Source organism: Thauera phenolivorans (genome assembly GCF_001696715.1).
Taxonomy (GTDB): Bacteria; Pseudomonadota; Gammaproteobacteria; order Burkholderiales; family Rhodocyclaceae; genus Thauera; species Thauera phenolivorans.
The window spans coordinates 162073-210690 of the sequence record NZ_MBFM01000001.1 but is presented as its reverse complement, the minus strand read 5'-3'; the positions used below and the strand labels follow the sequence as shown (position 1 = coordinate 210690).

Sequence of the window (48618 nt, the reverse complement as noted above, 5' to 3'; positions counted from 1 at the left end):
CCGTGCCAGGTCCCGGTCTGTTCCTGCTTCGCGCCCCACAGGAATGGAAAGCTGCCCGTCACCTGCGGCTGGCGGGCGAGGAAGGCAAGTGCCTCGCGGTAAAAGGCGGCCTTCTCGGTGCTGGTGGGCTCGACCGGCGCCCCCCACGGCTTGCGCCCCGCCTGCCACTGGCCGAGCGGCCCGAACTCGGTGACCACCACCGGCTTGGTGATCGCTGCTGCACGCAGCCGGCCGGGCAGGGCGAACACCGCGCCGCCGTAGAGGTTGATGCCCAGCAGGTCGACGCTGGCGCAGCAGTCCGCGAGCAGGCGCAGTTGCTCGTCGCCGGTGTCGGCCACCGACATCAGGGTCGGATGCGCCGGGTCGAGTCGCTTGACGATGCCGGCCAGGCGGTCGATCTCGCGCCACATCGGCAGCGGATCGCGTTCGCCGATCTCGACCTCGTTGCCCACGCCCCAGGCGAGCAGGGCCGGATGATTGCGGTGGCGCTCGACGAAGGCGCGGAGGTCGCGCTCCTGCGCCGCCACCGCCGCGGCGTCGTCGATGCGGAAGCCGTGGCGCGGATGTGCGACCCACAGCCCCATCACCACCTTCAGGCCGAGGCGCGCCGCCTCGTCGAGCACCCAGGCGTCGGTGTCGTGGTGATAGACGCGCACAACCCGGCCGCCGGCGGCGGCTAGCTTTTCGAGCGTGGCGCGGTCGCCGGCGAAAGCCGCACCCTGCCATTGGGAGGGGGGCGCAGCCGCCGGCGCGGTGCACAGGACGGCGGCGAACAGCGCGGCGGTGAACTGGCGGAGCGGATGCTTCGGCAAGAGGGGTCTCCGGTAAGGGCCGGCGCGATGCTCAGGCCCGGAAAAGGTGATCGGGCAGCTCGACGTCGAGTTCGACCGCCTCGAAGTCGACCGTTTCGATCGGTCTGCCGCTGGTGGCGAAGCTCTGTACCCGCTGCGGGAAGAGACTGTCGGTGGCGAGCCGCAGACGGTAGCGGTGAACGCCGGCGACCGCGGCGCCCGCGTCGCCGATCACCTCGAGTACCCGTGAAGCCTGCGCGTCTTCGCCGCCTTCCTCCACCGTACCGACACTGCCGCGAGCGCCCAGCGCGATCAGGTTGTCGAACAGGGCACCGACGTCCGAACGGTCGATCCGATGACCACGCGGACCGCGCACCAGGCGGTGGTCGGGGCTCAGGCTCAGGGAGGGGCCATGGGCCAGGCCGAATGGCCACAGCCTGACCCGTCGCTCGAGCGGATCGAAGACGAGCACCACCCCATGGTGGGGCTGCACCAATTCCATCCGCACCCAGCCCGGCCGGCGGTAGGCGTAGTGCAGCAGCTGGACGCCATCGCCGGCCTGCACGCGCAGATCGGCGCGGTAGGTGCGCAGCGCGAGGAAGCGCTTCCTTGCCTCGATCAGTACCTCATCCATATGCGCAAGATTCCGCAGGCCCCACGTCCATGAAACACCACCCCGCCGCAATCGGCCAGCGATTCTTGCAAAGATTGCACATTGAAACGATCTGCAGCGGCCGTTCGGCGCCGTCATTTGCGGGGTCTGCTATCGCAGCGCAACATCCCTGAAACATGAGGAAACAAGCGCCAAGGCTTATTCATCATTTGATTTTTGCAAAATCGGAATCGCCGTCTATACTTGGTTTTGCTGCAAGGCACCAACCGAATTGCATAGCATCAAGACGCATGCCAACCGAATTGTCTCAGGAGTTTTTCATGACCGACGCAACCCAAACCCTCGCCGCCGCCAGCAAGGCCGGTGCAGATTTCGTGCTCTCCCTTGTCAACGCCGCTTTCGGCAGCAGCGAGCGTCTGGCCGCGCTGAATCTGAGCACCTCGCGCGCGCTGCTCGACGAGACCGTGGCCAACGCCAGGACGCTGCTCGAAGCGAAGGACGTGCAGGAAATGATCAAGCTGCAAGCCGGCCTGACGCAGCCGCTCGTCGGCACGGCCACCGAGTACGCCCGCAGTGCGTTCGAGATCGCCGCGCAGGGGCAGGAAGAAGTCGCCAAGGTGTTCGAAGCCCAGGTCGCCGAGTTCAACAAGCAGCTCAACGAGGTGCTTGAGAAGGCTGCCGAGTCGGCCCCGGCTGGTTCGGACTTCGCCGTCGCCGCCGTGAAGTCGGCGCTGGCCGCCGCCAACAGCGCGTACGAGAATGTCAGCAAGGTCGCCAAGCAGGCTTCCGATATCGCCCAGAACAACCTCGAAGCCGCCACCGAGGCGACCGAGAAGGCCGTTCGCAGCACCAAGAAGGTCGCCTGATCGACCTTCGGCGCGGCCCCACGGTCGCGCCCCGCAAGAAAATGCCGTCCGGTTCGCGCCGGACGGCATTGTTGTTTTTCGGGCCGTCAGCGCTGCCGAGCGGTCCAGTCCTTGCGGGAGCATGCTCGTCTTCCCGGCGGCAAGCCGGGTCGGCAGGCGCTCAGGAGGCGTACTCCCAGAAGTTGCAGCTCGCGCCCGGCCGTGTGCTGCCGAAGGTGCGGCAGCGCCGGGTGAGCCAGTCGTACTCGGCGCAACGGGAGCAGGTCCGGTGGTTGTCCTTGCCGGTATCGGGGGACGGACGGCGAATGTTGGTGAACCAGCCGACGAAGCGGCGCGTGTGTGTTTTCAGCTGCATGGAGTGACCCTCCTCGATCACGGGGTGCCGACGACGCTCCGGCCCGATTCTGGTGGTCGGGGCCGCCCGGTCGGGCGGCTCGTGCTCGGTCGCGCATCAGCGATGAGACCGATTATTCCATCTACCGTTTCCATAATCTGTGTCGAAATGCATATGACGTGAAGGCCAGCCGGCAGCGGCGGTGCGTCCTCGATCCGTGCGGCAGCCGGCGGGGCGCTAGAATCGGAGCATTCGCGGGCCGCTCCCTTGCGTGATCGGGCGCTTCGGACGACCCCCCACTGCATGCGAGGCAAGAGTGCCCAAGACTTCCCCCGCCGCCGGGCGCACCCTGCCGGGTCCGATGCGTGCCCTGCGGCACCGCAACTTCCGCTCCTATTTCGCCGGGCAAGCGATTTCCATTCTCGGCACCTGGATCCAACAGGTCGCGCTGTCCTGGCTGATTTACCGCCTCACCGGATCGGTGGCCCTGCTCGGTGTCGCCACCTTCGCCGCGCTGCTGCCGATCCTGTTCCTCGGCCCGCTCGCCGGGGCCTGGATCGACCGCCATGACAAGCGGCGGCTGCTGATCCTCGTTCAGGGCCTGCTCGCGCTGCAGGCCGCCGCGCTGGCCGTGCTGACCGCGCTGGAGGCGATCGGGCCGACGCTGATCGTCACGATGTCGGCGCTGCTCGGCGTGCTGAACGCCTTCGATACGCCGCTGCGCCAGTCGCAGATCGGTCAGTTCGTCGGCGATCGCGCCGACCTTCCGAATGCGCTCGCCCTCAACGCGATGGCCTTCAACGCGGGCCGCTTCATCGGCCCGCCGGTGGCGGGCCTGCTCCTCGGACTGAGTTCGGAGGCGGCCTGCTTCGCGCTCAACGCGCTGTCGTTCTCGGCGCTGGCGATCGGCGTGTGGCGGGTGCGGGTACCGACTTCGGCGCGTGCGAGCGGCTCGACCGCGGCGGTCTTCCGCGAGGGGCTGCGCTACGTGCTCGACGAGTATCCGGTGCGTACGCTGATTCTGATCCTCGCGGTGGTGAACCTCACCGCGTCGAGTTACGCGGTGTTGCTGCCGGTGTTCGCCAAGGACGTGTTCGCCGGCGATGCGCGCATGCTCGGCTGGCTGTGGGGCGCGGCCGGGGCCGGGGCCGTGCTGGGCACGGTGTTCCTCGCCACCCGCAGGCGCGTCCTGAGCCTGGTCAAGGCGGTGGTGGGCGCGGGGGCGGTGTGCGCGTTCGGCCTGCTCGCCTTCGCCTACAACCGCGAACTCGCGCTCGCGCTCGCCGCGATGGCGCTGATAGGTTTCGGTATCTCGGTCGGCAACGTGTCGGTCAACACCCTTGTGCAGAGCAACGCACCGGACCACCTGCGCGGCCGGGTGGTGTCCTTCGTCAGCGCGACCCGCTTCGGCTTCGATGCGATCGGCGGCCTGGTCGCCGGCCTGCTGGCCGCACGCATCGGGGTACAGGCGGCGATGCTCGCGGAGGGGGTGGTGCTGGCGTTGTTCGCCGCCTGGTGCGTCAGCCGCTATTCCCGACTGCGGGCGGAGGTGGCACGCCAGCAGGACGAGATCCTGCAGGCGCCCCACGGCACCGGGAAGGCCGGCTGAACCCGACCTGGCGCGCCCTCCCGGCGCAACCGGCACATCGCGCAGCGCACAGCGCTTTCATCGAGTAGGCTGGAGAAGCGGCAACGCCCGCCACGCGGGCCGCGCCGACGTGATTTCGCGCGCCCGCTCGTCGCGATGTCCGGATCGCAAGGAGATTCCCATGCCCGATTCCGATCTGCTGCTCTACGTCGATGCACGTTTTCTCAGCCCCTATGCGATGTCGGTCTTCGTCGGGCTGGAGGAGAAGTCGCTGCCGTTCCGGCTCGAAACCGTCGATCTCGAGGGCGGCGCACAGCACGCGCCGGCCTACGCCGCGCTGTCGCTGACCGGGAGGGTGCCGACCCTGGTCCACGCGGGATTCGCGCTGTCCGAGTCTTCGGCAATCACCGAGTACCTCGACGACGTCTTCGGCGGTGTACGGCTGTATCCGGCCGAGCCTCGTGCGCGGGCGCGGGCGCGTCAGCTGCAGGCCTGGCTGCGCAGCGACCTCGATGCCCTGAAGGCCGAGCGTTCGACCGAGGGGGTGTTCCGCGCGCCGGTGGCCGTGCCCTTGTCGGCGCAGGCGCATGCGGCGGCGGCGCGGCTGTTCAGGGTGGCAGAAGCGCTACTGCCGGCGGGCGAGGCGCATCTCTTCGGCGTCTGGTCGGTGGCCGACGTCGACCTCGCCCTTGCCCTCCAGCGCCTGTTGGCGAACGGCGACGAGGTGCCGGCGCGGCTGGCGGACTACGCCCGCGGCGAGTGGGAGCGGCCCGCAGTGCGGCAGTGGATCGCGCGGGCGCGGGAGACGGCATGAGCCCCGGCGCCTTCCCCAAGCTGTCGGATTTCGTCGAACTGGCCGCCGCCGAGTACTACCTCGAGAGCGGCCGGGTCGAGCTCGACGCGCGCTGGATCGCCGCCTATTTTCAGGACAGCGGCGTCATGGATGCGTACCCGCGGCAGGATCCGGTCGCGTTCGGCGAGCTGGTGCAAAAGGCGCTGGACACGCACGCCGAGCGTGCCGGCAAGCAGATGCGCCTGCACCTGGCCCGCATCGCCCGCGTCAAGGGGCGCTTGCGCAGGCGCTGAGCTCCCCGGGGGCACGACCTGCCCTGACGCTGAACTGAGCGCGCGCGCGGCGCGGAATCTTCATACGGTTCGCGCGTCGGTGTCCGCCTTCAGATGGCGGGCGAGGCCACTGCCGCCGGCCTCCATCAGCTTGTCATGGTTCCAGCGGAACAGCGGCTTCGCCAGCGGGGCGAGGAGGTTCATCCAGCGCCGCGTGGTGCGCACCTGCCAGTCGTAGCGGACGAAAACGTGGCCGTCGCTGTGCGTCAGGCGGCAGCAGCCCCGGCCTTCGAGCTCGCCTTCCACCCGGCCCTCGAGCAGCTGCAGCGGCTCGACCCGCGTCACGCGCGAGACGAAGCGCAACCGGTAGGGCAGCAGGCTGCGGCAGGTGTAGCACCGGCGGGCGCCGACGCCGTCGGCGTCGCCGCGGTCGAGGACGGCGACCTGCTCGATGCCCGGCCACCAGCGTGGCCAGTTCTCGGCATCGACGAGCGCCGCCCACACCGCCTCGATCGGCGCATCGAATTGCCAGACGGTGGTGAGTTCGTAGTAGTTGCTCGGGCGCATGCGGAAACGGCCGCTCAGGGGGTGGGGCGCTTCCGGCCGTGCCGCGCGAACCGGACCGGGTAGCGATGCCCGGCGTTCGATCGACCGATCACTGGATCAGGATCGCGCGGAAATCATTGACGTTGGTCAGCGTGGGTCCGGTGACCAGCGAATCCCCGAGCGCCTCGAAGAAGCCGTGGCCGTCGTTCGCGTCGAGCCGATCGCGCGGGCGCATTCCTTGCGCCCAGGCGCGGGCCAGGGTGTCGGGCGCGAGGAAGGCGCCGGCGATTTCCTCCAGGCCATCGACGCCGTCGGTGTCGCCGGCCACCGCATGCACGCCGTCAACGCCGTCGAGTGCGAGCGCGAGCGCGAGCAGGAACTCGACGTTGGGCCCGCCGCGGCCGGCCCCGCGCACGGTAACGGTGGCTTCGCCGCCGGACAGCAGCACGCAGGGCGCCGCGAGCGGCTGGCGATGTTGGCGCACCTGCAGCGCGATCCCCGCCATTACCTTGCCCAGCTCGCGCGCCTCGCCCTCGATGCGGTCGCCGAGGATCGCGGTGGCGAAGCCGGCCTCCGCAGCCAGCCTGGCCGCGGCCTCTAGCGCCAGCTGCGGGGTCGCGATCAGCTGCGTGCTGACCCCGGCGAGGCGGGGATCGCCCGGCTTCGGCGTCTCGCCCGCGCCGCTTTCGAGCAGGCTACGGGCGCCCTCGGGCAGGGCGATGCGGTAGCGGCGCACGATCTCGCGCGCGTCGGCGCAGCTCGTGGGGTCGGCCACGGTGGGGCCGGAGGCGATGTCGATCGGCCTGTCGCCGGGCACGTCCGAGATCAGCAGGTTCACCACCCGCGCCGGATGGCAGGCGGCGGCGAGGCGGCCGCCCTTGATCGCGGAAAGGTGGCGGCGCACGCAGTTCATCTCGGTGATCGTCGCCCCCGACTTCAGCAGCGCGCGATTGATCGCCTGCTTGTCCCCCAGACTCACCCCCTCACCCGGCAGCGGCAGCAGCGCCGAGCCGCCGCCCGAGACCAGGCAGATGACGAGATCGTCGGCGGAGAGGCCGCGCACCCGCTCGAGCATGCGTCTTGCGGCCTCACAGCCGGCGGCGTCGGGTACCGGATGAGCGGCTTCGACGATCTCGATGCGCTCGCAGGGCACGGCGTAGCCGTAGCGGGTGACGACGAGACCTTCGAGCGGGGCCGCCCAGTGGCGTTCGAGCGCCTGCGCCATCGCGGCGGAGGCCTTGCCGGCGCCGATCACGATCGTGCGACCGGTGGGCGGCGGGGGCAGGAAGCGCGGGACGCAGTGTTCGGGCTGAGCGGCATGCACCGCGGCGGCGAACATCTTCGCGAGCAGTTCTCGTGGGGTCGGGTTCATGCGGGGCGCGTCGAGTGGAGGCGGGGAAGCGGAAGCGGGTGCGCTGCGGGGTGCGAGGCGGCGTTCAGCCCGCCAGGGCCTGGCGCCAGCCGAGGCCCTCGCGGGTGCCGGCGAGCGGGCGGTACTCGCAGCCGATCCAGCCCGTGTAGCCGAGCCCGTCGATGAAGGGGAACAGCCAGGCGTAGTTGATCTCGCCGGTGCCGGGCTCGTGGCGGCCGGGGGTGTCGGCGATCTGCATGTGGGCGATGCGCGGCAGGTGGCGGGCGATGGTGTTGGCCAGTTCGCCCTCCATGCGCTGCATGTGATAGACGTCGTGCTGCAGGAAGAGGTTGTCCGACCCGACCTCGTCGATCAGCGCGATCGCCTGCGCGGTGCGGTTGAGGTAGAAGCCGGGGATGTCGAAGGTGTTGATCGGCTCGACGAGCAGGCGGATGCCGGCCTTCTCGAGCTCGCCCGCGGCGAAGCGCAGGTTGGCGACGAAGGTCTCGTGCAGCCGCTCGGCATCGACCCCGGCGGGCGCGATGCCGGCGAGGCAGTTGAGCTGGCGGCAGCCGAGGACGGTGGCGTACTCGATTGCCCGGCCGACGCCGTCCTGGAACTCGCCGACGCGCTCCGGATGGCAGGCGATGCCGCGCTCGCCGCCCTCCCAGTCGCCCGCCGGCAGATTGTGCAGCACCTGCACCAGGCCGTGGCGATCGAGGCGCTCGGCGATCTCGTCCTTGTCGAAGGCGTAGGGGAAGAGGAACTCGACCCCCTCGAAGCCGGCCGCCGCCGCCGCCTCGAAGCGGTCGAGGAAGGGTACCTCGTTGAAGAGCAGGGTCAGGTTGGCGTCGAACTTGGGCATGGCGTCATTCCCGCGAACCGGCCGCGCGCGCCGGGCGCCGCGGCCGGTGGTTCGGGCTTCAGGCGAGGAGGGCGGCGGCGTGATGCCGCAGGTGATCCTCGATGAAGCTGGCGATGAAGAAGTAGCTGTGGTCGTAGCCGGGCTGCATGCGCAGCGTCAGCGGATGGCCGGCGGCCTCACAGGCGGCGCGCAGTGCCTGCGGGCGCAGCTGCGACTCGAGGAAGCCGTCGGCTTCGCCCTGGTCGACCAGGATCGGCAGCCGCTCGCCAGCGCCGGCAATCAGCGCACAGGCGTCCCACTCGCGCCAGCGTTCGCGCTCTGCGCCGAGGTAGGCGGTGAAGGCCTTCTGCCCCCAGGGGCAGTCGATCGGGTTGGCGATCGGCGCGAACGCGGACAGCGAGCGGTAGCGGCCGGGATTCCGCAGTGCGCAAACCAGCGCACCGTGGCCGCCCATCGAGTGGCCGCTGATGCCGCGCCGGTCGTCGACCGGAAAGCTCGCCTCGACCAGCGCCGGCAGCTCCTCCACCACGTAGTCGTACATGCGGTAGTGGCGCTGCCACGGCTCCTCGCTGGCGTTCACGTAGAAGCCGGCGCCGAGACCGAGGTCCCAGGCGCCGTCCGGGTCGCCCGGCACGCCGGTGCCGCGCGGGCTGGTGTCGGGGGCGACGATTGCGATACCGAGCTCGGCCGCCACGCGCTGCGCACCGGCCTTCTGCATGAAGTTCTCGTCGGTGCAGGTCAGCCCGGACAACCAGTAGAGCACCGGCACCGGGCCGGATTCGGCCTGCGGCGGCAGGTAGATGGCGAACACCATGTCGCAGGACAGCGCCTGCGAACGGTGGCGGAAGCGCTTGTGCCAGCCGCCGAAGCTGCGGTTGGCGGCGATCTGCTCGAGGGAAGCGGTCATCGGCGCGGCCTCCCGGGGCTCAGAACAGGATCACCGAGCGGATGCTCTTGCCTTCGTGCATGAGGTCGAAGGCCCTGTTGATCTCGTCCAGTCCCATCGTGTGGGTGATGAAGGTGTCGAGCGGGATCTCGCCCTTTTGCGCCATCTCGACGTAGGACGGCAGCTCGGTGCGGCCGCGCACGCCGCCGAAGGCCGAGCCGCGCCACACGCGGCCGGTGACGAGCTGGAACGGCCGGGTCGAGATCTCCTCGCCCGAGCCGGCGACGCCGATGATGACCGACTCGCCCCAGCCCTTGTGGCAGCACTCGAGCGCGGAGCGCATGAGCTTGACGTTGCCGATGCATTCGAAGGAGTAGTCCACGCCGCCGTCGGTCAGATCGACGATGACCTCCTGGATCGGGCGGTCGTAGTCCTTGGGGTTGACGAAATCGGTGGCGCCGAGCTGCTTGGCGATCTCGAACTTCGCCGGGTTGATGTCGACCGCGACGATGCGCGAGGCCTTCGCCATCACCGCGCCGATGATCACCGACAGGCCGATGCCGCCTAGGCCGAACACCGCCACGGTGGCGCCCGGCTCGACCTTGGCGGTGTTGCGCACCGCGCCGATGCCGGTGGTGATGCCGCAGCCGAGCAGGCAGACCTTCTCGAGCGGCGCGTCCTTCTGGATCTTCGCCACGCTGATCTCGGGCAGCACGGTGTACTCGGAGAAGGTCGAGGTCCCCATGTAGTGGAAGATCGGCTTGCCGTCCTTGCTGAAGCGCCTGGTGCCGTCGGGCATCAGGCCCTGGCCCTGGGTGGCGCGGATGGCCTGGCACAGGTTGGTCTTGCCCGACAGGCAGAACTTGCACTTGCCGCATTCCGGGGTGTAGAGCGGGATGACGTGATCGCCGACCGCAACCGAGGTGACGCCTTCGCCCACCGCCTCGACGATGCCGCCGCCCTCGTGGCCGAGGATCGCCGGGAAGATGCCTTCGGGGTCGGCGCCCGAGAGGGTGTAAGCGTCGGTATGGCAGACGCCGGTGGCGACGATGCGGACCAGGACCTCGCCCGCCTTCGGCGGCGCGACATCGACCTCGGTGATTTCGAGCGGCTGCTTCGCCGCCCAGGCGACGGCGGCGCGGGACTTGATCATGGCGTTTCTCCTCATGCGGGGAAGGGGCGAAATGGAGGACATTCTATCGGGGCTTCCCGTTGTAGCAGTTGACGTTAACGTTAACTAAAAATATGTTTCGTGCCGCAGGCCCGAATACGGGTGCCGATAACGAACGTACAAGGAGCAGCGCAATGAATATCGAGAATGGCGTTTTCGTGGTCACCGGGGGCGGTTCCGGCCTGGGGGCGGCCACCGCCCGCATGCTGGTCGAGGCCGGAGGCAAGGTGGTGCTTGCCGACGTCAACGTCGAGGCGGGCGAGGCACTCGCCGCCGAGCTCGGTGCGGCCGCGGTGTTCGCGCGCACCGACGTCACCGACGGCGCCAGCGGGCAGGCCGCGATCGAGCTCGCGGTGTCGCGCTTCGGCGGCCTCAACGGCCTGGTGAGCTGTGCCGGCGTCGCGCCGGCGGAGAAGGTGGTCGGGCGCGAGGGGCCGCACCGGCTCGAGACCTTCGCGCGCACCGTCGGCATCAACCTGATCGGCACCTTCAACATGATGCGGCTCGCCGCCGACGTCATGAGCAAGGCCCAGCCGAATGCGGGCGGCGAGCGCGGCGTGATCGTCAACACCGCCTCGGTCGCCGCCTTCGACGGCCAGATCGGACAGGCGGGCTACGCCTCGTCCAAGGCCGGCGTGGTCGGCCTGACCCTGCCGGTGGCGCGCGAACTGGCGCGCTACGGCATCCGCGTCATGGCGGTCGCCCCCGGCATCATGGAAACCCCGATGCTCACCGGCATGCCGCAGGAAGTGCAGGATTCCCTCGGCCAGATGGTCCCCTTCCCCTCGCGCCTGGGCAAGCCGGCGGAGTTCGCCGCCCTGGTGCGCCACATCATCGAGAACCCCTATCTCAACGGCGAGGTGATCCGCTTCGACGGCGCGATCCGCATGGCGCCGAAGTAAGCCCGCTACCACCGCCGGCCGCGCCTGCGACAGCCTGTCGCACCATGTTGCAGTGCAATGGCCGGCCGCGGGGAAATGTGCTAAAAGAGCGCATCCTATTCGACCGCCCCGGGTGGCCTGGCCAGCCGGGGCGGCTGCGCATTTCCCGCCGCCAATGACCTCTGCCGAACTGCCTTCCACCGCCGCGGCCGCGACGGAAGAAACCGACTGCTATCATTGCGGGCTGCCGAACCCGAGCGACACCCGGCACTACGTGAACATCGACGGTCGCCAGCGCCGCATGTGCTGCGTGGGCTGCGAGGCGGTGGCGCAGTCCATCGTCGACAACGGCCTGGTCGATTACTACCGTCACCGCGACGCGATGCCGGAGACGCGACGCGAGGCGCTGCCCGTCGAGCTGCAGGAACTCGGCCTGTTCGACCATCCCGACTTCCAGAAGAGCTTCGTGCGCCCCGTCGGCGAGCACGAACGCGAAGCCTCCCTGATCCTCGAGGGCATCACCTGCGCCGCCTGCGTGTGGCTCAACGAGAACCACGTCGCCCGCCTGCCGGGGGTGTCGGCGATCGAGATCAACTACGCCAACCGCCGCGCACGGGTGCGCTGGGACGAGCAGCGCATCAAGCTCTCGGACATCCTCGCGGCGATCCAGGCGATCGGCTATCGCGCCTATCCCTACGACGCCGAGCGTTCCGAGCAGGTCGCCAACCGCGAGCGGCGTTCGATGCTGTGGCGGGTCTTCGTCGCCGGCTTCGGCATGATGCAGGTGATGATGTACGCCTTCCCGGTGTATGTCGCCGGCGAGGGCGACATGACCTGGGACATCGAGCAGCTGCTGCGCTGGGCGAGCCTGGTGCTGACTCTGCCGGTGGTGCTGTACTCGGCGGCGCCCTTCTTCCAGCGCGCCTGGCGCGACGTGCGCCTGCGCCGGCTCGGCATGGACGTGCCGGTCGCCATCGGCGTCGGCAGTGCCTTCCTCGCCAGCCTGTGGGCGACGCTCACCGATGGGCCGGAGGTGTACTTCGACTCGGTGACGATGTTCGTCTTCTTCCTGCTCGGTGGCCGCTACCTCGAAATGATCGCGCGCCAGAAGACGGTGCGCGGGGTCGAGGAGCTCGGCAAGGCGCTGCCGTCCTTCGCCGAGCGCATCGCGGGCTGGCCGGCGCGCCAGGACGGCGAGCGCGTGCCGAGCGCGCAGCTTCTGGCGGGCGACGTGCTGCGGGTGCGCCCGGGCGAGGTGATTCCGGCCGACGGCGTGGTGGTGGAGGGCAGCGGCGAGGTCAACGAGTCACTCCTCACCGGCGAGAGCCGGCCGGTGTCCAAGGCGGTCGGCGCCCAGCTCACCGGCGGCAGCATCAACGTCTCCAGTCCGCTGCTGTTCCAGGTCGAGCAGGTGGGCGAGGGCACGCGGCTGGCCGCGATCCGCCGCCTGATGGAGCGCGCTGCCACCGAGAAGCCGCGAGTCGCGGCGATGTCGGACCGGGTCGCGGTCTATTTCATCAGCACCCTGCTGGTGCTCGCCTCGGCCACCGGCGTGGCCTGGTACTTCATCGATCCGCAGCGTGCGCTGTGGGTGTTCGTGTCGGTGCTGGTGGTGGCCTGCCCGTGCGCGCTGTCGCTGGCGACACCCACCGCGCTCACCGTCGCCACCGACGCAATGGCGCGAATCGGCGTGCTGATCACCCGGGGCCATGCGATCGAGACCCTGGCGCACGCCAACCATTACGTTTTCGACAAGACCGGCACCCTGACCCACGGCCGGATGCAGCTCGAGGAAGTGCTGCCGTTCGGCGGGCACGGCGAGGCCGAGGCGCTGGCGCTGGCGGCGGCGCTCGAGCAGGGCTCCGAGCATGCGATGGCCGCCGGCCTGTGCGCCGCGGCGCAGGACATGGCGCTGCCGGCGGTGGGCGAACTCGCCGCCGAGACCGGCCAGGGCATGCGCGGCCGTGTCGGCGACCAGACCCTGTGGATCGGCCGGCCGGACTACGTCGCCGCGCGCAGCGGCCACGCGCTGCCGGCCGAACTGGACGCCTTCGCCGCCAAGGGCGGCAGCGTCATCGCCCTCGGCGGCGATCGCGGCTGGGTCGCGCTGTTCCGCCTCGCCGACGGCCTGCGCGAGGAGGCGGCGGCGCTCACGACGCATCTCGCCGGCGCAGGCGTGCAGCTGTCGGTGCTCTCGGGGGACACGCCGTCGGTGGTGGCGCAGGTCGCGGCGACGCTCGGCATCCCCGATGCGCACGGCGGGCTCACGCCGCAGGGCAAGCAGGAGGCGATCGCGCGCATGCAGGCCGAGGAGGGCGCGGTGGTGGCGATGGTGGGCGACGGCGTGAACGACGCCCCTGTGCTCGCCCAGGCCCACGTCTCGGTGGCGATGGGCGGCGGGACCGACCTCGCGCGCAACCAGGCCGACATCGTGCTGCTCAACGAGAACCTCGCCAGCCTCGGCGAGGGCATCGCGCTGTCGCGCAAGACGTTGCGCGTCATCCGCCAGAACCTGTGGTGGTCGTTCGGCTACAACTTCGTATCGGTGCCGCTGGCGATGGCCGGGCTGGTGACGCCCTGGATGGCCGGCATCGGCATGGCCGGCAGCTCGCTGCTGGTGGTGCTCAACGCGATGCGGCTGCAGCGGCGCCGCGGCCGGTCCTGAGGACGAGAGATGGAAATCCTTTTTCTGCTGATCCCGCTTTCGCTGGTGCTCGTCTTCATCATCGGCGCGATCTTCTGGTGGTCGCTGCGCAGCGGGCAGTACGACGATCTGGAGGGCCCGGCCTATCGACTGCTGATGGACGACCGCGACGAAATGCCCGAGCGACCGGTGGAAGACCTGAAGGCTGCGGCCTCGGGTGAGGCAGGGAAGGCGGGCGACAAAGTCAGCGAGCTTTGATGTGCATCAATGCCGATTTCCGGCGCGGCTTCATAATGCAGCCATGGTTTCTGCTCGCGGGCAAAGTCTCCGCCGGCGATGCAGGCAGCAGGTGTTTTGTCTCTCTGTTGGGGTTGGGGGTGCGTGTGCAACGCACCCTTTTTTTTCGTCCACGGATCCTTGCCGGAAACCCTTCTTGACCGCGGCAGCGCGGCTCAACTAGGGTTCTCATGAGTGCCACGCCATTGCCGCCTCATGGGAGGCGGCAATGGCGACACGCAAGAAGCGGCCGCGAACCAGCGGAGCGCCATAAAGGGACGAGGAGACAAGACGATGTGGAAAGCGCTGCACATCGACCCCGCCAAGTGCACAGGCTGCCTGCAATGCGAGATGGCCTGTTCCTATGAGCACACCGGGGTCATCAATCCGAGCAAGTCGCGCATCAAGGTGTTCAACTTCGAACACGAGGGCCGCAAGGTGCCCTACACCTGCACCCAATGCACCGAGGCCTGGTGCCTGAACGCCTGCCCGGTCGATGCGATCCGCATCGACCTTTCCACTGGCGCGAAGATGGTGTTCGAGGACACCTGCGTCGGCTGCAAGGTGTGCACCATCGCCTGCCCCTTCGGCACCATCAACTACAACCAGGACACCGGCAAGGTGCAGAAGTGCGACCTGTGCGAGGGCGACCCCGCCTGCGCCAGCGCCTGCCCGACCGGCGCCATCACGTATGTCGACGCCGACTGGACCGGCATCGACAGGATGCGTGCCTGGGCCGCGAAGGCCAACACCCCGGCTTCGGCCGCCGCCTGAGGAGGAAGAACCATGGGATGGAATCGCAAGATCCTGCGGGTGAACCTCTCGGCAGGCACCTGCTCGGAAGAGCCCCTCAACATGCAGTGGGCGGCCGAATACCTCGGCTCGCGCGGGCTGGCCACCAAGTATCTGGTCTCCGAGATCGACCCCCGGGTCGATCCGCTGTCGCCCGACAACAAGATGATCATGGCCACCGGCCCGCTCACCGGCACCATGGCCTCGACCGGCGGGCGCTACACGGTGGTCACCAAGGGCCCGCTCACCGGCGCGATCGCGTGCTCGAACTCGGGTGGTTTCTTCGGCGCCGAGATGAAGTTCGCCGGCTGGGACATGGTGATCTTCGAGGGCCGCTCGCCCACGCCGGTGTGGCTCCACATCGAGAACGACCGCGCCGAGTTGCGCGACGCCGCCGGCCTTTGGGGAAGCAGCTGCTGGGAGACCGAGGAGCGTATCAAGACCGAGCTGCAGGACCCGCTGGTGCGCATCTCCTCGATCGGCAAGGCGGGCGAGAACCAGGTGCTCTACGCCTGCATCGTCAATGACCTGCATCGCGCCGCCGGGCGTTCCGGGGTAGGGGCGGTGATGGGCTCGAAGAATCTGAAGGCGGTGGCGATCCGCGGCACGAAGGGCGTTTCGGGCATCAAGGACTTCGGAGCCTTCCTGAAGGCGACCACCGAGGCCAAGAAGGTGCTCGCCGACAACGCGGTCACCGGCCAGGGTCTGCCGAAATACGGTACCCAGGTGCTGATGAACGTGATCAACGAGATGGGGGCGCTGCCGACGCGCAACCATCGCGACGTCCAGTTCGAGGACGCGGGCAAGATTTCGGCCGAGGCGATGCACGAGCGGCGCGAGTCCGACGGCAAGCCCCATCTGGTGACGAACGCCGCCTGCTTCGGCTGCACGATCGCCTGCGGCCGCATCTCGGAGATCGACAAGGGCCACTTCACGGTCAGGAACAGCCCGCAGTACTGGGGTGCCTCGGGCGGGCTCGAGTACGAGGCGGCATGGGCGCTCGGCGCGGCCAACGGTGTCGGCGACCTCGAGGCGCTGCAGTACGCCAACCTGCTCTGCAACGAGCAGGGCATGGATCCGATCTCCTTCGGCGCCACCGTCGGTGCGGCGATGGAGCTCTACGAGCTGGGCATCCTCGACGACGGGGCGATCGGCATGCCTGCCCCCTTCGGCTCGGCCGAGGCGCTGGCGAAGCTGGTCGAGATGACCGCGGTGGGCGAGGGCTTCGGCAAGGAGCTGGGCCTGGGCAGCAAGCGCCTGTGCGAGAAATACGGCCGTCCCGAGCTGTCGATGAGCGTCAAGGGGCAGGAATTCCCCGCCTACGATTCGCGCGCCATCCAGGGCATGGGCCTGGCCTACGCGACCTCCAACCGCGGCGCCTGCCACCTGCGCGGCTACACGGTCGCCTCCGAGGTGCTCGGCATCCCCGTCAAGACCGATCCGCACGTCACCGAGGGCAAGCCGGAGCTGGTGAAGGCCTTCCAGGACGCCACCGCGATCTTCGATTCGGCCGGCATCTGCGTGTTCACCAGCTTCGCGTGGACCCTCGCCGACGTTCAGCCCCAGCTCGCCGCCGCCTGCGAAGGCGACTGGAGCATGGACAAGCTCAACGAGGTGGGCGAGCGCATCTGGAACATGGAGCGCATGTTCAACAACGCCGCCGGCTTCACCGCCACGGACGACACCCTGCCGCCGCGCCTGACCCAGGAGGCGGCGAAGACCGGCCCCGCAAAAGGCATGGTCAATCGTCTCGGCGAGATGCTGCCGCAGTACTACCAGGTTCGTGGCTGGACCCCGGAGGGGGCGCCGACCGCGGAAACCCTCACACGCCTGGGCCTGTGACATGAAGCACCTGATTCTGGGCAACGGTCCCGCCGGGGTCGTCGCCGCCGAAACCCTGCGCAAGGCCGCGCCCGGCGACGACATCCTGATGGTCGGCCACGAGGATGCGCCGCCTTACTCGCGCATGGCGATCCCCTACCTGCTCGAGGGCAACATCGACGAGTCGGGGACCTGGCTGCGCAAGGACGCGGGCCATTTCGAGCGCCTGCGCATCGGCCTGCGGCGCGGGCGGGCGGTGGCGCTCGACACTGCGAAGCGCACGGTGCTGTTCGACGACGGCCACTTCGAGGGTTACGACCGCCTGCTCATCGCCACCGGCTCGCACGCGGTGCGGCCGCCGATTCCCGGCGTCGATCTGCCCGAGGTGCAGACCTGCTGGACGCTCGCCGACGCGCGCGCGATCGCCGCGCTGGCGCAGCCGGGCGCGCGCGTGCTGCAGCTCGGTGCCGGCTTCATCGGCTGCATCATCATGGAGGCGCTCGCCAAGCGCGGGGTCGAGCTCACCGTGGTCGAGATGGGCGACCGCATGGTGCCGCGCATGATGACGCCCACGGCGGGCGGCATGATCAAGCGCTGGGTGGAAGAGAAGGGGGTGCGCGTGCTGACCTCGGCGGGCGTGCAGCGCATCGACCGCGGTGGCGACGGGGACGCTGACGGCGCGCCGCTGACGGTGACGCTGTCGACCGGGGACCGGCTGCACTGCGATCTCGTCATCGTCGCCGCCGGGGTCGCGCCCAACGTCGGCTTTCTCGATGAGACCCCGGTGCATGTCGCCAAGGGCGTGCTGGTCGACGACCGCATGCAAACCAGCGTGCCCGGCATCTTCGCGGCCGGCGATGTGGCCGAGGCGCCCGATCTCTTCACCGGTGCCCACCTCGTTGCCGCGATCCAGCCCAATGCCGCCGACCAGGCACGCATCGCGGCGATGAACATGGCCCGCGGCGCGGCGGCACGCGACACCCGGCTGAACGGTGTGCTCGCGATCAACGTGCTCGACACCCTCGGCCTGATCTCCTCCTCCTTCGGCCAGTGGTGGGGCGAAAAGCCCGAGGCCGGCGGCAGCGGCGTCGAACTGGTGGATGATGCGCGCTATCGCTATCTGAGCCTGCAGTTCAAGGACGACGTGCTGATCGGCGCGACCTCGATCGGTCTCACCGAGCATGTGGGCGCGCTGCGCGGCCTGATCCACGGACGGGTCAGGCTGGGCGAGTGGAAGGAGCGCCTGCTGCAGGCGCCGCTCGCCTTCGTGGACGCCTATGTCGCACGCAGCCAGCAGCCGATGGCCCTCGCGCGCGAGGCGGTGACGTTGGCATGAAGGTGGCGTTCAAGCTGTTCGCCTCCCTGTCCGAGCACCTGCCCGGCGGCCACCGCGGCAACCGTCTGGAGCTCGAGGTCGAGGAGGGGACGACGGTGGCGGACATGATCCGCCGCTTCAATGTGCCCGAGCGCAGCGCTCATCTGGTGCTGGTCAACGGCCTCTTCGTGCCACCGGCGGAGCGCCTGCAACGCCGCCTGCAGGAGGGCGACGAACTCGCCATCTGGCCGCCGATCGCCGGCGGCTGAGCGATGGCCTTCGCCTGCGGCCCGGTGCCGGAGTCCTTCGAGCGCCGGGTCACGGCAACCCCGCGCGAATTCGCGCGCGACCTGCGCCAGGCCTGGCCGGCGGTGCAGGCCGGCACCGAACTGCAGCGTTTCAACCTGCAGGATGGCCGCCAGGCGCTCGTGATCGAAATCGAAGCCGACGGCGTGCGCCGGGTCGGCGCGTTCACGCTGCCGCAACTGATCGTGCGCTACCGTTTCGCCCCCGGCGACGAGGTCGCGCGCCGTGCGCTGCTGACGCGGCTCGCTCGTGCGATGCAGAAAGGCGGCGGTTGATGTTCAGCACAATCGATTTCTGGAGTCCTGTCCATGAGTGACGCATACGTCGTCGGCCACATCACGGTCAAGAACGCGGCGATGTGGGCCGAATATCGGAGCAAGGTGCCGCAGACATTGGCGCCCTGGGGTGCGGAACTGGTGTTTCGGGGCCAGCAGGCGGCTGCGCTCGCGGGCGAAAGCCCTCACCCGGACATCGTCGTGATCCGCTTTCCGAGCGTAACGGCAGTGCACGACTGGTTCTCGTCGCCAGCCTATCAGTCGCTGATTCCGCTCCGGGAACAGGCCGCCGATGTGCTCCTGCTGGCCTACGAAAGCTAGCCGCGGGGCGCTTTTCGAGCTGGCCTCCAACGCGAATGCGCGTGGATCCGGCGCCGCGGTCTGACCCGCTCGCCGCATTTCGACCGGCGCGGGCTTTCGGGTATGCTCCCGTCCGATGTCCGCCTTCGCCGCCACCTTCACCGACGCAGTGTCGCTGCTCGTCACCTTCGACCACCGGGTGGCGGAGATCGTGGGCCTGTCGCTGCGCGTCAGCGGCGCTGCGGTGGTGCTCGGCGCCCTCATCGGCCTGCCGCTCGGCGCCTGTCTGGCGGTCGCCCGTTTCCCGGGCAAGAGCGTGCTGACCGTACTGGTGAACGGCCTCATGGGCCTGCCCTCGGTGGTGGTCGGCGTGGTCGTCTATCTGTTCCTGTCGCGCTCCGGTCCGCTCGGCGAGTTCGGCCTGCTGTACACGCCGCCGGCCATGGTGGTCGCCCAGACCCTGCTCGTGGTGCCGTTGATGGCGGCGATCGCGCGCCAGGTGGTCGACGACGCCTGGCAGCGCTATGAGGAAGAGCTGCGCATGCTGCGCTTCTCTTGGTGGCGGAGCGTCACCACGCTGCTGCACGATTGCCGCCATTCGTTGCTGGTCGCGCTGCTCGCCGGCCTCGGCCGGGCGATGAGCGAGGTCGGCGCGGTGATGATCGTGGGCGGAAACATCGATCGTGCCACCCGCGTCATGACGACCGCGATCGCGCTCGAGACCAGCAAGGGCGACCTCGCGCTGGCGATCGCGCTCGGCATCGTGCTGATCTTCCTCATCCTCGCCCTCAACGCACTCGCCTTCGGCCTGCGCCACTGGGCGATCCGTCGCTTCGGCTGAGCCATGCACATCGACGACGCCATCCTGCCGCTGCGCATCCGCGGCCTGTCCTACCGCCCCAATGGCCGGGCGGTGCTCGCTGGGCTCGAGCTCGAACTCGGCATCGAGGGCATCACCCTCGTGCTGGGCGCCAATGGCTCGGGCAAGACCATGCTGCTGCGCGCGATCTGCGGTCTGATCGAACCGAGTGCGGGTCGCATCGAGTGGGGGCCGGCGGGTGAGGGCGGGCGACCGCGGGCCGGCGTGATGATGCTGTTCCAGCATCCGATGATGCTGCGCAGCTCGGTGCTCGACAACGTGGCGCTCGGCCTGCGGCCGCTCGGCGTGCCGGCGCCCGAGCGGCGGCGACGGGCGATGGCGATGCTCGAGCGCATCGGCCTCGCCGATCGCGCCGGAGACAGCGCGCGCCAGCTCTCCGGCGGCGAGCAGCAGCGCCTCGCGCTCGCGCGCGCCTGGCTCACCGGGCCGCGCCTGCTGCTGCTCGACGAGCCGACGGCGAGCCTCGACCCCTCGGCGACCGCCGAGGTCGAGCGCATCGTGCGCGAGATCCGTACCGACGGCACCCGCATCGTCATGGTGACCCACAACCTCGGCCAGGCCACCCGCCTCGGCGATGATGTTATCTTCATGGCGGCCGGCCGGGTGTGCGAGCATACGCCGGTGCAACGCTTCTTTTCACGGCCGCAGTCCGAAGAGGCGCGGCTCTTCATCCAGGGGGAACTGCCATGGCACATGCGCTTCTGAATCGACTCCGAGTGTTCACCGCGGCGATGCTGGTCGCCGCCGCGCCAGCGGCCGGCGCTGCCGAATCCATCGTCCTCGCCTCCACCACCTCGACCGAGCAGTCGGGCCTGTTCGGCCACATCCTGCCGGTGTTCGAGAAGGCGACGGGGATCACGGTGAAGGTGGTCGCGCTCGGTACCGGCCAGGCGCTCGACGTCGGCCGCCGCGGCGACGCCGATGCGCTGCTGGTGCACGACCGGGTGGCGGAGGACGCGTTCGTCGCCGAGGGCTATGGGCGCTATCGTCGCGACGTCATGTACAACGACTTCGTGGTCATCGGCCCGGGCGCCGACCCGGCCGCGGTGAAGGGTGCGAGCGACACGCCCGACGCCTTCGGCCGCATCGCCGGCAAGGCGGCGACCTTCATCTCGCGCGCCGACAAGAGCGGCACCCACGCCGCCGAGCTGCGCTTCTGGAAGGCGGCCGGGGTCGAGCCGGTGGGCCAGGACTGGTACAAGGAGGCGGGCGCCGGCATGGGGCCGACCCTCAACATGGCGGCCGGCGTCGATGCCTACACCCTGTCCGACCGCGGCACCTGGGCGAACTTCAAGAACCGCCAGAGCCTGGCGATCGTGTACGAGGGCGACCCCAAGCTGTTCAATCCCTACGGCGTGATCCTGGTCAATCCCGACAAGCATCCGCATGTGAAGAAGGCGGCGGCGGAGCAGTTCATCGACTGGATCACCTCGGACGCGGGCCGTGAGGCGATCGCCTCCTACAAGCTGGGTGGCGAGCAGCTGTTCTACCCGACGCCGCGCTGAGGCGGACGAGCGGCGGGCTCAGCCCGCCAGCTCGCGGTGGCGGAAGCAGCCGAGCGTGTGATCGTTGACCATCCCGCTCGCCTGCATGAAGGCGTAGCAGATCGTCGGGCCGACGAACTTGAACCCGCGCGCCTTCAGCGCCTTGCTCATCGCCTGCGACTCGGGCGTCAGGGCGGGCACCTCGGCGGGGTGGCGGAAGCGGTTGTGGCGCGGCGACCCGCCGACGAATCCCCACAGGAAATCCACCGGCGAGATCCCCGCCGCGCGCAGGTCGAGCCAGGCGCGCGCGTTGGCGCTCGCCGCCTCGATCTTGGCCCGGTTGCGGATGATGCCCGGCTCGGCGAGCAGGGCTGCATGGCGTCCGGCGTCCCACATCGCGATCCGCTCCGGCTCGAAGCCGTCGAAGAGTTCGCGATAGCGGGCGCGCTTGCGCAGCACGGTGATCCACGACAATCCGGCCTGCGCGCCCTCGAGCAGGAGCAACTCGAACAGCGCGCGCTCGTCGCGCTGCGGCACGCCCCATTCCTCGTCGTGGTAGGCGATGTAGAGCGGGTCCTCGCCCGCCCAGGCGCAGCGCACGCAGGCCGCGCTATCCTTCGTTCCGGCTGCGTCGCTCATCGTCAGCTCTCCTCCCGCCCGGCCCTTTCGGCGCTTTTCAGTCGGCCGCCAGCCAGTGCCCCGACTTGCCGCCTTTCTTCACGAGCAGGCGGATGCCCTCGATGCGCATGCCGCGATCGACCGCCTTGCACATGCAGTTTACCCAGCGCTAACCCCTTGAAAAGAAATGGGACGAAGGTTCGGACTATGTGTTCTGTCCAACTTCACTTGGACACAGCTTGGACATCACTACTTGTCCAAGCACCGTTGGTGCGACATCGCACTATGCATAATCCTACCGAGAACGCGGGGCGTGTGCAGCCATCACTAATACCCTATCGATAGGCTCAGGCTAAGACGGGGTAGCTTTTTCTCCGGCATATTTAATGGTCGTGCAGACACCCCTCTTCGAGATGCGGGCGGGTTTTTGAAACTTTTCGATCTAGTCTCTTCCGGCAGGCTTCCTTCAGCTAGGATGTGTCAGGTGACTATGACACTTGGGGGTTGGCTATGCGTGATGTAGGTTTTCTGTATGTACTAGCGAACAGCGCAATGCAAGGGATGGTCAAGGTAGGGAAAACTACCCGTAGCCCTGCAGAGCGTGCGGCAGAGCTTTCAGCCGCAACAGGGCTGCCGACCCCGTTCATCGTTGTCTACGAACAGTTGTTCGAAGACTGCACGGAAGCGGAGACATTTGTTCACACCCTTCTTGCAAGCAAAGGCTTTAGCAGGGTGTTGAAAATTCTCGCTTCACCTTCGGTTCCCAGCCGCCTGGAAAAAAATCGACGCAGAAAAGAGCCGACCCGAGCCGCCCTGATGACGATTCCAGCCGTTTTCCCAGCCGATTGTGCAACCGCAATCGAGCAGCGCTCCCGTCGCTGCAAAGACAACGTATTCAACCGTCAAATGCCGCAACGCAAGTGGCGCGATAGCGCCATCGGGTTACGGCGCCAGCAAATTACCCAGCCGCGTCAGGTTGTAGGCGGCGAAATTGAGCAGCGCATGCGCGCGAATCGTGTCCAGCCCGCGCGCCATCAGGCGGCGCAGCGTGCCGATGTCCTTGGCCCAGCCAAACGCCTCTTCGATCATCTTGCGACGACGCAGGCTCACCGCATAGCCTTCGGTAGCCTTGACCGCCACGGGCACGGCGCTGCCCTTGGTCTTGGCGGCAACGTGCGCCAGCACGCCCAGCGGCGTGAGCGCAGCGATGAACTCGGCCGTGTCGTAACCCCGGTCGGCCGCCAACGTCGGCTGATGCGTCGCGTCGGCCGGCTTCACGGTGCGCTTGACCATCACCAGCGCGGCCTCGCGCTCGGCAGTGCCGGTAGCCTGGGTGGTGTGCACATCGACGATCAGCCCGTTGCGGTTCTCCGCCAGCGCATGGGTTGTGAAGCTCAGGTAGGCGCCTGCGCCGCCCTTGCTGGCGAGCAAGGCGTCCGGGTCGGTGCGCGAGACGTGCGTCGCGTTCGAACGTTTCTGCCCCCGGAAGTCCACCTCGGGGTTGCGTCCCTGATCCGGCCCCGGGGGCTCGTCCGAACCGTCGCGTGCGGCCAGGCTCTTGTGCGAAGCCCACGCCCGCAGCAGCGAGCCGTCGACGCTGAAGTGCTCGTCCGAGACCAGATCGGCCCACTCGGCAATCGCCACCACGCCACCGAAGAACTCGCGCATCACGCTTTCCTTGAGCAAGCGCTCGCGATTGGCCGAGAACGTCGAGTGATCCCACACCGCCTCGTCCAGCGTCAGGCCCACGAACCAGCGATACATCATGTTGAAGTCGATATGCTCGACCAGTACGCGCTCCGAGCGAATCGAAAACAGGCATTGCAGCAACGACGCGCGCAGCAGCCGCTCCGGGGCAATCGAGGGACGGCCGCCTTCGGCATAGAGCGAATCGAAAGTGGGCGACATCGCACGCAGAACCAGATCGGCCAGCACCTTCACCCGCCGCAATGGATGATCCTGAGGAATTCGCTCCTCGATATTCACGTAGCTGAACAAGGCGTTCTGTTTATGATCGGTGCCGCGCATCGGAATTGTCAGACCGTTAATGCAACAAGCATTATAGCAGATCTAAAACCCTTGCACTTACTGGGAAACGTATTAAATCAACACCCTGTTAGGGTTGCCGATAACCGCGAGTTTTTCAGCGCCCCTGCCAACGAGGTGATTCGTGCCATTGCACTGGCTCCAGGGGCCATTGATGGGGACTGGAATGGCGCAGAGGAAGAAGCGGAAGATGACGACCTGCTCTCGGACTCGCCAGTTGGGGATGAGTTGGACGCGTTGAGTCTTCCAGCAAGAGAACCTTGGACAGCCATTTTTGAAGAAGCGACGTGCCACCACTACGGCCTTGGTGACTTCATCCAGGATTGCCGTCAGGCGATCGAACTGTACAAGCAGGCCGCAAGGCTTGGGTGCTTGGAAGCATACGCAAGGTTGGGGGGATTGTATGCCTTCGGGGATGAAGGGGTTCCTGAAAATAAGGAAAAAGCGCTTGAATATTACAAAGAAGGTGCGCGAAAGGGCTCATTATATTGCTATTGGGAAATGGGTAGGCTTTTTATGCACTCCGGTCAATCTGGCCACGAAAATGGAATTAAGTGCATGAGGCTATTTATAAAGAGCTTTAAGGAGCGCGACACCACGAGCAGAGGTTATGTTGACAATAATCAACTTAATTCTGTTGCACTTTCGGCAGGCTCTTATTATCTTCACTCAAAATTCGACAACTGGTACGAAATTCCAAATGACATATTGGATTTCTTTGATTCTTTAGCGTCAAGGATTGCTAAGGAATGCACTGATTTCGCTATTAGTGGCGAGGGTAGCGGGGGTTCAATATACCCTCAGTACAGGAAAGTGGCCGAATATTATAAGTCCAAGGTTACCAGCTAGTACCGATCCACACTCTCAAGGCCTGTTGCCTGTGGTGTCACGCTCCAAATAGGTCGCCAACACTCTTCAGCCACTCACGCAAAGCCCGTGCTCCCGCCCCCGACATCGACCCGTAACCCTCAGGCCCCAGGTTCGACCACGCCTGAGGGTTGATGTCGGGGTATCGCTCTGCAAGCTCTCGACGCCTCACAGCCATAGCGGCTTGAGCCTTCCATTCTCGGCGAGCCTCCAGGCTTCGATACGAGACCTTACGGAGCGGCGTCGATGGCGTTTCCATTTCGCCGGTCCTCGCTCATGCGGTGAAGCGCCCCCAGCACCTGCACAAGCGTCGAGCTTGCCCGGATCGCCACGCCGGCAAGTTGTCGGGCGTCGTCCTTGTGGCGGGCCACCGCGGCTTGGTAGCTGAACCCTGTGACCACGGCTTCCAGGATGGCGACCTGATCGGCGAGGGCTTCGCGGATGGCGTCCCCGCCCCCGTCCAGAAGCTCACGATTCCGCGCGGCAAGGGCGTCGAAGGCATCACGGGAAGCGATCAGAGGGTCACCGCCGCCCAGGACGGCAAGCGCTCGGGCTTTGGCTTGCCGGTGATCGAGGACGGCGCCACGGTCGACGCTGGCGCCCCCGTTGCGGCGCCCCTGCAAGGTGTGAAGGTTGTTCATGGTTCTGGCTCCCAGGCTTCAATCTGCCCGTGATATTCGAGCCATTCCGGGCTGTCGGGCGTCAGGGTCTGCAGGTGGTCGGCCTCCGCGGTCAGGATCAGCCGCTCGAGCATCTCCCGCTGCGGGAGGCGGCAGAGCTTGCAGAGTCGGGCGAGGGCGGCGCCAGCGTCGGCGGCGATGTAGAGGTTCAGCCTGTGATCCTGCCCCCGTCGCTCCCGGTAGGCCTTCTGTCGTTCTGCCGCTGTCTTCGCCACTGCCCCCCCCCGCCCCCTTCAAGTTCCGTTACTGCGTCACATTGTAACGCAGTAACAGCGGCGGCGGCACCCTGTGATCCCTGTGTGATCCCTCCGTGATCCCGGGATCACGCCCAGCGGGAACGCTGAAACCCAGTAACGGCGCGGGTTTCAAGGGCACGGGACCTGCAAGTGTGATCCTGTGATCCCGGAATGTACGCGTCGCCGCCGTAGAACGCATATGTCTGCAAGTGGGCCTATATCCCTATATGCAGTTTCTTATACGCAAGCATAACCAAGTAGGATCACAGGATCACAGAAAGCCCTGAAACCCAGTAACGGCGCGGCTTCTAGCCTGTGATCCTAAGCGTGATCCTGCGTGATCCCTCGATTCAGGATCACGCGAGGGATCACACTTGCAGGGGTCAGACCTTCGCCACGGACCACGGGACGCCGGTTCTCGTGCGAGGTAAGCCGACGAACCGCAGACCCTCGACCACTCGGCCCGCGCGGGAGCCGACCCAGTTCCCGAGCTTCTGGGCGCTGATCTCGCCACGCTCGCCCGCGACCTCGATCAGCAGTGCCCGCAGCTCGCCTAAGGGCGAGGACGCCGCCGCCGCCGCCGTCGCCTGCAGCACGTCGCGCAAGGTCAACGGCTCGTCCCCGAAGCACTCCCACCACACTTGCAGCACATGCCCGAGCAAGTCGCGGTCATCGTCGCCCTCGACGTTGCGCACCAGCGCTCGACCAGGATCGGGAAGGCCTGCAGCGACGAGGGCGCCCCGGACAACCCGCGACCACTCGCCGAAGCTGGCGACGGGCTGCAGCCCCGACACCCCCGGACCCTGCAAATACCCTTGCAGGACCCGCAGTGCACACATTACCCAGCGACCCCGATTAGCGCGAACCTCGGCAACAGGATCACCCGAGAACTCGCGCAGCAAGGGGTTTTCGCATTTGGCATCAAGTTCAATCGTGACCACTCTACGCGACAAGTCCTTTACGGGCTTGATGTTGTTCCCGGTCGCAATGAAAAGGCAGCGAGTCGAAACGCTTGCACTTGCCGACTGACCTAATATCCGATCACTGTAAATAGGTGCGGTCAGAATTGCCGCAAGTGTCGGCGACTGCCAATGGTGCATCAGGTTGTCAAATACACAGGACGGCTTAGCCTCCATAAGCGCAGCAAGCAAAGACTTGTCCTGTTCCTCGCCTCGCTGCGCCCACCGTCGCATCGTCTCATCTTCGCCCGCGAACAAGGCGACCAATCCAGCAAGGAAAGATTTCCCGGTCCCCAAGTCATGTGCCGCAATCAAGTAGGCGGGCGCAGTCGATAGCATCGGGCGCGCAACCGCAGTGATGATCGCCGACAGTGCCGCCGACTCGTCCAACTCAGTTGCGAACGGGAACTCACGTATCAGCCCCCGCAACTCTGCCAACGCCTCAGCCGCGGTCCCCGCATATTCGGGAAATGCATCAGGGTCAAAGCAGGCTTCCATGCCGGCATGATTCCCCGCGCTGGCAATGATGTTTCCATCGGCATCGATCGTCGGCTGGTGCAGCAACCCGACAAGCTCGGGAACCCCAGGCCACGCGCCAGCAGCCAAACAACCTTGCAGGACCATCGTATCAGGCGAGCCAAACGAATCGCCATAATTCCAGCGGGCAGTCTGCGACACAAGGTAGCCCAAGCGCGGCAATGCGACAGCGGTAACCGACGCCCCGCCGACACCATGAACCATCTCGACCAACTCGCCACCACGGACGCGCAGCGCGGGAACCGATGGCAACACAGCCATGCAGCTATCAACGCTGGCGCTGTAGTCGTTCCGGCGAACATCGATAACGGCTCGCTTATCATGGTCCTCGGGCTGATAAAGGTCCGTTCTCAGCACCTTCACAGCGACGCCCGCCGTTTTCGCAGCACGCTTAATCAGCGCCTCGGCTTCCGTCTTCGATAGAGAAGGATCAACAACAGCTTTGCGGGCTACGGCAACGATTTCGCCCACGTCTCCATCAGCCGCATCGAGCAGTTCCACGTAATCGGGCGAGCCCTCGTCCTTGTCAGCCTCCAGCCCTTGAAGGTCCGGGCACCTTGAACCCTTCGGCAATACCGAGCGAAGCCCGCCGACCGAAAATTCATAGGCAACGTTACCCCCTGTGTAATCGAACATCCGCCGCAACTCGTTCTCCCGCTTGCGAGGGGTGTTATATCGGTGTCCGTCGCTATCGTGATTAGCAATCAAGCCCTTGCACTCAGCGATAAGCCTGTCCTCGTCCCAGCCCAGGGCATGAGCAAGCAAGCACACTTGAAGGGCCAATTCATTGAACCCGGCCGGGGATTGAACCTGACCACTCATCACGGCGTGCAGGGACGGCGGACAATTGCCGCTAAAGCGCTGGCGTAGTTCCGTCTCAGCCGCCGACCATTTACGAACTCGGCTCACCTTCGACGCCACCTTATCGCGCGCCTCTACGAACAAAGCAGCAAGCCCAGGACACAGCACAGGTGCAGCCAGCGCGGGGAAGGGGCGAGGCTCGCTGCACAGTTGTGCATAGGTTTCAGGGGTCATCGACCTGATTTCACTGGCGATCACCGGCACCTTATATGCGCCGTTCTCCCGCTTTACGTTCGGCACCCTCCAAAGCCTGCCGCGCCTGCCGCTATAGACTCGAAGGTCCCAGCAATCGACATATTCTGCATAAGCCATTTGCCGATAGATGCGCGGTAACCCTTCGACGGGCCCAGGCTTCGACATGAAGCAGGCTTCCGGCACTTCTGCATGAAAGCCCTTGCCCCCCGTTGCGAACAGGCGCACGGCGTTGAGGTCCAGTCCAAGCGCTTCCAGCTTATCGAGCACCTCGCGCATTGCTTCGATGGCCTCTTCAATGTCGCCTGCATCAACATCGATGTGGAAGGGACCTTGATAAGCGTCCTCGCCCGTCCTGCTAAGGATCGTGCGGAACGCAGTCGGGGACGTGCCCTCAAGCATTTCCCGCAACTCAGCAGGGGTAACGTCCTGCCATGCGTCCATTCCCGATCCAGTCGAGTAGATCCCGGCATCACATAGGCCGATGTCGTTATCGAAGTGTGTGGTCATTTCACACCCCGCATCACGTACTTGGCCTGATTGTGGAATTGCCCGTTCGCATCGGGCGCACGAAGCCGAACCGTGTCGATCTGGTGTCCAGCACGCCGCAGTTCAAGCACACGGGAAGCCGGGGACATGATCCCGTACCGCTCTCGGGCTTCGGTCGTTGAGATTTGTCCGTACAGGGTGAGGTGCTGCAAAATGCAGGCGCGTTGCCGTGCGCCGTCCTGCGGCGCATCTTGTATGATGTGACTGTCCATTTCGCCAAACTCCTATGGTTATCGGGTTTGGCGAGTGGGGCCACCGTCCAGGGTGAGCCCCACAAACAACAACGCCAAACCCCTTTTTTTGAAGGTGGTTTGGCGGGTGGGAAAGCAACCGTCCCTGTACGGTGAATCAGAGCAAGGTTTGCCGCTGGCGTTCCGCCAGTCAGCGGGGCTCCATTTCCCTAGGTCACGTCCCCGCCTAGGGCAGTGATTTCAGGCTGGTGTCCGGGCGAGCACTCCGTGATGCGGAACGCCCATCGTGCCGTGAGAATATAAGCCGGTTTTATCGTACGAGGAAGCGCTTTAAGGTTATATCAACTTGCCGAATTGAGGCCATTTGTTTATATTCGATCCGTCCCCGCCAAACCGGCCAAGGCCCCAACTGTCCGGTGACAAAAAGCCAACGGCAGATCCAAGGATCTGCCGTTGGCTTTTCTGCGCGAGAATCACCCCACCGTTCGCGCCAGCTCTCGCGCCGCAGTCTTCGGCGCCATCCCGCGCAGGTCTAGGGCGCCATCCACGCCCGCGCCGTTGTCCCCGCCCACTCGGGCGACCACGCCGCCCAGCGCCAGCACCTGCGCCGCTTCTGCCCCGTTCTCGACAGTCACGAACAGGTCCAGGGCGCCGGGACGCCCCTGCAGGCCTTGCAGGCATCGCGGCAGCAAATCGTCAAACCATTTTGCCCGGTTATACCCTTGTCGCTGCATCGCTGGGCGCTTTATGTCAGCATCAACATCGATCCAGACAGACGGGACCTCAGCGAGCTTGGAATAAGCGTTTTTGATCACATCAAGGTTGATCGGGTCGTTAGTGATGATTCCGCAAACAATCGTGGTCATGATTTTGTCCTTGGGTTTCGATTCAGGTAATGGTTTTGGGTTGCTGGCGCTGTGTCACGCCGTCTTCGCCAGCTTTTCCGCGAGTGCTTCGGCGTTGGGGTGGTAGTACCGCTTTAGCATCTGGAGCGACTTGTGTCCGGTTACGGCGGACAACTCCGCCAAGTTGGTCAGCTTCTCGGCAAGTCTGGTGGTCGCCGTGTGCCTTAGGTCGTGGAAGTGGAGCCCGTCGATTCCCGCGCGGTCGCACGCCATCTTGAACCGCAGGTGCAGGGCGGGCTCGGAGATCGGGAACACGCGCCCGTCAATGGAGCGCGGCATGTGCTTCAGGGTTTCCAGTGCGCGAGGTGACAGCGGCACGAGGCGCCTCGTGCCGTTCTTGGTGTCGGGCAGTAGGGCGGTGCGCTTGTCGAGGCAGACATGCTCCCATCTCAGCGCAAGCAGTTCGCCGCGCCGCATGGCCGTTTCCAGTGCAAGGATGATGATCGGCTGCAGCCAGGGACTGCGACGCCCTAAAGGGGCCGATGCGGTCAGCAGGCGGGCTTCTTCATCGTGCGATAGCACGCGCTCCCGCCCTTGGGGCTGTCGTGGCTTCCGGATCGCTTGAACGGCGTTCTCGACAGGAAAGCCCCATTCCCTGCGAGCATGATTCAGCACGGACGAGAGCAGGGCGAGATCCCGCAACACGGTGCCCGCCGAGACCGTCTTCGATCGCTCGTCGCGGAACTTCGCCACTGCTGCGGCACTGAGGTTCGCCAAGGCATACTTGCCGACTTTGTTCGCCCGTAGGGCGTTCAGGCGGATGGCTTCTTCCTTCGCCCCCTTCTTACAGGGCGTGACCTCTTCCGCGTACCGCAGCAGGATGTCTGCAAGCGTTGTTCGCTCGACTGAGGCGCGGTTCTGGTGCCTGCCCTTGTCCATCTCGACTTCGATGGACCGTGCCCATGTTTCCGCTTCCGCCTTCGTTGCGAAGGACTTGGTTTCTGGCGGGAAACCGTGCCGCGTTACACGACACTGCCAACGATCCCCACGCCGCCTAATTGATGCCATCGTAGCCCCCACTTGGACAAACGATGGACAGAACCGATAACCGAACCCTGCAGAACCTCAGGGACGCTTCCGAAGGGTCGAGCGCTACGCCAAGAAAGAGCCGGGCACCGCCTGCAAATTCAAGCGGTTACGCTCAGGCCTTCCAGTGCCCCGACTTGCCGCCTTTCTTCACGAGCAGGCGGATGCCCTCGATGCGCATGCCGCGATCGACCGCCTTGCACATGTCGTAAATGGTGAGCAGCCCGGTGCTGACCGCGGTGAGCGCCTCCATCTCGACCCCGGTGCGGCCGACCGTCTCCGCGGTGACGGTGCACTCGACCGCATGGGCGGCGGCGTCGAGCGCGAACTCGGCCGCGACCCGGGTGAGCGGGATCGGGTGGCACAGCGGGATCAACTCGCCGGTTCGCTTCGAGGCCTGGATCGCGGCGATGCGCGCGATGCCGATCACGTCGCCCTTCTTCGCATGTCCGCCGGCGATCATCTCGAAGGTCGCCGGCTGCATCAGGATGCGGCCGGTGGCGACCGCCACCCGGCGGGTCTCGGCCTTGGCGCCGACGTCGACCATGTGGGCCTGGCCGTCGGCGTCGAAGTGGGTCAGGCGGGAGGCGGTATCTTCGCTCATCTCGGAGGGGCGGGCGCGCCGCCAGGGGGCTGGGGAAAAAAGGAGAACGGGATTGCCACACACCGACACATGCGGCGGGGAACGCTTCGGTGCGGGCGGGTATCATAGCACCCGATGATGCGCCGACCGCTCGCCCTGCTGCTCAGCCTCGCGCTGGCCCTTCCCGTCCAGGCCCTGGACCTGCCCGACCTGGGGGACGTCGCGGCGTCCGAACTTTCGCCGGCGGCGGAGCGCCGCATCGGCGAGCAGATCATCCAGCAGATCCGCTGGCGCGACGCGGCCTATCTCGACGATCCGGAGGTCGAGGAATACGTCAATCGGCTCGGACACCGGCTGGTGGCGGCGAGCGAGGATCCGCTGCGCGAGTTCGACTTCTTCGTCGTGCGCGACTCCACCCTCAACGCGTTCGCCCTGCCGGGCGGCTACATCGGGGTGCACAGCGGGCTCATCCTCGCGGCGCGCAGCGAGTCGGAGCTCGCCTCGGTGCTCGGCCACGAGATCGCCCACGTCACCCAGCGCCACATCGCCCAGTTGTTCGGCAAGCAGAGTCAGACCTCGATGGTGATGCTGGCTTCGTTGCTGGTCGCGGTGCTGGCCGCGCGCAGCAATTCGCAGGTGAGCCAGGCGGCGATCGCCGCCGGCCAGGCCGGGGCGATCCAGTCCCAGCTCGGCTACACGCGCGGCTTCGAGCGCGAGGCCGACCGCGTCGGCCTGCAAACCCTCGAGCAGGCCGGCTTCGATGTGCGCGGCATGCCCGGCTTCTTCGAGCGCCTGCAGCGCGACAGCCGGCTTTACGAGAACAACGCGCCGGCCTACCTGCGCACCCACCCGTTGACCACCGAGCGCATCGCCGACATGGAGAATCGGGCTTCCTCGATGCCCTACCGTCAGGTGCTCGATTCACCGGAATTCGGCTACGTGCGCGCCAAGTTGCGTGCGCAGGCAGGGGCCGCCGCCGATGCCGTCAGGCAGATGCAGGAAGGCGTCGAGCGCCATCCCGACGACGCGGCGGCGCGCTATGGCCTCGGGCGCGCCCTGCTGCGGGCGGCGCGCTTCGACGAGGCGGCCGCGGTGGTGGACGAACTGCGCGCCGACGTTGCGTCCTCGCCCTGGGTCGATACGCTCGCCGCCGAGATCCGGCTGGCGCGCAAGGACGGCGTCGGCGCGCTGGCGCTGCTCGAGGCCGCGCGTCAGCGCCATCGGGGATATCGCAGCCTGGAGTACGCGCTCGCCGAGGCGCAGATCCAAGCCGGCAAGCCCGCCGCGGCGGTGGTCGGGATGCGCAAGGCGTTGACGCAGCGCGGCGGTGACGCCCGGCTGTGGTTGCTGCTGTCGCGCGCCAATGCCGAGCTCGGCCGGCGCACCGCCCAGCACCGCGCCCAGGCCGAAGTCTATGTGCTGCGCGGCAGCGTGCCGGCGGCGATCGAGCAGCTCGAGATCGCGCGCAAGGCCGGCGATGGCGACTTCTACGAGTTGTCAGCGGTCGACGCGCGGCTGCGCGAACTCAAGACCCGGCTGCGCGAGGACCGCGAGGCGGAACGGAACTGAGCGGACGCGCCTTCCGATGACGTGCCGCATCCTTTAAACTCGAACGCTTTGCCCACAAGCACAAGAAACGACAGAGGACTGGACGATGGAATTCGACAAGGAAGTTGACGCTCGCGGCCTGAATTGCCCGCTGCCCATCCTGCGCGCCAAGAAGGCGCTCGCCGAGCTGAAGGCGGGGCAGGTGGTGCGGGTGGTCGCGACCGATCCCGGCTCGGTGAAGGACTTCCAGGCGTTCGCCAAGCAGACCGGCAACGAGCTGCTCAGGCAGGGCGAGACCGAAGACAAGGCCTTCGAGTTCTTCCTGCGCCGCAAGTAGGCTTCGCCACCGTCCCCGCGCGGGCGGGGTCGACGAAGAACGGGCTGCCTGAAGGCAGCCCGTTTTGCATGGCACGGGCGGGATCAGCCGCCCAGCTTCGCCAGCTGCGGACGCAGCTTTTCCAGCGTGGCGCGGAAGCCGGCGAGCCGTTCCCGCTCCTGGCCGACGACCGCGGCGGGAGCGCGCTCGACGAAGCTCGCGTTGCCGAGCTTGCCCTCGGCCTTCGCCACCTCGCCCTCGAGGCGGGCGATCTCCTTCTTCACCCGCTCACGCTCGGCCTCGATGTCGATCTCGACCTTCAGCATCAGCCGGGTATCGCCCGCCACCGCCACCGGCGCGAGCTCGTCGGCACCGATCTCGGCGACGACCTGCACTTCGGACAGCTTGGCGAGACCGGCCAGGTAGGGCGCGTAGAGGCGGAGCGCCGCCTCGTCGCCGGCGGCTACCAGCGGCAGGCGCTGGGCAGGCGAGATGCCCATCTCGCCGCGCAGGTTGCGGCAGGCGTAGATCATCGCCTTGAGCTCGGCGACCCTCGCCTCGGCGGCCTCGTCGATGCGCTTGAGATCGGCCTGCGGGTAGCGTGCCTGCATCAGGCTGTCGGTGTCCTTGCGGCCGGCGAGCGGCGCCACCGTCTGCCACAGTTCCTCCGTGATGAAGGGGATCAGCGGGTGGGCCATACGCAGCACGGTCTCGAGCACGCGCAGCAGGGTGCGGCGGGTGGCGCGCTGCTGCGCCGGGGTGCCGGACTGGATCTGCACCTTGGCGAGCTCGAGGTACCAGTCGCAGTACTCGTCCCACACGAACTCATACACCGCACGCGCGACGAGGTCGAAGCGGTAGGCCTCGAACTGCGCGGCGACTTCGGCCTCGGTGCGCTGCAGTCGCGACACGATCCAGCGGTCGGCGAAGGAGAAGTCGAGCACCTCGGTGGCGCAGGCGACGTTGTCACCGATGCCGCAGTCCTGGCCTTCGCAGTTCATCAGCACGAAGCGGGTGGCGTTCCACAGCTTGTTGCAGAAGTTGCGATAGCCCTCGCAGCGCGCGAGGTCGAACTTGATGTCGCGGCCCGGGCTGGCGAGGCTGGCGAAGGTGAAGCGCAGCGCGTCGGTGCCGAAGGCGGGGATGCCCTCGGGGAATTCCTTGCGCGTCTTCTTCTCGATGCTCTGCGCCTGCTTCGGGTTCATCAGGCCGAAGGTGCGCTTCTTGACCAGCTCGTCGATGCCGATGCCGTCGATGAGGTCGATCGGGTCGAGCACGTTGCCCTTGGACTTGCTCATCTTCTGGCCCTCCGCGTCGCGGATCAGGCCGTGCACATAGACGTGCTTGAAGGGGATCTTGCCGGTGATGTGTTTGGTCATCATCACCATGCGCGCCACCCAGAAGAAGATGATGTCGAAGCCGGTGACGAGCACGGTCGAGGGCAGGTAGAGATCGAGCGCGTCGTTGCTCTTCTCCGGCCATTCGGCGGTCCAGTCGAGCGTGGAGAAGGGCCACAGCGCCGACGAGTACCAGGTGTCGAGCACGTCCTCCTCCCGGCGAAGCTCGCCGGCCTCGTGGCGCGCGTGCAGCACCGACAGGCGCTCGGCCAGATCCGGGTAGTGCTCGGCGGTCTGACCCTCGCGCTGGCGGCCCGCCACCTCGGCCTGCAGCCGGGCGATCTCGGTCTCGAGATCGGCCTTCCAGGCGGCGATCGCCTCTTCCTCGCAGCTGGCGACGTAGATCTTGCCTTCCTCGTCGTACCAGGCGGGGATGCGGTGGCCCCACCACAGCTGGCGCGAGATGCACCAGTCCTGGATGTTGTTGAGCCACTGGTTGTAGGTGTTGACCCAGTTCTCCGGGTAGAAGCGGATCTCGCCCGAGGCCACCACCTCGAGCGCCTTCTGCGTGATTGACTTGCCGTCCGCGCCCGGCTTGCTCATGGCGACGAACCATTGGTCGGTCAGCATCGGCTCGATGACGACCCCGGTGCGGTCGCCACGCGGCACCTGCATCTTGTGCGCCTTCACCTCCACCAGCAGCCCCTCGGCCTCGAGCTCGGCAACCACCTTGTCGCGTGCGGGGACGCGATCGAGGCCGGCGACGCTGGCCGGCATCGGCACGCCGTCGAGCGGCTGGCCGTCGGTCGTGTAGCGCTCGGCGACTGCGGGCACGCTGCCGTCGAGCCTGAGCACGACGATCATCTCGAGTCCGTGGCGCTGGCCGACGGCGTAGTCGTTGAAGTCGTGCGCCGGCGTGACCTTGACGCAGCCGGTGCCGAACTCGCGATCGACGTAGTCGTCGGCGATGATCGGGATGTGGCGGCCGGTGAGCGGCAGGGCGACGGTCTTGCCGATCAGCCCCGCATAGCGCTCGTCCTCGGGATGGACCATCACCGCGACGTCGCCGAGCAGGGTCTCGGGGCGGGTGGTGGCCACGGTCAGGCCGCGCAGCTCGCCGAACGGGCCCTCAGAGAAGGGGTAGAGAATGTGGTAGAGCTTGCCGTCCTCTTCCTCGGACACCACTTCCAGGTCGGACACCGCGGTGCCGAGCTTCGGGTCCCAGTTCACCAGGCGCTTGCCGCGGTAGATCAGGCCCTCATTGTAGAGGCGCACGAAGGTCTCGGTGACCGTCTTCGACAGGCCCTCGTCCATCGTGAAGCGCTCGCGCTTCCAGTCGGGACTGGTGCCGAGGCGGCGCATCTGCCGGGTGATGGTGCCGCCGGAGTATTCCTTCCACTCCCACACCTTCTCGAGGAACTTCTCACGACCGAGCTCGTGTCGGCTCACGCCCTGGGCATCGAGCTGGCGTTCGACGACGATCTGGGTGGCGATGCCGGCATGGTCGGTGCCCGGCTGCCACAGCGTGTTGTCGCCGCGCATGCGGTGGTAGCGCGTGAGCGCATCCATGAGCGTCTGGTTGAAGCCGTGACCCATGTGCAGCGTGCCGGTGACGTTGGGCGGCGGCAGCAGGATGCAGAAGGCGTTGTCGTTCGAGGTGTCGAGGCCGGCGTCGAAATAGCCGCGGGATTCCCACTCGGGGTACCAGCGGCGCTCGATGTCCGCCGGTTCGAAGCTTTTGGCCAGTTCCATGGTTTGAGCGCGTGTCGGGGCAAAGGCGTCGATTATAGCGGATGCGCTCCGCCGCCTCGTTCCGCACGCGTGCGGGCGCGGCGAAGGCCGCGACGAGGCCGGTTCATGGCGTTCGCCGCGCCTACGCTTGCCCCGGTCGCGCGGGGTCGAGCCGGTGCAGGACGCGTTCGGCGATCGCGGGCGCAAGCCCGCGGCGCAACTCGTCGAGCGTCTCGGCGCGCAGGCGCTCGACGAGCAGGTCGATCTGACGATCGACGATGAGCGGCAGCTGGTCGACCAGCCAGTCCTCCACCGCGGCGGCGATCTCGCGCTCGAGCGCGGCGCGCAGGGCGGGGGACAAGGCGGAGGGCAGGGCCGGCGGCAGTTCGGGGGTTGCGGGCGGCGGCTCGGCGGCGGCGGCCGGTTCGAGCGCCGCCAGTCCGGGTCGAGCCCGAGCTTCGACGACCTCGGTGAGAATCGGCAGGTCGTCGTCGCCGCCGGAGGCCACCGCCTTGCCGCCGAAAGGCGGCGCCGGCGTGTCCGCCGGCTCGTCATCGCGATGTCGATTCAGCAGCGCGTCGGCCTGGTCGAGCAGGGCATCGGCACGCTCGATGTCATCGTCGTGGGGTGGGCGGTTCATAGGGCGACCCTGCGCTCGGCGTCGAAGGCCTGCAGGGCGAGGCCGCGCTTCTTGTAGTGGGTCCAGCGCGTGCGCGCCGGCAGCTTTTCCGCCTCGCTCTGGCCGACGATCTCGATCACCATGCGGAAGCGCTCGAAACCGGGTGGCAGGTCGTCGGCGAGATTGAACAGCAGGTCGGTGTGCGGCCAGGCCTCACCGCCGGCGACCGCGAGCACCACCGGCGTTTCCGCGGCGAGCGGCGAGTCGGCGGCGACGTGGGGGATGAAGGCGGTGGGATCCGCGGTCCACAGCTGGCGATCGAGGCGGCGCGCGCTGTCGGCGTCGGGCAGGCGCAGTGCGACCTTGCGCCCGCTGGCGTAGGCGCGGCCGACCATCTCGCAGGCGAGCACGAGGCGGTCGGGCGTGTTGTGGTAGAACTGCACCCGCGTGGCGGCGGTCATCTCAGACGACGCCGGCCTCTGCGCGGCCGATCAGGAACTCGGCCAGCAGCGGCACCGGCCGGCCGGTCGCGCCCTTGGCGTCGCCCGACACCCAGGCGGTACCGGCGATGTCGAGGTGCGCCCACTTGTAGGCCTTGGTGAAGCGGGAGAGGAAGCAGGCCGCGGTGATGGTGCCGGCGAAGCGGCCGCCGATGTTGCCCATGTCGGCGAAGTTGCTCTTGAGCAGCTCCTGGTACTCCTCCCACAGCGGCAGCTGCCAGACGCGGTCGCCCGAGTCGGTGCCGCGGCGGGTCAGCTCGGCGGCGAGCTCGTCATCGTTGGCGAGCAGGCCGCTCGGGATCTTGCCGAGCGCGACCACGCAGGCGCCGGTCAGGGTCGCGATGTCGATCACGCAGGCGGGCTTGAAACGCTCGGCGTAGCTGAGGGCGTCGCACAGGATCAGGCGGCCCTCGGCGTCGGTGTTGAGCACCTCGATCGTCTGGCCGGACATCGAGGTGACGACGTCGCCCGGTTTGGTGGCGCCGCCACCCGGCATGTTCTCGGTGGCGGGGACGATGCCTACCAGGTTGATCGGCAGCCCCATCTCGGCGACGGCCTTGAAGGTGCCGAGCACGCTCGCCGCGCCGCACATGTCGTACTTCATCTCGTCCATCTCGGCTGCCGGCTTGAGCGAGATGCCGCCGGTGTCGAAGGTGACGCCCTTGCCCACCAGCGCCACCGGCTTCGTCTTGCCCTTGCCACCCTTGTACTGCAGGACGATGAAGCGGGGCGGCTGATGCGAGCCGCGCGCCACCGACAGCAGGGCGCCCATCCCGAGCTTCTCCATGTCGTCGCGATCGAGCACCTCGACCTCGAACTTGTACTGCTTGCCGAGCGCGCGTGCGGTGTCGCCGAGCTGGGTCGGAGTGCACACGTTCGCAGGCGCGTTGCCGAGGTCCTTCGCCAGCGCCATGCCGGCGGCGATCGCGCTGCCGCGGCGGACCGCGGTCTCCTCGCGCACGCCCGGCTTGTCGGCGAGCAGCAGGCTGAGCTTCTTCGCGCCGCGGTCCTTCTTCGCCTCCTTGTCGGACTTCATCGCATCGAAGCGGTAGGCGCCGTCGGCGAGGATGCGCGCAGCCTGCTGCAGCCGCCACTCGTGTGTGCGTCCGGCGACCTCGACGTCGGCGAGCGTGACCGCCGCCTCCCTCGCGGGGCCGGCGGCGATCGCCTTCGCGGCGGCGGCGAGCGCGTCGCGGAATGCCTTGTCGCCGAACTCCTCGCGCTTGCCGAGGCTGACCAGCAGCAGGCGCTCGGCCGCGATGCCCTGCGGGTCGGCGATGAGCAGGGTGGAACCCGCCTTGGCCTCGAGGTCACCGCGCTTGAGCAGGTGGGCGAGGCGACCGCCGCTGGCCGCGTCGAGGGCGTCGCTCGCAGCCGGCAGCGGGCCGTCGGCGAAGGCGCCGGCAACGAGGAGACCGGTCTTGAACTTCTCCGGATGGGCGGCCTTTATGGTAAATTCCATCGACTTGTTCCTTGAAAGACGGGGCATGCAAAGTGCCGCCGATTATGGCCCGTCCGCAAGGAAACCGTCAAAACGCCTTCCCATTTCCACGTCCATTCCCCCCGACGCCTCTATCGCGCGATGATCTTCCGCCGCGCCCTACAGCGTGAATTCGCCCAGACCGCCGTCGGCGTCTTCGTGGCCCTGTTCGCGATCCTGATCACCACCGTGCTGATCCGTCTGCTCGGCCAAGCGGCCGGTGGCAGCGTGCCTGCGGACGCGGTGCTCACCCTGATCGGCTTCGGCGCGCTGTCGAACCTGCCCGTGGTGCTGACCCTGACCCTGTTCATGGCGATCCTGATGTCGCTGTCGCGCAGCTATCGGGACTCCGAGATGGTGGTCTGGTTCGCGTCCGGCGTGCCGCTGACCGCGTGGATCCGGCCGGTGCTGTGGTTTGCGCTGCCGGTGGTGCTGGTGATCGGCGCCGCCACGCTCTACCTGAGCCCGTGGGCGCAGTACAAGAGCGCCGAATACCGCGAGCGCCTCGAGATGCGCGACGACACCCAGCGGGTGGCGCCCGGCGTGTTCCGCGAGTCGTCCGGCGCCCAGCGGGTGTTTTTCGTCGAGATCGGCGCCGGTGCCGACGGCCGGGTCCGCAACGTTTTCGTCAGCGACGAGACGAAGGGCAAGCTGAGCCTGATCGTCGCCGCCGAGGGCCTGCTGAAGACGGACGAGGAGGGGCGCCGCCTGGTGGTGCTCGAGAGCGGCAGGCGCTACGACGGCCAGCCAGGCACACCGGAGTTTCGCATCATGGAGTTCGAACGCTACACGGTGGCGATCGACCAGCAGCGCGCCGTGTCGCCGCCGACCCGGATCCGCGGCATGAGTACCGCGGCCTTGCTGGCAGCGCCCACCGAGCGCCACCTCGGCGAGCTCGCCGCCCGCATCGGGGCCCCGGTCACGGCGCTGCTGCTCGCACTGCTGGCGATCCCCTTTTCCTTCGTGAACCCGCGCGCCGGCCGTTCGAACAGCCTGCTGGTGGCGGTGCTGACCTATCTGATCTACAGCAACGCGATGTCGGTGTGCCAGGCCTGGATCGCGCAGGGCCGGATCGGCTTCACGGTAGGCGTGGTGCTCCCCCATCTCGCGGTGCTGGTGGTGCTGGCGCTGATGTTCTACAAGCGCCTGGCGGTGTCGCCGTTCTGGCGGGCGAGGGCGTGATGCCGGTCCTGTTCCGTTACCTTGCGCGCGAGATCTACGGTGCCACCGCGCTGGTGCTGGTGGCCTTCCTCGGCCTGTTCATGTTCTTCGACTTCATCAACGAGCTCGAGGACGTCGGCAAGGGCGGCTACGGGGTCGCGCAGGCGGCGGTCTATGTGCTGCTGATCCTGCCGGGCCGGGTCTACGAGCTGCTGCCGGTGGCGGTGCTGATCGGCTCGCTCTACGGTCTGACCTCGCTTGCCCGCCATTCCGAGATCACCGTGATGCGCGCCTCGGGCCTGTCGACCGCGCGGATGCTGCGCATGCTCGGGCTGATCGGCTCGGTCTTCGTCGTGCTGACCTTCGTGATGGGCGAGTACGTCGCACCGCCGGCCGAGAGTGCCGCCCAGCAGTGGAAGCTGACCGCGACCCAGTCGGCGGTCTCCCAGCAGCTGCGTTCCGGCCTGTGGGTGAAGGAGGGCGACCAGGTCATCAACGTCCGCACGATGCATCCGGACCGCACCCTGGAGCGGGCCCGTGTGTACACCTTCGACGAGAACTACGCCCTGGTGTCGCTCGCCGAAGCGAAGCGCGGCGTATACGACGCCGACGGGCGCTGGCGCCTCCTCGAGGTGTCGCGTACCAACTTCCTCGGCGAGCGCACGGAGGTCGAGCGGCTCGATGAGATCGAATGGCGCTCGGAGCTCACGCCCGAGGTGTTGAGCGTGCTGATGGTCGTGCCCGAGCGGATGTCGGTCGGCAACCTGTGGGCGTACAGCGAGCATTTGCGCGAGAATAAGCAGAACGCCGATCGCTACGAGATCGCGCTGTGGAAGAAGCTTAGCTATCCGTTCGCCGCGCTGGTGATGCTTGCGCTCGCGCTGCCCTTCTCCTTCACCCACGACCGCATGGGCGGCGTCAGCGTGAAGGTGTTCGTCGGCGTCATGCTCGGCGTCGGCTTCCATCTGCTCAACGGCCTGTTCTCCAGTCTCGGCGTGATCAACGCCTGGGCGCCGCCACTCGCGGCCTTGACCCCCAGCCTGATCTTCCTCGCCGCGGCGGCGGTGATGCTCCATCTCGTCGATCGCCGCTGAGCGGCGGGCCGGGCTGCGGGATCGCGGGGTCGAGCGGAAGGCGAAAAAAAACGGGCCGAAGCCCGTTTTTTGCCGTTCACGCGGAGCGCGACCGGGATCAGCCCTGCTGCTGTTGCTGGGCGGCACGCTTGGCGGCGGCAGCCTTGTAGTCCAGCTTTTCCTTGATCCGCGCCGACTTGCCCGAGCGCTGACGCAGGTAGTAGAGCTTGGCGCGACGGACGTCACCGCGGCGCTTAACCTCGATGCCGGCCACCAGCGGCGAATAGGTCTGGAACGTACGTTCCACGCCTTCGCCGGACGAGATCTTGCGGACGATGAAGGAGGAGTTCAGGCCGCGATTGCGCTTGGCGATCACCACGCCTTCGTACGCCTGCAGACGTTCGCGGTTACCTTCCTTGACCTTGACCTGGACGATCACGGTGTCGCCGGGGGCGAACGACGGGACGGCCTTGCCCTGGGTCAGGCGGGCGATTTCTTCCTGTTCGAGTTGCTGAATCAGGTTCATTGGATAGACTCCATCTAGTCGGCACTTGGCCTGGCAGCAGAGCAGGTCGCCACCTGATGCGTGCCGTTTATATAAGGGTCGTCAGTCGGCCTTGCCGCCGTCGACCCCGGCTTGTTCCCGCTTGAATTCCTCAAGCAGGCTCAATTCTGTCTTGCTCAGCTTACGGCCTGCGAGCAGGTCCGGCCGCCTGAGCCAGCTGTTGCCCAGCGCCTGCTTCAGGCGCCAGCGGCGGATCGCCGCATGGTTGCCCGAGAGCAGCACCTCGGGCACCCGTTCGCCCTCATACACCTCGGGGCGGGTGTAGTGCGGGCAGTCCAGCAGACCGTCGAAGAAGGAATCCTCCTGCGCCGATCCGGCGGTATTCAATGCGCCCGGCAGTTGCCGAACGATCGCGTCGAGCAGCACCATCGCCGGCAGCTCGCCGCCGGAGAGGACGAAATCGCCAAGCGAGAGCTCCTCGTCGATCTCGCGGTCGAGCAGGCGCTGGTCGACACCTTCGTAGCGTCCGCACAACAGCACCAGGCCCGGCTCGTGCGCCAGTTCCAGCACCCTCGCATGGTCGAGGCGGCGACCCTGCGGCGACAGGTAGATCACGCTGCCGCTCACCCCGAGCGCGGCTTCCTGCGCCGCGCGCGCTTCGACGATCGACTGCCGCAGCGGTTCGGCCAGCATGACCATTCCGGGTCCGCCCCCGTAGGGACGGTCATCCACCGTGCGATGCGCGTCGGTCGCGAAGTCGCGCGGGTTATGGAAAGCGAGCTCGTAGAGCCCGCGTTCCAGTGCTCTTCGCGTGATGCCGCTGCCGCTGAGAGCTGCGAACATCTCGGGAAAGAGCGTGATCACGTCGTAACGGCGTCTGCCCGCGGGCAGTGCCAAGGCGTCGCCGGCTACCAATCCCTTTCCCACGCCACCCGGATCGTCCTCGCGGCGAGGTCCACCTCGAGCACGTAGGCGGCGACGAAGGGGATCAGCCGCTCGGTCTCGCCTTCCTGCACCTGCAGTACGTCGTGCGCGCCGGTCGAGATCAGGCCGCTGACGGTGCCGAGCGCTTCACCGCCCTCGTTCGTCACCGTGAGTCCGACCAGGTCGCCCCAGTAGTACTCGTCCTTTTCCGGTTCCGGCATCGCCTCGCGCGGCGCGCCGATGAACTGCCCCGAGATCGCCTCCGCAGCGTTGCGATCGGCAATCTCGTCGAAGCACGCCACCAGTCCCTTGCCGTGCGCGCGGCAGGTTTTCAGCGTGTATTGCTTCCATGTGCCCTCGGGCGCATCGTCCGCGGCGGCGAGCCACCAGTGCGGCATCTCGCGCCAGGACAGCGGATCATCCCCGAAGGGATGGATCTTGACCCAGCCCTGAACGCCGAAAGGGGCGACGATGCGCCCCAGTACGATCATTCCGGCGATCCCGTGCGGTGCCGCGTCGCTCAGGCGGCGGACTTGGCGGCCTGCTTCACCAGGCGGGCAACGGTCGGCGACAGCTGGGCGCCGTTCTGCTGCCAGTAGGCCAGGCGCTCGGTATTGACGACCAGGCTCTGGGCATTGCCGGAAGCCACCGGGTTGTAGAAACCTACGCGCTCAATGAAGCGACCGTCGCGACGGTTGCGGGAATCGGCCGCAACGATGTTGTAGAACGGGCGCTTCTTGGCGCCACCACGGGCAAGGCGAATGACGACCATATCGTAGTCCTGATGTGTGGATGCGAAAAGCGCGCAATTATAAAGCCTTTCGCTGTTCCGGACAAGGCGGACTCAGCTTTTCGGACGTGCGGCGGCATCGGTGCCGGCAGTACGGGTCGTGGCCGATGACCCCCCCTGCGCACTCGCGATCAGGTCCTGCAGCGTCAGTGACAGCCCGCCAAGGTGATGATCTAGTTCGCTCGCGACCGCGGCACTCGGGCCCTGCGCGGTGGCGGCGAGCCAGCGCGAGGGATCGAGCGCGAAGCGCTCGATGACGGTGCTGATGCGCAACTCGGCCGGGGTGCGGGTCAGTACCCAGTCGCCGTCCTCGGTGCGCGTCGCCCAGCCGCTGCGGTGCAGGTCGTCGAGCAGCGCCTCGGTCGCATGCTCGCGCCAGCCCACGCTTTCGCACAGGGTCCCGAAACTCACCGGAGTGCCGCGCAGCTGGCTTGCGCCGAGCGTGGCGAGCATGGTCACCGCCGCCCACGCGCGATCGCCGGCAAAGGGCGGGGTGAGCCGCTGGCGCTCGAGGAAGGCAGGCAGGGTGGCGGAAATCAGCGCCCCGACGAGGATCACCATCCACGACAGATAGAGCCAGATGAGGAAGATCGGCAGCACCGCGAAGGCGCCGTAGATCAGGGTGTAGCTGGGCACGCGCGCGATGAACATGCCGAACGCGCGCTGCATCAGGACGAAGGCGACGGCCGCCGCCAGGCCGCCGGCGATCGCATGCGCAGGCCGCACCGGGTGGTTGGGGACGGCGAAGTAGAGGAAGCTGAACAGGGCCCCGAGCAGCAGGGGTGGCAGCAGGCGCGCGGTGAGCTCGCCGACCCAGGGGAGGTTGCCGCTGATACTGGCGGAGGTCGCGACCAGATAGCCGGTGGCGAATGCGCTGGCGCCGAACGCGATCGGGCCCAGGGTGAGCACGAACCACGACACGGTGATCCGCTGAAGCATCGGCCGCGGCTGGCGTACGCCCCAGATCTGGTTGAACACCTTCTCGATCGTGCTCAGCAGCAGCAGGGCGGTGATCGCGACGATGGCGAGGCCGATCGTGGTCAGGCGACCGGCCTGCTCGGAAAACTGCAGCGCGTGCGAGGCGATGATCTGGCCGGCGCGTTCGGGAAGGAGGTTGTCGAGCAGGAAACGCTCGAGCGCGGCACCGAGCGCCTCGACACCCGGCAACCGGCTGAACGCGATGACGGTCACCGTGACCAGCGGCACCACCGCGAGCAGGGTGGTGAAGGCGAGGCCGGCGGCCACCTGGGGGCAGCGGGTGGTGCCGAAGCGGTCCGCGAACAGCTCGGCGAAATCGTGCAGGGCTTGCAGCTTCGGGCGCATCGGGGCGGGCGGGGGCTGGCCCGCCGGCAGGTATAATCCCGGCATTCTATCGACTCCGACCCTTCATGCAGGAAATCCTCGTTCTCTACTACAGCCACCGCGGTTCGGTGCGCGCGCTCGCCGAGCAGATCGCCCTCGGCATCCACCAGGTTCCCGGTGCCGCGGCACGGGTCCGGACGGTGCCGAAGGTGTCGGCCGTGTGCGAGGCGACGGAGGACGAGATTCCCGCCGACGGCCCGCCCTACGCGGAGCTGAGCGACCTCGAGGAGTGCGCGGGGCTGGCGCTCGGCAGCCCGACCCGCTTCGGCAACATGGCAGCACCGATGAAGTACTTCCTCGATGGACTTGCCGGCGCCTGGGTCAACGCCAGCCTGGCCGGCAAGCCGGCCTGCGTGTTCACCTCCACCGCCAGCCTGCACGGCGGCCAGGAGACGACCCTGACCTCGATGATGCTGCCCTTGCTGCACCACGGCATGCTGCTGATGGGGCTGCCGTACTCGGAGCCCGAACTCAACGCCACCCGCAGCGGCGGCACGCCTTACGGCGTGACCCACGTGGCGGGTGCGGATGGCTCGCCCGTGCTGAGCGTGGAAGAGGGGGCGCTCGCCCGCGCCCAGGGCCGGCGCCTGGCGCAGGTGGCGCTGCGGCTGGGAGCCGCACGATGAGCACGCGCGGGTGGTTGCTTGCGGCGAGCGCGAGCCTGCTCGCCCTGATCGTGCTGTGCGTGGCGTGGGAGGCCTGGCTGGCGCCGCTGCGCCCCGGGGGCTCGTGGATGATCCTGAAGGTGGTGCCGCTGCTCGCCGCGGTGTTCGGGATCCTGCGCGGCAAGCGCTATACGTACCAATGGACCTCGATGCTGTCGCTGCTCTACCTGACCGAGGGCGTGCTGCGGGCGGGCGACGGCGGCCTCGCGGGCGCGCTGGCGATCGCCGAGTTCGTGCTCGCCGTGCTGCTGTTCGTGACGACGACGATGTACGCGCGCAATTCCGCGCCCTCGCGCCAGCGCCAGGCCTGAGCGGCCCGGCGCCGGCGTCCTGACTCAGACCTGCGGGTTGAGTCGGGTGGCGGTGCTCTGCAGCTTGTTGAGCGCGTTGAGGTAGGCCTTCGCCGAGGCGACGATGATGTCGGTGTCGGCGCCCTGGCCGTCCATCACGCGACCATCGCGAGACAGGCGCACCGTCACTTCACCCTGGGCGTCGGTGCCGGTAGTGATCGCGTTCACCGAGAACAGCAGCAGCTCGCTGCCGCTGTCGACGATGGCTTCGATGGCCTTGAATGCGGCGTCGACCGGGCCCGAGCCCTCGGCGCAAGTGCTCTCCTCGCGGCCGCCGATCGTCAACGTGATCTCCGCCTGCGGGGTTTCGCCGGTTTCCGAGTGGAAGCGGGTGGCGACGAGGCGGAAATGCTCGGCCTCGGGCGTCACCGACTCGTCGCGCATCAGCGCGTTCAGGTCCTCGTCGAAGATCTCGTGCTTCTTGTCGGCGAGCTCCTTGAAGCGGGCGAAGGCGACGTTGAGGTGCTCCTCGCTGCCGATCTCGATGCCGAGGTCCTGCAGGCGCGCGCGGAAGGCGTTGCGTCCCGAGTGCTTGCCGAGCACGAGCTTGTTCGCGCCCCAGCCGACGTCTTCGGCGCGCATGATCTCGTAGGTCTCGCGATGCTTGAGCACGCCGTCCTGGTGAATGCCGGACTCGTGCGCGAAGGCGTTGGCGCCGACGATCGCCTTGTTCGGCTGCACCGTGTAGCCGGTGACCTGCGAGACCAGCTTGGAGGCGGGCACGATCTGGGTGGTATCGATCCGGGTCTCGACCGGGAAGACGTCGCCGCGAGTGTGCACCGCCATGACGATCTCCTCGAGCGAGGCGTTGCCCGCGCGCTCGCCGAGGCCGTTGATCGTGCATTCGACCTGGCGCGCGCCCGACATCACCGCAGCGAGCGAATTCGCCACCGCGAGGCCGAGGTCGTTGTGGCAATGCACCGACCATACGACCTTGTCGGAGTTCGGCACCCGTTCGATCAGCTGGCGGAGGGTTGCCGCGTACTGCTCCGGCACGTTGTAGCCCACCGTGTCGGGCACGTTGAGGGTGGTGGCCCCGGCCTTGATCACCTCCTCGAAGATGCGGCAGAGGAAATCGAGCTCGGAACGGCCAGCGTCCTCGGCGGAGAACTCGACGTCGTCGGTGTATTCGCGCGCCCAGTGCACCGCCTTCACCGCCTGCTCGACGACCTGCTCGGGGCTCATGCGCAGCTTCTTCTCCATGTGGATCGGGCTGGTCGCGATGAAGGTGTGGATGCGACTGCGCGCGGCGGGGCGGATCGCCTCGCCGGAACGCCGGATGTCGACCTCGTTCGCGCGCGCGAGCGAGCATACGGTCGACTCCTTGATCGCCTCGGCGACGCTGCGCACCGCCTCGAAGTCGCCGTTGGAGGCGGCGGCGAAGCCCGCCTCGATGACGTCGACCCGCATGCGCTCGAGCTGGCGCGCGATGCGCACCTTCTCGTCGCGGGTCATCGAGGCGCCCGGGCTCTGTTCGCCGTCGCGCAGGGTGGTATCGAAGATGATCAGCTGATCTTTCATGGTCGGCTCCTGGAAGTCGGATGCGGCGGGTTCTGGGGTACTGGGTTTCAGGAGGCTGGGCGGTCGTCGTCCGGTTCGCCGGGCACCTGCGCCGCTTCCTGCGACGCGGCCTCCTGGCGACGCTTGCGGCGACGGAGGAGCCGCCATACGTAGATCACGTAGCCCGATGCGGCATAGACGAGGAAGAGGGCGAACAGCACTCCCGGCGGATAGCTCGACACCAGGGCGAAGGCGAGCACCAGCGCGATCAGTACGATGAAGGGCACGCTCTTGCGCAGGTTGATGTCCTTGCCGCTCCAGAACAGCACGTTGCTCACCATCGAGATGCCCGCGAAGACCGTCAGCACGCAGGCGTACCAGCGCATGTCGTGGCCGGCGACGCCGTTGTCGAGCATGACCCACACCAGACCGGCGATCAGGGCCGCGGCGGCCGGACTCGGCAGACCCTGGAAGAAGCGCTTGTCGACCACCTCGATGTTGGTGTTGAAGCGCGCCAGTCGCAGCGCGGCGCCGGCGCAATAGATGAAGGCGGCGACCCAGCCCAGCTTGCCGAGGTCCTTCAGCGCCCACTCGTACATCACCAGCGCGGGGGCGACGCCGAACGACACCATGTCGGAGAGCGAATCGTATTCGGCGCCGAACTCGCTCTGCGAGTCGGTCAGGCGCGCGACGCGGCCGTCGAGGCCGTCGAGCACCATGGCGACGAAGATCGCCATCGCGGACGCCTCGAAGTTGAGGTTCATCGCCTGTACGATCGCGTAGAAGCCTGCGAACAGCGCGGCGGTGGTGAACAGGTTTGGCAGGATGTAGATGCCGCGACGACGCTTTTCGGGCGCCATCCCGGTCGGGAAATCGGGCTGGTCCACTGTGGCTCCATCAGGCGGGAAGGATTCTGATTCTAGCGCATGCCCGCGATTGCCCGCGTGCGGGGGGTGGTGCGTGCTGCTGCATGCGCAAAAAAAGCCGGGGCCGCGATTGCGGCTCCCGGCTTTCGAGGCCTTGGGTCGAGGATCAGTTCTTCGACCGGTCGACCAGGGCCTTGTCCTTGATCCAGGGCATCATGTCGCGCAGGGTGGCGCCGACCTTCTCGATCTGGTGGTCGGCGTTCAGGCGGCGGTAGGCGGTCATGCTCGGGTAGTTGGTCTTGCCCTCGAGGATGAACATCTTGGCGTATTCGCCCGACTGGATGCGCTTGAGCGCGTTGCGCATCGCAGCGCGCGACTGCTCGTTGATGACCTCGGGGCCGGTGACGTACTCGCCGTACTCCGCGTTGTTGGAGATGGAGTAGTTCATGTTGGCGATGCCGCCCTCGTACATCAGGTCGACGATCAGCTTGAGCTCGTGCAGGCACTCGAAGTAGGCCATCTCGGGCGCGTAGCCGGCCTCGACCAGGGTCTCGAAGCCCATCTTCACGAGTTCGACGGCGCCGCCGCACA

51 protein-coding genes and 3 pseudogenes are annotated in these 48618 nt (G+C 67.3%); 24 read left to right on the top strand and 30 right to left on the bottom strand.

Annotated elements, in window-relative coordinates; all coding sequences use genetic code 11:
* On the bottom strand, positions 1-812 hold an 812-nt coding region (locus BB334_RS17345), incomplete at its 3' end, for a glycoside hydrolase family 2 TIM barrel-domain containing protein (protein ID WP_108722484.1).
* A gap of 31 nt (positions 813-843) precedes the next feature.
* Complete coding sequence (locus BB334_RS00935) at positions 844-1425, bottom strand: hypothetical protein (protein WP_068803423.1); 582 nt, start codon at positions 1423-1425, stop codon at positions 844-846.
* Between the two features lie 299 nt (positions 1426-1724).
* Here BB334_RS00935 and BB334_RS00930 point away from each other — a divergent pair, with 299 nt between their 5' ends.
* A complete protein-coding gene (locus BB334_RS00930; protein WP_068803421.1) occupies positions 1725-2270 on the top strand; it encodes a phasin family protein in 546 nt (181 codons plus the stop codon).
* A 160-nt stretch (positions 2271-2430) separates the two neighbouring features.
* Here BB334_RS00930 and BB334_RS00925 read toward each other — a convergent pair whose 3' ends face one another.
* Positions 2431-2625, bottom strand: a complete 195-nt coding sequence (locus BB334_RS00925) for a hypothetical protein (protein WP_068803419.1) — start codon at positions 2623-2625, stop codon at positions 2431-2433.
* Between the two features lie 295 nt (positions 2626-2920).
* Between BB334_RS00925 and BB334_RS00920 the strand changes: the two genes are divergently transcribed.
* The 3 genes from BB334_RS00920 (at position 2921) to BB334_RS00910 (ending at position 5278) form a co-directional block, all read left to right on the top strand.
* On the top strand, positions 2921-4213 hold the full coding sequence (locus BB334_RS00920; protein ID WP_232756619.1) for an MFS transporter: 1293 nt from the start codon (positions 2921-2923) through the stop codon (positions 4211-4213).
* Between the two features lie 160 nt (positions 4214-4373).
* Positions 4374-5006 carry a glutathione transferase gene (gene yfcF / locus BB334_RS00915; RefSeq protein ID WP_068803417.1) on the top strand — a complete coding sequence of 211 codons (633 nt, stop codon included), beginning with the start codon at positions 4374-4376 and terminating at the stop codon, positions 5004-5006.
* On the top strand, positions 5003-5278 hold the full coding sequence (locus tag BB334_RS00910) for a hypothetical protein (protein ID WP_068803415.1): 276 nt from the start codon (positions 5003-5005) through the stop codon (positions 5276-5278). The genes yfcF and BB334_RS00910 overlap by 4 nt, the downstream gene beginning before the upstream one ends.
* Positions 5279-5338: 60 nt before the next feature.
* Here BB334_RS00910 and BB334_RS00905 read toward each other — a convergent pair whose 3' ends face one another.
* The 5 genes from BB334_RS00905 to BB334_RS00885 form a co-directional block, all read right to left on the bottom strand.
* Complete coding sequence (locus BB334_RS00905; protein ID WP_068803412.1) at positions 5339-5824, bottom strand: SRPBCC family protein; 486 nt, start codon at positions 5822-5824, stop codon at positions 5339-5341.
* An 88-nt stretch (positions 5825-5912) separates the two neighbouring features.
* A complete protein-coding gene (locus tag BB334_RS00900) occupies positions 5913-7175 on the bottom strand; it encodes a glycerate kinase type-2 family protein (protein ID WP_068803410.1) in 1263 nt (420 codons plus the stop codon).
* A 64-nt stretch (positions 7176-7239) separates the two neighbouring features.
* On the bottom strand, positions 7240-8019 hold the full coding sequence (gene hyi / locus BB334_RS00895) for a hydroxypyruvate isomerase (protein WP_068803408.1): 780 nt from the start codon (positions 8017-8019) through the stop codon (positions 7240-7242).
* A gap of 58 nt (positions 8020-8077) precedes the next feature.
* Positions 8078-8926 carry an S-formylglutathione hydrolase gene (fghA, locus tag BB334_RS00890; RefSeq protein WP_068803407.1) on the bottom strand — a complete coding sequence of 283 codons (849 nt, stop codon included), beginning with the start codon at positions 8924-8926 and terminating at the stop codon, positions 8078-8080.
* Between the two features lie 19 nt (positions 8927-8945).
* Positions 8946-10058 (bottom strand): S-(hydroxymethyl)glutathione dehydrogenase/class III alcohol dehydrogenase, encoded by a 1113-nt coding sequence (locus BB334_RS00885; RefSeq protein WP_068803405.1) that lies wholly within the window; start codon positions 10056-10058, stop codon positions 8946-8948.
* Between the two features lie 152 nt (positions 10059-10210).
* Here BB334_RS00885 and BB334_RS00880 point away from each other — a divergent pair, with 152 nt between their 5' ends.
* The 12 genes from BB334_RS00880 (at position 10211) to BB334_RS00825 (ending at position 21071) form a co-directional block, all read left to right on the top strand.
* Entirely contained in the window at positions 10211-10978 is a 768-nt protein-coding gene (locus BB334_RS00880; RefSeq protein ID WP_068803404.1) for a 3-hydroxyacyl-CoA dehydrogenase, read from the top strand.
* Positions 10979-11132: 154 nt separating this feature from the next.
* On the top strand, positions 11133-13622 hold the full coding sequence (locus BB334_RS00875; RefSeq protein ID WP_068803403.1) for a heavy metal translocating P-type ATPase: 2490 nt from the start codon (positions 11133-11135) through the stop codon (positions 13620-13622).
* 9 nt (positions 13623-13631) lie between these two features.
* Positions 13632-13859, top strand: coding sequence for a cbb3-type cytochrome oxidase assembly protein CcoS (gene ccoS / locus BB334_RS00870; RefSeq protein WP_068803402.1), 228 nt, complete (start codon positions 13632-13634; stop codon positions 13857-13859).
* A 312-nt stretch (positions 13860-14171) separates the two neighbouring features.
* A complete protein-coding gene (locus BB334_RS00865; RefSeq protein WP_068803401.1) occupies positions 14172-14651 on the top strand; it encodes a 4Fe-4S dicluster domain-containing protein in 480 nt (159 codons plus the stop codon).
* Between the two features lie 12 nt (positions 14652-14663).
* Complete coding sequence (locus BB334_RS00860) at positions 14664-16511, top strand: aldehyde ferredoxin oxidoreductase family protein (RefSeq protein ID WP_068803400.1); 1848 nt, start codon at positions 14664-14666, stop codon at positions 16509-16511.
* A 1-nt stretch (position 16512) separates the two neighbouring features.
* Positions 16513-17826, top strand: coding sequence for an NAD(P)/FAD-dependent oxidoreductase (locus BB334_RS00855; RefSeq protein WP_068803398.1), 1314 nt, complete (start codon positions 16513-16515; stop codon positions 17824-17826).
* Positions 17823-18074 (top strand): sulfur carrier protein ThiS, encoded by a 252-nt coding sequence (thiS, locus tag BB334_RS00850; protein WP_068803396.1) that lies wholly within the window; start codon positions 17823-17825, stop codon positions 18072-18074. Before BB334_RS00855 ends, thiS begins: the two co-directional genes overlap by 4 nt.
* 3 nt (positions 18075-18077) lie before the next feature.
* Entirely contained in the window at positions 18078-18386 is a 309-nt protein-coding gene (locus tag BB334_RS00845) for a hypothetical protein (protein WP_068803394.1), read from the top strand.
* Between the two features lie 33 nt (positions 18387-18419).
* Positions 18420-18707: a DUF1330 domain-containing protein gene (locus BB334_RS00840; protein WP_068803392.1), complete on the top strand. Its 288-nt coding sequence runs from the start codon at positions 18420-18422 to the stop codon at positions 18705-18707.
* 115 nt (positions 18708-18822) lie between these two features.
* Entirely contained in the window at positions 18823-19527 is a 705-nt protein-coding gene (locus BB334_RS00835) for an ABC transporter permease (protein WP_068803390.1), read from the top strand.
* Positions 19528-19530: 3 nt separating this feature from the next.
* Positions 19531-20271 (top strand): ABC transporter ATP-binding protein, encoded by a 741-nt coding sequence (locus BB334_RS00830; protein WP_068803388.1) that lies wholly within the window; start codon positions 19531-19533, stop codon positions 20269-20271.
* Complete coding sequence (locus BB334_RS00825) at positions 20253-21071, top strand: substrate-binding domain-containing protein (RefSeq protein ID WP_068803386.1); 819 nt, start codon at positions 20253-20255, stop codon at positions 21069-21071. Before BB334_RS00830 ends, BB334_RS00825 begins: the two co-directional genes overlap by 19 nt.
* Positions 21072-21089: 18 nt before the next feature.
* Here the strand turns inward: BB334_RS00825 and BB334_RS00820 are convergent, their stop codons facing one another.
* Together BB334_RS00820 and moaC (BB334_RS17340) are read right to left on the bottom strand one after the other, a co-directional pair.
* On the bottom strand, positions 21090-21689 hold the full coding sequence (locus tag BB334_RS00820; protein WP_068803384.1) for a DNA-3-methyladenine glycosylase I: 600 nt from the start codon (positions 21687-21689) through the stop codon (positions 21090-21092).
* Positions 21690-21726: 37 nt separating this feature from the next.
* Positions 21727-21822: pseudogene (moaC, locus tag BB334_RS17340) on the bottom strand (cyclic pyranopterin monophosphate synthase MoaC); the annotation flags it as partial.
* Between the two features lie 356 nt (positions 21823-22178).
* Between moaC (BB334_RS17340) and BB334_RS18860 the strand changes: the two are divergent.
* A pseudogene (locus BB334_RS18860) lies at positions 22179-22382 on the top strand (GIY-YIG nuclease family protein); the annotation flags it as partial.
* Positions 22383-22610: 228 nt separating this feature from the next.
* On the opposite strand, the gene BB334_RS00815 reads toward BB334_RS18860, so the two are convergent.
* Entirely contained in the window at positions 22611-23696 is a 1086-nt protein-coding gene (locus BB334_RS00815) for an IS5 family transposase (protein ID WP_068803382.1), read from the bottom strand.
* Between BB334_RS00815 and BB334_RS17335 the strand changes: the two genes are divergently transcribed.
* Positions 23679-24563 (top strand): tetratricopeptide repeat protein, encoded by an 885-nt coding sequence (locus BB334_RS17335; protein WP_198531153.1) that lies wholly within the window; start codon positions 23679-23681, stop codon positions 24561-24563. The genes BB334_RS00815 and BB334_RS17335 overlap by 18 nt on opposite strands.
* Positions 24564-24811: 248 nt before the next feature.
* Here the strand turns inward: BB334_RS17335 and BB334_RS00810 are convergent, their stop codons facing one another.
* The 7 genes from BB334_RS00810 to moaC (BB334_RS00780) all read right to left on the bottom strand — a co-directional run bounded on the left by BB334_RS00810 (position 24812) and on the right by moaC (BB334_RS00780) (position 31321).
* Positions 24812-25222 carry a hypothetical protein gene (locus BB334_RS00810; RefSeq protein WP_068803380.1) on the bottom strand — a complete coding sequence of 137 codons (411 nt, stop codon included), beginning with the start codon at positions 25220-25222 and terminating at the stop codon, positions 24812-24814.
* Positions 25219-25476, bottom strand: a complete 258-nt coding sequence (locus tag BB334_RS00805) for a hypothetical protein (RefSeq protein ID WP_068803378.1) — start codon at positions 25474-25476, stop codon at positions 25219-25221. Before BB334_RS00805 ends, BB334_RS00810 begins: the two co-directional genes overlap by 4 nt.
* Positions 25477-25880: 404 nt before the next feature.
* Entirely contained in the window at positions 25881-28556 is a 2676-nt protein-coding gene (locus BB334_RS00800; protein ID WP_158014330.1) for a bifunctional DNA primase/polymerase, read from the bottom strand.
* The gene (locus BB334_RS00795) at positions 28553-28807 is read right to left on the bottom strand and encodes a helix-turn-helix domain-containing protein (protein ID WP_068803373.1); all 255 of its coding nucleotides are present in this window, start codon (positions 28805-28807) and stop codon (positions 28553-28555) included. The genes BB334_RS00800 and BB334_RS00795 overlap by 4 nt, the downstream gene beginning before the upstream one ends.
* Positions 28808-29259: 452 nt before the next feature.
* Complete coding sequence (locus BB334_RS00790; protein WP_068803371.1) at positions 29260-29652, bottom strand: hypothetical protein; 393 nt, start codon at positions 29650-29652, stop codon at positions 29260-29262.
* Positions 29653-29706: 54 nt separating this feature from the next.
* On the bottom strand, positions 29707-30570 hold the full coding sequence (locus BB334_RS00785) for a tyrosine-type recombinase/integrase (RefSeq protein WP_232756618.1): 864 nt from the start codon (positions 30568-30570) through the stop codon (positions 29707-29709).
* 262 nt (positions 30571-30832) lie between these two features.
* On the bottom strand, positions 30833-31321 hold the full coding sequence (moaC, locus tag BB334_RS00780) for a cyclic pyranopterin monophosphate synthase MoaC (RefSeq protein WP_068803367.1): 489 nt from the start codon (positions 31319-31321) through the stop codon (positions 30833-30835).
* A gap of 114 nt (positions 31322-31435) precedes the next feature.
* On the opposite strand from moaC (BB334_RS00780), the gene BB334_RS00775 reads away from it, so the two are divergent.
* The gene (locus tag BB334_RS00775; protein ID WP_068803365.1) at positions 31436-32869 is read left to right on the top strand and encodes a M48 family metalloprotease; all 1434 of its coding nucleotides are present in this window, start codon (positions 31436-31438) and stop codon (positions 32867-32869) included.
* Between the two features lie 85 nt (positions 32870-32954).
* Positions 32955-33185 (top strand): sulfurtransferase TusA family protein, encoded by a 231-nt coding sequence (locus BB334_RS00770; RefSeq protein ID WP_068803364.1) that lies wholly within the window; start codon positions 32955-32957, stop codon positions 33183-33185.
* Between the two features lie 83 nt (positions 33186-33268).
* Here BB334_RS00770 and BB334_RS00765 read toward each other — a convergent pair whose 3' ends face one another.
* The 4 genes from BB334_RS00765 to BB334_RS00750 all read right to left on the bottom strand — a co-directional run bounded on the left by BB334_RS00765 (position 33269) and on the right by BB334_RS00750 (position 38813).
* Positions 33269-36253, bottom strand: a complete 2985-nt coding sequence (locus BB334_RS00765; RefSeq protein ID WP_068803361.1) for a valine--tRNA ligase — start codon at positions 36251-36253, stop codon at positions 33269-33271.
* A 121-nt stretch (positions 36254-36374) separates the two neighbouring features.
* A complete protein-coding gene (locus tag BB334_RS00760; protein ID WP_068803359.1) occupies positions 36375-36872 on the bottom strand; it encodes a hypothetical protein in 498 nt (165 codons plus the stop codon).
* On the bottom strand, positions 36869-37312 hold the full coding sequence (locus BB334_RS00755) for a DNA polymerase III subunit chi (RefSeq protein WP_068803357.1): 444 nt from the start codon (positions 37310-37312) through the stop codon (positions 36869-36871). The genes BB334_RS00760 and BB334_RS00755 overlap by 4 nt, the downstream gene beginning before the upstream one ends.
* 1 nt (position 37313) lies before the next feature.
* Complete coding sequence (locus BB334_RS00750) at positions 37314-38813, bottom strand: leucyl aminopeptidase (RefSeq protein ID WP_068803355.1); 1500 nt, start codon at positions 38811-38813, stop codon at positions 37314-37316.
* 120 nt (positions 38814-38933) lie between these two features.
* Here BB334_RS00750 and lptF point away from each other — a divergent pair, with 120 nt between their 5' ends.
* Both lptF and lptG read left to right on the top strand, forming a co-directional pair.
* The gene (lptF, locus tag BB334_RS00745) at positions 38934-40013 is read left to right on the top strand and encodes an LPS export ABC transporter permease LptF (RefSeq protein ID WP_068803352.1); all 1080 of its coding nucleotides are present in this window, start codon (positions 38934-38936) and stop codon (positions 40011-40013) included.
* Positions 40010-41086 carry an LPS export ABC transporter permease LptG gene (lptG, locus tag BB334_RS00740; RefSeq protein WP_088179134.1) on the top strand — a complete coding sequence of 359 codons (1077 nt, stop codon included), beginning with the start codon at positions 40010-40012 and terminating at the stop codon, positions 41084-41086. The genes lptF and lptG overlap by 4 nt, the downstream gene beginning before the upstream one ends.
* A gap of 97 nt (positions 41087-41183) precedes the next feature.
* Here lptG and rplS read toward each other — a convergent pair whose 3' ends face one another.
* From rplS to BB334_RS00715, 5 genes are all read right to left on the bottom strand, one after another.
* On the bottom strand, positions 41184-41591 hold the full coding sequence (rplS, locus tag BB334_RS00735; RefSeq protein WP_068803348.1) for a 50S ribosomal protein L19: 408 nt from the start codon (positions 41589-41591) through the stop codon (positions 41184-41186).
* Between the two features lie 81 nt (positions 41592-41672).
* Positions 41673-42434 (bottom strand): tRNA (guanosine(37)-N1)-methyltransferase TrmD, encoded by a 762-nt coding sequence (gene trmD, locus BB334_RS00730; RefSeq protein ID WP_083200256.1) that lies wholly within the window; start codon positions 42432-42434, stop codon positions 41673-41675.
* 44 nt (positions 42435-42478) lie between these two features.
* Entirely contained in the window at positions 42479-42985 is a 507-nt protein-coding gene (gene rimM / locus BB334_RS00725; protein WP_068803346.1) for a ribosome maturation factor RimM, read from the bottom strand.
* A 29-nt stretch (positions 42986-43014) separates the two neighbouring features.
* Positions 43015-43266 (bottom strand): 30S ribosomal protein S16, encoded by a 252-nt coding sequence (gene rpsP, locus BB334_RS00720; RefSeq protein WP_068803344.1) that lies wholly within the window; start codon positions 43264-43266, stop codon positions 43015-43017.
* 72 nt (positions 43267-43338) lie between these two features.
* Entirely contained in the window at positions 43339-44652 is a 1314-nt protein-coding gene (locus tag BB334_RS00715; RefSeq protein WP_232756616.1) for a YihY family inner membrane protein, read from the bottom strand.
* Positions 44653-44672: 20 nt separating this feature from the next.
* Here BB334_RS00715 and wrbA point away from each other — a divergent pair, with 20 nt between their 5' ends.
* Both wrbA and BB334_RS00705 read left to right on the top strand, forming a co-directional pair.
* Positions 44673-45272 carry an NAD(P)H:quinone oxidoreductase gene (wrbA, locus tag BB334_RS00710; RefSeq protein WP_068803340.1) on the top strand — a complete coding sequence of 200 codons (600 nt, stop codon included), beginning with the start codon at positions 44673-44675 and terminating at the stop codon, positions 45270-45272.
* Complete coding sequence (locus BB334_RS00705) at positions 45269-45622, top strand: DUF2069 domain-containing protein (RefSeq protein WP_068803338.1); 354 nt, start codon at positions 45269-45271, stop codon at positions 45620-45622. Before wrbA ends, BB334_RS00705 begins: the two co-directional genes overlap by 4 nt.
* A gap of 24 nt (positions 45623-45646) precedes the next feature.
* Here the strand turns inward: BB334_RS00705 and BB334_RS00700 are convergent, their stop codons facing one another.
* From BB334_RS00700 to BB334_RS00690, 3 genes and pseudogenes are all read right to left on the bottom strand, one after another.
* A complete protein-coding gene (locus tag BB334_RS00700; protein WP_068803336.1) occupies positions 45647-47182 on the bottom strand; it encodes a 2-isopropylmalate synthase in 1536 nt (511 codons plus the stop codon).
* Positions 47183-47229: 47 nt separating this feature from the next.
* Positions 47230-48021: a CDP-diacylglycerol--serine O-phosphatidyltransferase gene (pssA, locus tag BB334_RS00695; RefSeq protein WP_068803334.1), complete on the bottom strand. Its 792-nt coding sequence runs from the start codon at positions 48019-48021 to the stop codon at positions 47230-47232.
* 172 nt (positions 48022-48193) lie between these two features.
* Positions 48194-48618, bottom strand: a pseudogene (locus tag BB334_RS00690) (ketol-acid reductoisomerase); the annotation flags it as partial.

Excerpts from the sequence above, each read along its gene's own strand:
- BB334_RS00935 (WP_068803423.1), bottom strand. The coding sequence starts at position 1,425 with ATGGATGAGGTACTGATCGAGGCAAGGAAGCGCTTCCTCGCGCTGCGC.
- BB334_RS00930 (WP_068803421.1), top strand. The coding sequence starts at position 1,725 with ATGACCGACGCAACCCAAACCCTCGCCGCCGCCAGCAAGGCCGGTGCA.
- BB334_RS00925 (WP_068803419.1), bottom strand. The coding sequence starts at position 2,625 with ATGCAGCTGAAAACACACACGCGCCGCTTCGTCGGCTGGTTCACCAAC.
- yfcF (WP_068803417.1), top strand. The coding sequence starts at position 4,374 with ATGCCCGATTCCGATCTGCTGCTCTACGTCGATGCACGTTTTCTCAGC.
- BB334_RS00910 (WP_068803415.1), top strand. The coding sequence starts at position 5,003 with ATGAGCCCCGGCGCCTTCCCCAAGCTGTCGGATTTCGTCGAACTGGCC.
- BB334_RS00905 (WP_068803412.1), bottom strand. The coding sequence starts at position 5,824 with ATGCGCCCGAGCAACTACTACGAACTCACCACCGTCTGGCAATTCGAT.
- BB334_RS00900 (WP_068803410.1), bottom strand. The coding sequence starts at position 7,175 with ATGAACCCGACCCCACGAGAACTGCTCGCGAAGATGTTCGCCGCCGCG.
- hyi (WP_068803408.1), bottom strand. The coding sequence starts at position 8,019 with ATGCCCAAGTTCGACGCCAACCTGACCCTGCTCTTCAACGAGGTACCC.
- fghA (WP_068803407.1), bottom strand. The coding sequence starts at position 8,926 with ATGACCGCTTCCCTCGAGCAGATCGCCGCCAACCGCAGCTTCGGCGGC.
- BB334_RS00885 (WP_068803405.1), bottom strand. The coding sequence starts at position 10,058 with ATGATCAAGTCCCGCGCCGCCGTCGCCTGGGCGGCGAAGCAGCCGCTC.
- BB334_RS00880 (WP_068803404.1), top strand. The coding sequence starts at position 10,211 with ATGAATATCGAGAATGGCGTTTTCGTGGTCACCGGGGGCGGTTCCGGC.
- BB334_RS00875 (WP_068803403.1), top strand. The coding sequence starts at position 11,133 with ATGACCTCTGCCGAACTGCCTTCCACCGCCGCGGCCGCGACGGAAGAA.
- ccoS (WP_068803402.1), top strand. The coding sequence starts at position 13,632 with ATGGAAATCCTTTTTCTGCTGATCCCGCTTTCGCTGGTGCTCGTCTTC.
- BB334_RS00865 (WP_068803401.1), top strand. The coding sequence starts at position 14,172 with ATGTGGAAAGCGCTGCACATCGACCCCGCCAAGTGCACAGGCTGCCTG.
- BB334_RS00860 (WP_068803400.1), top strand. The coding sequence starts at position 14,664 with ATGGGATGGAATCGCAAGATCCTGCGGGTGAACCTCTCGGCAGGCACC.
- BB334_RS00855 (WP_068803398.1), top strand. The coding sequence starts at position 16,513 with ATGAAGCACCTGATTCTGGGCAACGGTCCCGCCGGGGTCGTCGCCGCC.
- thiS (WP_068803396.1), top strand. The coding sequence starts at position 17,823 with ATGAAGGTGGCGTTCAAGCTGTTCGCCTCCCTGTCCGAGCACCTGCCC.
- BB334_RS00845 (WP_068803394.1), top strand. The coding sequence starts at position 18,078 with ATGGCCTTCGCCTGCGGCCCGGTGCCGGAGTCCTTCGAGCGCCGGGTC.
- BB334_RS00840 (WP_068803392.1), top strand. The coding sequence starts at position 18,420 with ATGAGTGACGCATACGTCGTCGGCCACATCACGGTCAAGAACGCGGCG.
- BB334_RS00835 (WP_068803390.1), top strand. The coding sequence starts at position 18,823 with ATGTCCGCCTTCGCCGCCACCTTCACCGACGCAGTGTCGCTGCTCGTC.
- BB334_RS00830 (WP_068803388.1), top strand. The coding sequence starts at position 19,531 with ATGCACATCGACGACGCCATCCTGCCGCTGCGCATCCGCGGCCTGTCC.
- BB334_RS00825 (WP_068803386.1), top strand. The coding sequence starts at position 20,253 with ATGGCACATGCGCTTCTGAATCGACTCCGAGTGTTCACCGCGGCGATG.
- BB334_RS00820 (WP_068803384.1), bottom strand. The coding sequence starts at position 21,689 with ATGAGCGACGCAGCCGGAACGAAGGATAGCGCGGCCTGCGTGCGCTGC.
- BB334_RS17335 (WP_198531153.1), top strand. The coding sequence starts at position 23,679 with ATGATCGGTGCCGCGCATCGGAATTGTCAGACCGTTAATGCAACAAGC.
- BB334_RS00815 (WP_068803382.1), bottom strand. The coding sequence starts at position 23,696 with ATGCGCGGCACCGATCATAAACAGAACGCCTTGTTCAGCTACGTGAAT.
- BB334_RS00810 (WP_068803380.1), bottom strand. The coding sequence starts at position 25,222 with ATGAACAACCTTCACACCTTGCAGGGGCGCCGCAACGGGGGCGCCAGC.
- BB334_RS00800 (WP_158014330.1), bottom strand. The coding sequence starts at position 28,556 with ATGACCACACACTTCGATAACGACATCGGCCTATGTGATGCCGGGATC.
- BB334_RS00795 (WP_068803373.1), bottom strand. The coding sequence starts at position 28,807 with ATGGACAGTCACATCATACAAGATGCGCCGCAGGACGGCGCACGGCAA.
- BB334_RS00790 (WP_068803371.1), bottom strand. The coding sequence starts at position 29,652 with ATGACCACGATTGTTTGCGGAATCATCACTAACGACCCGATCAACCTT.
- BB334_RS00785 (WP_232756618.1), bottom strand. The coding sequence starts at position 30,570 with ATGGACAAGGGCAGGCACCAGAACCGCGCCTCAGTCGAGCGAACAACG.
- moaC (WP_068803367.1), bottom strand. The coding sequence starts at position 31,321 with ATGAGCGAAGATACCGCCTCCCGCCTGACCCACTTCGACGCCGACGGC.
- BB334_RS00775 (WP_068803365.1), top strand. The coding sequence starts at position 31,436 with ATGATGCGCCGACCGCTCGCCCTGCTGCTCAGCCTCGCGCTGGCCCTT.
- BB334_RS00770 (WP_068803364.1), top strand. The coding sequence starts at position 32,955 with ATGGAATTCGACAAGGAAGTTGACGCTCGCGGCCTGAATTGCCCGCTG.
- BB334_RS00765 (WP_068803361.1), bottom strand. The coding sequence starts at position 36,253 with ATGGAACTGGCCAAAAGCTTCGAACCGGCGGACATCGAGCGCCGCTGG.
- BB334_RS00760 (WP_068803359.1), bottom strand. The coding sequence starts at position 36,872 with ATGAACCGCCCACCCCACGACGATGACATCGAGCGTGCCGATGCCCTG.
- BB334_RS00755 (WP_068803357.1), bottom strand. The coding sequence starts at position 37,312 with ATGACCGCCGCCACGCGGGTGCAGTTCTACCACAACACGCCCGACCGC.
- BB334_RS00750 (WP_068803355.1), bottom strand. The coding sequence starts at position 38,813 with ATGGAATTTACCATAAAGGCCGCCCATCCGGAGAAGTTCAAGACCGGT.
- lptF (WP_068803352.1), top strand. The coding sequence starts at position 38,934 with ATGATCTTCCGCCGCGCCCTACAGCGTGAATTCGCCCAGACCGCCGTC.
- rplS (WP_068803348.1), bottom strand. The coding sequence starts at position 41,591 with ATGAACCTGATTCAGCAACTCGAACAGGAAGAAATCGCCCGCCTGACC.
- rimM (WP_068803346.1), bottom strand. The coding sequence starts at position 42,985 with ATGATCGTACTGGGGCGCATCGTCGCCCCTTTCGGCGTTCAGGGCTGG.
- rpsP (WP_068803344.1), bottom strand. The coding sequence starts at position 43,266 with ATGGTCGTCATTCGCCTTGCCCGTGGTGGCGCCAAGAAGCGCCCGTTC.
- BB334_RS00715 (WP_232756616.1), bottom strand. The coding sequence starts at position 44,652 with ATGCCGGGATTATACCTGCCGGCGGGCCAGCCCCCGCCCGCCCCGATG.
- wrbA (WP_068803340.1), top strand. The coding sequence starts at position 44,673 with ATGCAGGAAATCCTCGTTCTCTACTACAGCCACCGCGGTTCGGTGCGC.
- BB334_RS00705 (WP_068803338.1), top strand. The coding sequence starts at position 45,269 with ATGAGCACGCGCGGGTGGTTGCTTGCGGCGAGCGCGAGCCTGCTCGCC.
- BB334_RS00700 (WP_068803336.1), bottom strand. The coding sequence starts at position 47,182 with ATGAAAGATCAGCTGATCATCTTCGATACCACCCTGCGCGACGGCGAA.
- pssA (WP_068803334.1), bottom strand. The coding sequence starts at position 48,021 with ATGGCGCCCGAAAAGCGTCGTCGCGGCATCTACATCCTGCCAAACCTG.